Genomic DNA, 57671 nt, shown 5'->3' on the forward strand with positions numbered 1-57671 from the left:
GCATCGGGCTGCTGCCGTTCCCAATCCCCCATGGAATCGCGGATGAAGAGGTAGAGCGTTCCTGCCGGTATCAGGAGATGATTCCGCCGTTTCCCGGCAGGCATATCATCCAGGGTGAGCCTGTACCGGCCGTCCTCGTCAATCTCCATGTCAAGTTGTTCGAGCGATACCAGCGTCGCGGACGTGGTGCTGTTGCTGACCAGTTGGAAAGTGACGTAAGTGGACGGTTCGACCTGCCTTTGCCCCGTCAATTCATAGCGTCCGCCAGCCGCGACGGGAATGATGCGATAGGCGTTGTTGGGATTGTCTCCACCCCATTTCGCGCCGGGTACCTTATGTCCGAACCATTGGCCGCCTTCACTATATACACGCAATATGCGGGGATGATTGGCATCCGTATTGGCAGCAACCAGCGTGCATTTGAAACAATAATCGGAAACATGGTCGTCGAACAGCGCCATCTGGTCGGCAGGCATGAGCCTGTCCGTCACGCGCCGCCACATGATCTCCGCACGGGCGCGAGCCGCCCTGACGTCCGGCCGCTCGAACAGCCGCATGGCGAGCCTCTCGAGATCGCGCTGGTCGACATTGGCCACCGGATTGGCGGCGGACAGAAAATAATCGCCAGTGTCGAGGGGCATCACATCCTTCTCCCATGCAGGCCCGGCTATCACCAACCGGATCGACCGTCATATAGAACGATCGTTCTTATATCTGGTTTTAAGCCGCCAATTTATGAAGATATGATGCACTTGGTAAACTAGTTCCGTCAAGCTCTGGCTTCACCGCGGGGCGCGACGCCAATATCTTCGGACCCGACGCATCCTGTGGCTGCTCAGGCCACTGCCCCCTCCCCCGCATCCGCCGCATGCGGTTCTCCGCTTTCCTTCGCCTTGGCGGGCATGCGCACCAGCGGATAGAACACCTCCTCCGCCCAATGGGGCTGCGCACCGGGCACTCCATAGCGCCAGGGCCGCCCCTGCGGAATGTGCAGCGTTCCGAAAATCCAGTCGAGAAAAGCGAAGGTGACTGCATAGTTGCGATAGGATGCGCCGTCCTTGCCATAGCCATGATGGCTATGATGCATGCCCGGGCTGATCAGCAGATGCTCGATCGCGCGAAACAAGGTGCCGAAACGCGGATGTCGCCGGATGGCGTCATCCCAGCGAAAATGGCTGTGGGTGATGAGGTTCCAGCAGAAGATGGTGAGAATGACGAGGCCCACCGCGATCCCCTGCCCCAGATAGACCGCAAAGCCCGTAATCCATGCGGTCGGCACGACGAACGACCAGAACAGATTGATGCGCTGTGTCACCAGCACGTTCATGTACCGCCCCGCATGATGTGTCCGGTGTATCTTCCATAACCAGCGAAGCGTCGGTCGGCGCTGCCCCTCATGCGCCCACCGATGTCCCCAGTAGAAGGCGAATTCCACCAGCAGGAACAGGCTGACATAGGAGGGCAGCAAGGGAAGGTGGGCGAGCGCACCCTTCCCCTGCGGCAGCAGCAGCGCGGCCGCGCCAGCGATCAACAGCCCGGCCAATATTCGCGTGACCAGCGGATTGAGCAGGGCGCACAGGCCAAGCACCAATATATCGTCGCGACGATAAATGCCGCGATGGCGGCCCATGAGAATTTCCGTTGCCAGGACGATCGCCGTCACGGCAAGCACCGGACCATAATAGGACATTGTTTCTCTCCTTGTCCGGCAATTTAGGCTGGCTTCGGGGAGGCTTCCAATTCATTGACAGTGTGATTTCGATGAGTTCAGCACATGGACATCCGTAAACTTCGCCATATCGTCGCATTGAGTCAGGAACGGCACTTCGGCCTGGCCGCAGACCGCCTTGGCGTGACGCAATCGGCTCTAACGCGCAGCATCCAGGCGGCCGAGGCGGAAATCGGCCTGCGCCTGTTCGACCGCGGGCGCGACGGCGTATATCCGACGCGCGCCGGCGAAGCGCTGTTGGCTGACGCGGTGCCGCTGCTCCGCCAGATGGCGAATCTTGAACGCAATATGGCGCTGCTTTCCGACCGCAGGTCGGGGGAAGTATGTTGCGGTTTCGGCCCCCTCGCCGCTGCATTGCTGTTGGAGACCATGCTGTCCCATGTCGCCCGCGATCATGGCGGCCTGAGGGTGCGGACGAAATTGGGCGATGTCGGGGAACTCCAGGCGTTGCTCCAGGAAGGGGAACTGGACTTTGCCGTCCTGGCCCATGTCCTTGTGGAAGACCGGCCTGACCTCAGCTTCAGGCGCATTGGCCGGACGCGGTTGGGCGCGTTGGTGCGACGCGGCCATCCCCTTGCCGGCCGCACGGTGGGGGAGGAGGACATCGCAGGCTATCCCATCATCGGCGGAACAGGCGGCAGCCCGATCTACGCGCCCACGATCAGTTGCGACAATTTCGAGATTGCGGGCCTGGTTACACTGGCAAGCGACGCTGTCTGGATCACGGCGGAGGCTTTGGCCGACGATCGATACGCGCTTATTCATGGTCTGCCAGTCGCTCAGCCGCTGGAGTTGGTGGTGGCATCCCTCGCTCGACGTACATTATCGGTCCAGGCGCTGTTGCTGATCGATCTGATCGTCGCGGCCCTGCGACACCGATCGGCCTAGAGCCAATCGACATTCAGAAGATGACGAGCCGAAAATGGTGGTTTTCCGTGACCCGGCGCGCAGCCTACTCAAAGTAGGTGAGCACCGGAAGCACGGAAAAGCGTCATTTGCAGGCCATCAGGGCTGAATGTCGATTGGCTCTAGGCGGAACTGCCCCAGTCGACCCGGCTTTGCAGGAACTCCGCCACGGCGCGGACGGCCTGACGCTTCATGCGATCCTGGGGAATGAAGAGCTGGACGTCGACGCTTTCCCGGTTCCACTCCGTCAATACCGGCTTCAGCAGACCCGATGCCAGTTCCGGAGCGACCAGCATTTCCAGCGTCTGGGCTATGCCGACTCCGGCGACCGCTGCGGCGGCTATGGCGTCACCATGATTGAAGGTGGCGACGCTGGCTGGGCGTAGCGACCGCCGCTCCTTTCCGCGAACGAATCGCCATTGACCAACCGGCCGATCGACCGTGGCGTAAAGCACGCAATCATGATCGTGAAGATCGTCAGGCGTCACCGGTTCGCCGCGACGCGCCAGATAATCGGGCGAAGCCACCTGCACGAAACGGGTACGGCCCAGATTGACGACTTCCCCCTTCCCTTCCGCCGGTACGCCGACGCGGATGAGCAGGTCGAACGCTTCGGGCCGGAACATCATGCTGCGGTCCCCGACGCTAAGGTCAAGGACGATGCGAGGATGAAGGGCGCGCAACTGCGACAGGGCCGGCACGACGAAGCGCAGGCCGATCGCGCCCGGCGCGTCCAGCGCGACGCGGCCACTAGGGCCCATGTCGCTCATCCGCATCCGGCTTTCGGCCTGTTCCACCGCTTCCAGAATGGATCGCGCTTCTTCCAGAAACAAATGGCCCTGAGGGGTGAGGGCGAAGCGGCGTGTCGTCCGGTGGATCAACCGCGCGCCCAGCCGGTCTTCCAGCCGGGCCAGATGGGTGGAAACCATGGTCGGGGAAAGAGCCAGCCGCTCCGCGGCACGGACGAAGCTGCCTGAATCCACGATCGCTACGAATACTTCCAAACCCGTCAGCCGATCCATGATTATCTCTCATCATTGCATAATGCGTCTCGAACTGTGGTGATTATCCGCTCAGATAGCAATGCTAGAAAGGAGGCGACTTCAATAATAAGCTGAGAGGAAGCATGGCCTATCCGCGCCTGTTCGATCCGTTCCGGATCGGCAATCTGACGCTCAAGAATCGCATCGCCATGGCCCCGATGGAAACGCATCTGGGCGAACCCGACGGCGGCGTGAACGAAGCGATCATCGCCTATTACCGCGAGAGGGCGCGGGGCGGCGCCGGCCTTATCATCACGGAATTCACCTGCGTCGACGCGGAAACCGGCTTCAGTTCCAACGTGCCGCAATTGCGGTTGGACAATGACCGGTTCAAGGCCGGTCACGCGCGACTGGTCGCCGCCATTCACGCGGCCGGAGCGAAGGCGGTCATCCAGATTTCGCACGCGGGGCGACAGACCAAGGAAAGCGTGATCGGCCGCCAGCCGGTCTCATCCAGCGCGATTCCTCTTAACAGCATCTATATGAACGCCGTGCCCCGGCCGCTGGAGGATGAGGAAATCCACCACATCATCGGGCGTTATGCGAATACGGCGCGGCTCGCCATGCTCGCGGGCTATGACGGCGTGATGCTGCATGGCGCCCATGGCTATCTGATCCAGCAATTTCTTTCCCCGCTGATGAACCATCGTGACGATGAATGGGGCGGCGATTTCGAACGCCGGCTGCGCTTTCCCACCGAAGTCATCAAGGCGGTGAAGGCGCAGATCGGGAACAAGCCGCTGATGTACCGGATGTCCGTGGTGGACGGCGTTGAAGGCGGCATCACCATCGAGGACAGCGAGAAGATTGCTCCGCGTCTTTGCGAAGCCGGTGTGGATGCCGTCGACATCAGCTGGGGCTTTCTGGAAAGCGCCCATCTCATCCTGGAGCCGATGTCGGTCGAGGAAGGGGATCGCCTGCCCTATGCCCGCCGCATCCGGGAAGCGACCGGCAAGCCGGTAATCACCGCAGGCGTGATGCGCTGGCCCGACAAATGCGAGCAGGCAGTGATCAATGGCGACACCGACATCGTGTCGCTGGGTCGCGCGCTGCTGGCCGATCCGATGTGGCCGATCAAGGCGCAGCGCGGATTGGTCGACGACATCCGGCCATGCACCTCCTGCAACTGGTGCATTCGCGAACTGGCGCAAAGTCGGTCGGTCGCCTGCGCGGAAAACCCCCGTTGCGGCAAGGAGACGGAAGCGGAACTGGAGCGCTTCGCCAATGGCCTGAAGGCGGCGGTGATCGGCGCGGGTCCGGGCGGCATGGCCGCGGCCCTGCTTCTTGATCAGGTCGGCTTTGCCGTCACCCTGTATGAAAAGCGCCAGCGTCTGGGCGGCAATCTTATCACCTCGGCCGTTCCTCCCGGAAAGGACAAGCTGTTCTGGTATCATAAATTCCTGCTGAACCGGGTCGAACGCAGCACCATCACCGTGCGCGTCGGGACGCAGGCGACGCGGGAGGTGATTGAAGAGGACCAGCCAGACGTCCTGATCCTCGCCAATGGTTCGCGGCTGGCGCCGCTTGACCTTGCGAACTGGGGCAATTTGCCGACCGCGCCGGCCTATGAAGTGCTGATGGGCGAAACGGATGTCCCGCCATCGACCCCTGAACGGCCGATCGTCATCTATGGCGGAGGTGAAACGGGAACGGAGACAGCGGAGTATCTGGCGCAGGACGGACATCATGTGCTGCTTGTCACCCGTTCCGACGCCAAGTTCCTCGCCCGCAACGCCGAAGTGCTTTACCGTGGCGCTCTGTTGCAGCGGCTGCATGGCAATGCGGCCATCCGCATCCTCGACAACACGACGCTGCATGCCGTCGATGGCGAGCATGTCACGCTCTCCGGCGATGGCGCACTGACGGATCAGCCGGCCGCGGCCCTGCTGCTGGCCCATGGTCTGGTGCCCGACAGCGAATTGCCGGACGCTCTCACCGGTCTCGACATTCCGATGATCCGCATCGGTGACGCCGCGCAGGTTGCGCGGATCGGTGAAGCGGTGCGCGACGCCTATCGCGCGGTGCAGGATCTGCGCCGCCTCATCCTGCAACCGGAGCCGATCGCATGCTGAACATCGCCACCACCATCGAACGCCGCCCGCTCGATGCACCTTTCGGACTGGAAATCGTCGGCGCGGACCTGACCCGCGATCTGGACGGCGCGACCCGGAAGGCGATCCATGATGCATGGATCGACGCGGGAATCCTGCTCTTCCGCGACGTCCGCAACGACGACATGGCGCAGATGCGCCTCAGCACCATCTTCGGGGAAATGGAACCCGCAGCCACGGCCGATCTGAACGATCCCGTCAATCAGTTCATGATGACGCTGGCCTATGATCCGCAGGACCCCTCGGGCCGCCCCAACCCCTTCTATCGCGTGGATGGCATCGATCGCGCAGGCTGGCTGGGCTGGCATTGGGATCAGAGCTTCATGCCCACAATCGTGCGCGGCGCCGTGCTGCGCATGACGGAACCGGCCCGCACCATGGGGGAAACCGGCTTCATCGACGCGATCCAGGCCTATGACCGGCTGTCGCCGGACATGCAGAAACGCATCGAGGGGCTGGAGGTCGTTTACGAATTCAACCCCGATTTCTGTTCCGGTCAATTCGGCTTCCCCACTGACATAGAACGCCTTGATGTCGGCGCGACGGTCAAGCCAGGATCGCATTACAATTTCCCGCCTGTCGTCCATCCGCTGGTGATCACCCAGATGGAAACGGGCCGGAAGGTGCTGAAACTCTCGCCCATGCATGCCCGCTATGTGCTGGGCATGGAAAGGGCGGAAAGCGATGCGCTGCTGACAGAGCTGGCGGCGCATCTGGGTGATCCAGCCCATGCCTATTTCCACAAATGGCAGGAAAACGACATGGTCGTCTGGGACAATTGGCGGATCGTGCATTCCGCCAATGGCGTTCCGCTCGACTGCAAGCGCAGCGCCCGCCGCACGACCATTGCCGGCGACTATAAGGTCGGGCGCTATCTCGACCCAACACTCGATCGGGACCGCGAAGTGAAGCGGCTGGTGGACTGAACGATGGCGGAGCCGTTACTGACCGGCGCGACGATGCCGGTCAGCGACGATGGCCATGCATCATGGATATGATCTATCCGCCGGACGAAGGAATGCCGAACGGCATCAGGACCAGCCGCGGAGGAACCTTCCGGCGATTTCCCGCGCCCGCCCTTCGCGGTGGACGAAGCCAATATCATCGACCATCACCCGAAATCCCTGGGTGATGAGGCCTTGCAGGTCGAAGGCGGCGTCCTGCGGATCGCCCGGGCGCAGCACGCCGTCCGTCATCAGCCGTTCGAAATAATCGCTGATCGGCCGGAAGCCCTCATAGGCATTGGCAAGCAGCATCGCGCCCAGATGAGGAAAGTCGCGCCGTTCCGCCACCGCGATCTGGAGCAGGGTCCGCCCCATCGGGCGGCATATCGCGACCTCCGTATAGGTGGCGACGAACCGCTCTATCGTTCCCAAGGGGTCGGCCACATCCAGTTCCAGCGCCCAGAGACCGGACCGCACCGCTTCCATGCTGCGATGGATCAGCGCGGTGAACAGCCCTTCCTTGCTGCCGAAACGGCGATAGATGGTGGTCTTGCTGACACCCGAACGCTCGACCAGCCGGTCCAGGCTGGTGCCGCCGAAGCCCGTCAACGCGAACTCCTCCAGCGCGATGTCGAGCAGCCAGTCGATGCGCCGGTCGACCTCCGCGCGCGGCAGCCGACCGCCCTGCCAGCGCTTCCCTGCCTGTCCTGTCGTCATGGTTTCGCCGCTCATCCTGCGCGGATAACCCGGCGCGCCGCGCAAACCAAGGGGCAGTCCGCGCCGGTTCGCGAAATCGCTCCTGCGGGAAGCGCCACCGCCATTATCGGCGCCCTTCAATGGCGTTGGAGCGCGCGCTTGGCCTCTGGCGTGATGGTATAGACCGCTTCGCGCTGCGCCCCGCGATTGGGATGATCGACCCGATACCCCTGATAGTGGCGGCGCAAAAGGCCGGCGCGGACCAGGTCCGATACGACCCGGCTCACATTCGTCCGTCCCGATCGCAATATTCGCGACTGAACTTCCTGTTCGAGCTGCCGTTCCACCTCTTCGGGATCGGCCATATTGCCCGGACGCGACATCAGATCGGCGTGAACCGCATCGATCATGGCGCGACGCCGACAATCCCGTTGCGCGAGAGGCGCCAGCGCCTGGCAAAGCCAGTCACGGACCGGCACCCTCCCCTTGCCGCTGCCGACATAAGGTCCCACGCTGTCGTTGGAACCCGCTTCCTGAGCGATCAGCTTCAACACCAGCAATGCATAGCGGGGCCGCTTCGACACCGTCGATATGCGTTCGACAAGATCGGGAAGCGCGGACGTCACGGGCAGCGATGGCGGCCGGGACGCCGCCGGTGATTGCTCGAAGAGATCAGGCTGGTGGAACATATGTGGAATCTAGCACATGCTGAGTCCGTGTGAATCCCCCTCTGCGGCGATCTTCCAACAAAAAGCACGGATGACACTTTACCCGGCAAGCGCGTGGGATTTCGCGGTCCATTGCCATTTCCTGGGGCTCGATCTGAACGGCCAATGGTCGTGACCTGCCCGGTGCCGCGAAGAATGCTCTTCCTTTCCGAAAAATCAGCCGTGACACTTAATCCCCCGCGCGCGAATTCGGTAAAGTGTCACACATGCCATTCAGCATGGTTCCCATTCTTCGAGAGGTTCGCGACGGCTTTTCTGCACGATGATCTAATATAGTTTTACGCGATAACGGATTTGCCGGAACGGCCGTGAAATCGGGTCGTTGCAGAATAAACCAGCCATCAGGGGTGAAGATGTTATGAAAATGGCTCCCGCGTTTCTCATTGTCGCACTGGCCGCATGTGCGCCTTCCGATCAGGGCGATTCCGGTGATTCCACTTTCGCGCCGAGCAACACGACCGCAGGCACGGTGCCCGACGGCATTCCCGGCGAAGGCCCCGGCAGCGCCATGACGGATGGCGAGACCAGCACGCGGGGCGCCGTTTCCGCCAGCGACAGTCCCACGGCAACGCAGGGATCTTCAGGTTCCTCCGCGGCACAAAATGGGTCCGGGCGATAACGCGCCTTATCGGAAGAGCGAAATCTTCGCCGCCAGATCGTTTCGGATCGTCGTGGCGGCGACGCCCCCCTCCCCCATGGCATGGCTGATCTGGTCCAGGCCCTTGGCCACGTCGCCGGCCGCATAAAGGCCCGGCACGCTCGTTCGCTGATGGTCGTCGACGATGAGGCAGCCGTCGTCCGTCGCTTCGGCCTCCAGCATCACCGCCAGTTCCGACCGGATGATCGAGCCAAGCGCCGGATAAACCGTGTCATAGGCTTGCGCCCCATTCGGCGTCGGCACCGATATGCTTTCGCCATCGATGCGCAGCGGTTCGCAAGGACCGTTCACCAGGGCGATGCCCGCCTCCTCCAGTCTTACCCGCTGGTCGGCGGACAGTTCATGATCGCCCTCAGGTGAAATCAAGCTGATGTCGGGGGAATAGGTGCGCAGGAACATCGCTTCGTTCGTCCCGCGCGTGCCCGTTCCGATGACGGCGATACGCCGGTCGGTGACTTCGTAGCCGTCGCAGATCGGACAATAGCGCAACAGCCCCTGCCGAAGCGCGGCATCGTGCACATCGGGCGATATGGGCGGCGCATTGTTCACCACGCCGGTCGCCAGCAGGACGCTGCGCGCCTGCCAGGTTTCGGTCCCGACATGCGCCAGGAAAATATCGCCGTCCTTCTCCAGTCCCGTCACCAGCCCTTCCGTCACCTCACCGCCGAATTCCGCCGCCTGCCGGCGCATGAGCGCGAGCAGCTCCCGGCCCGATATGCCGCCGGGATAGCCTGCATGATTGCGGGTATGCGGGATCAGCGCAGCGCGGCTGTTGCCCGCGTCCACGATCCTGATCCTCAAATGGAAGCGGGCCAGATAGATGGCCGCCGTAAGGCCGGCGGGGCCAGCGCCCACGACGAGGCAATCCAGGGGCTTCGTCATTCCGCTAACGCCCGGGCTGCCGGCGCGGCGTCAGCAGGCCGAGTAGCAGAACCCCGGCCGCCACACCCGCGCCGGTAGCCAGGGCGGCCTTCCGCCGTTCCGTCGCGGGTTTGCGGAACCCGCCGTCGATACCGCCGCTGTCCCGTGGCGGATCGAACAGATTGCCGCGCGTGACCGGCGCGCGTTCCGCAGAGGCAAAATAGCGCCCGAAGGCCAGATTCCCGATCCGGCTGAGCAGCGAGGGCGCAAATGGATGGGCGAACCGCACGGCCCAGGTCGGCGTCCCCAGCAGCAGGCTGTCGCGGGGCCGGTCCGCCAGGCGCACCACGGCGGCCGCCACCCTCCTTGGATCGAGTATGGGCGGCGGGGCGGTCAGCGCCTTGCCGGTATAATTGCCGGCGTGGTGTAGCGCGGGCGTATCGACGAAGGCCGGATAGACGTCGCAAATATGGATGTCCGGCCATTCGGTCATTTCCGCGCGCAATGCGTCCGAAAAGCCGCGCAGGCCGAATTTGCTCGCCCCATAGGCGGCGGCATAGGGCGTGCCGGTCAATCCGCCTAGCGAGATCATGTTGACGAAAATGCCGTGCCGCTGGGCCATGAAGATCGGCAGCACCGCATGGGCGTCGTTCATATGGCCGATGAGGTTGGAACGGATCGTCCGTTCGTGCACCTCCATCGGGACGTCCACGAACTTGCCGACGGCTCCGACGCCGACATTGCTGAACCAGAGGTCGATCGACCCGCAAAAATCGCGCGCCGACCGGGCGAGCTGACGCACTGCATCCGCATCCGCCACGTCGAGCGGTACGACCAACACCTCCGCCCCGGCCCTGCGGCACGTCTCCGCCACGGCTTCCAGCGCCTCGCCATCCCGTGCCGCGAGGACCAGCTTTCCTCCCCGGGCTGCGAACGCCTGTGCCGTGGCCTGGCCTATGCCGCTCGACGCGCCCGTGATGACGATATGGGTGCAGGGCGTTCGCATGCCCCCGCGGCTCTTGTTCATGATCGCTCCTGTCAGCCTGTTCACCGATAAGCGCGAGAACGGGACTCCCGTTCCTGATCCTGGTTCCGAAAGCCGATTTTCCTTGCCATGGGTTAGGCCGCGTGGACGAATTCGGAATGTGGGGAAATGGCCAGTTGCGGGGCACGTCAGTTGCGCCTCGTGAAGATGGCGGCGACCAGCGCGATGCGTTCGACATCGCGATAGGCCGAGCTTTCCAACTCTTCCCCGAATATGTCCGGGTCGATTTCGCTATAGCACAGGGTGCAATCCCGGCTTTCCGCCAGCGCCGACAGCCTTGCGCACAGGGCGTCCGCCCCGCCGACGATGGCGCTGCCGGTGTAGAGCAGCAGGCGACCCTCCCGCTTCAGCCGGGACAAGGCGCTTTCGGCCATCCTCCAGGCCACGGCTGCGCCATGCCCGTCCCCGCCGTCGCGATAGGCGCGGCCCTGCCGATCCCTGATATAGGGCGGATTCGCCACGATCAGGTCGAAATCGCCCGCCACCGGGTCCAGCGTGTCGGCCAGCACATAGCCGGCGCCGAACCCGGCCACGCCCGCGTTGATCCGCGCGAAACGCAGGGCGGATGCGTTGATGTCGGTCATGACAATGCAGGCCTGGGGGCATGAGCGGGCAGCGGCGATGGCGCCGACTCCGGTACCGGCGCCCATATCCGCGATCCGCGCCCCGCGCCGCGCCGGGCGCATCGCAAGCTCCTGACGGATCAAGCGCGCGAACCGGTAGCTGTCCGGGCCGAAGAACACGGCATCGCGATCCACCGTGGGGTAGCTGGAATGAAGGAACAGGTCATCGTCCAGCGAGGAAACCCGCACGCGGCTCCTCATCATCCCGTCCGCCCGGTGCTCGACCATTTCCGCCCGCTTCAGGCACTCCATTACGGAGCGATCGAGAAGGTCGGGAGAGAAGGGCCGGTTCCACCCGAACACATCGCGCAGGTCACGCGCCGGACGGGCGGCGTCGCGCGCCAATATGCGCGAATGGGAAAGAGGCGTCGGCGTTACAAAGGCATAGCGCCGCTTCTTCAGAAGCAACAGGAGTTCGCGCAGCGCTTCTTCCTCCATGGCCGCATCTTCCGGCTTGCGCGCCAGCATGGCGGGAGGGGGAATTTCAGCCTTCCGGAAGGCAGAGAGATCATGCATGCCGAACCCCTGCCTGATTGGAACCTGGCGCTTCGGGGCAGCGCCGCTTGAGGTCGAAGCAGTCGCCCTGGCTCAGGACATGCAGGCGGACGTCATGCATGGACAGGGTGCGTTCCGGACTCGCTTCGGCAATATTGGAGTGGGTGACGCCGGAGCCGTCGACGATATAGACCGCCCCGGAACCGATCACGCAGAAACGGTGCCCCTGAACCAGGATGGCGGTATCCTCATCGATGCCGATGCCCAGCACGCGCGGATTTTGCGCCACCGCTCCCATCAGGCGGCCGATGCGCCCGCGCTCCGCGAAATGCTGGTCGATGATGACATCGCGGATCAGACCCAGGCCGGGGGCCATGTGCAGGTCGCCGATGCGGTGCGATTCCTGGCTACTGCCCTTGACCAGCATGGTCTCGCTCATCACCGATGCGCCGGCGGACGTTCCCGCCACCACGCCGCCTTCCAGATGAATCTGCCGGACCATCTTCTCCACCGGCGTGTCGCCGATCTGGCTGGAAATGCGCAGTTGATCCCCGCCGGTGAAGAAAATGCCCTTGGCATTTTCGAACAGGGTCGCCGCGCTGGATTCCAGCGTTTCGCCCCGTTCATGCACGTAAAGTTCCACCAGATCGTCAAGGCCCAGATCGCCAAAGGCCTTCCGGTAGGATTCGAAATAGCCGTCGGGCTGGTGGCTCGCCACCGTGGCGATTACCAGTTTCCCATCCTTCACCCGCTCGGCCACTTCCTTCAGGATGCGCTTTTCGCCTTCCTTGTCTTCGCGCCCGCCGATGATGATCAGCGGGCCTCCTTCCTCAGCCATCAAGCAGACCCTCCAGTTCCTGTCGGTGGACAGCGCCATGCGGCTCGGCAAGGCGGCTGCCGTGGATCGCGACCGCGAAATGGTCGCTGTTATGCGCGACGCCGAAACGCCCGTGGCGGTCGATCAGGATCGCGCCCCCTTCCCCGCCCACGCGGTCGAGCTGCGCAAGGCCGGTTTCGGCGGCGGCGCAGAGCGGTCCGGCTTGCAGCGCGTGCATGACATGCGCGGCGATGGTCGTGCGGATGATCATTTCGCCGTCACCGGAAAGGGACACGCCGCCAATGCCGTCATCGGCATAAAGTCCGCAACCGGGAAGCGGCGAGTCCCCGATCCGGCCCGGATGCTTGCCCGGCAAACCCCCGGTCGATGTCCCGGCCGCGATATGCCCCTGCATGTCGATCGCGACGCAGCCGACGGTATCATGGGCCTTGGCATATTCCGATGCCATGCGGTCGGGCGCGATCATCTCGGCGGGATCGCACAGCGCTATCTGCTGCTCCTCCGCAAAGCGTTCCGCCCCCTCTCCAGCCAGCAGCACCGGCCGGGCCGGGATCAGAGCACGCGCGGCGACAATCGGGTTGCGGATGCGGCGGACGCCCGCGACCGCCCCCACCGAAAGATCGCGGCCGTCCATGATCGCCGCGTCCATCTCGACCGCGCCGTCGGCGTTCAGGACGGAGCCGAAGCCGGCGTTGAAGATGCTGTCATTTTCAAGGACGCGAATGGCGGCCTCAACCGCCGCGACGGCGCAGCCGCCGAATTGCAGCACGATCGCGCCCACCGCGGCGGCTGCCCGGCACCCTTCGCGGTTACGGTCGTGCAGCGCGGCGTCGATCGTCTTCGCCCCGCCATGGACGATCAGGGCCCATTCAGACATGGGCCGGCACCATCTGCTCTCCGGCCGCCGCCGGCGACCCGAATTGCTGTACCTGTCGCCAGACCTTTTCGACCGATGTGGGCAGGATCACCAGCAGGTCGCCGGGCCGGCCCTTGCACAGCACGGCCTCGACCGCCTCGAACTCATCCACGATCCGGTGGATGCGCTCGTTCGGCATGCCGGCCCTCAACGCGCCCTGGGACAACAGGGCATTGGTCTCCCCCCGGGGCCGGCCGCGTCCGTCCGGCGCCTCGCGGAATATGATCTCGTCGAAGACGCCGGCCGCGATCTGCCCCATCTCGACAATGTCGCAGTCGCGCCGGTCGCCGGGAATGCTCACCATCCCCACCGCGCGTCCATGGGCGCCGCGCAGCCGGTCGACCACCTGCCCCAGGGCGATCAGGCCGGCAGGATTATGGGCATAGTCGACGATGATGCGGATGCCGTCCCGCTCCATCATGTTGAGCCGCCCCGGCGACTCCTCGAAGCTGGAGGTGAAGGCGCGCAGCCCTTCGCGGATCGCGTCCAGCGGGACGCCATGGGCGAAGCACATCGCCACCGCCGCCAGCGCATTGGCGATGTTGAATTCCGCTATGCCGCCCAGCGTCGCCGGGATTTCCGACGCGGGCATCAGGGCGATCCGCTCCTCGCCGCGATGGATGACGATGGTGCCGCCCGTCTCGTCCGGATCGCGGGTGACCGCCAGGCCGCCCGCCAGCAGGTGACGGCGCAGCATTTCCGCCATGCGCGCGCCGCCTTCGAGCGAGAACCAGACGATCCGTCCCCGCGCATGGCGGGCGATGCGCCGGCACATGGGATCGTCGGCGTTCAGGATCGAAAATCCCCTGCGGGCGACATTCTCCACCACGACGCCCTTGACGTCGGCCAGCGCTTCCACGGTATCGATGCCCTTCAGGCCCAGATGATCGGCGGTGACGTTGAGCACGGTGCCGACATCCGCCCCGTCATAGCCCAGCCCCTCCCGCAATATGCCGCCGCGCGCCGTTTCCAGCACCGCCACATCGACGGAGGGGTTGCGCAGGACCATGCGCGCGCTGCGCGGGCCGCTGGCGTCAGCCTTCTTCAGCAGATGGCCGTTGAAATAGACGCCGGACGTGGTCGTCATGCCGACGTTCAGGCCATGCTGGCAGAGTATCCGCCCGACCATGCGCACCGTGGTCGACTTGCCGTTCGTCCCGGTGATGGAGAAGATCGGGATGCGGCTGGAGCGGCCACGCGGAAAGAGCGCGTCGATCACCGGACCGGCCACGTCGCGGGCCCTGCCGTTCGATGGTTCGAGGTGCATGCGGAAACCCGGCGCGGCGTTCAGCTCCACGATGCCGCCGCCCGTCTCCCCCACGGAGCGGGCTATGTCGGGCGACAGGAAATCGATCCCGCAAATGTCCAGTCCGGCGGCGGCCGCCGCCTGTTCGGCGATCAGGCGATTGTCCGGATGGATGTCGTCGGTCCGGTCCACCGCCGTTCCGCCGGTGGAAAGGTTCGCCGTGTCGCGCAGGCGAACCCTCTTGCCAACGCCCGGCACCGTTCCAAGCGTCATGCCGCCTTGGGCGAGCAGGGCGATCATCGCATCGTCCGCGACGATACGGGTCAGCGCATTTTCATGCCCCCGCCCCCGCCGCGGATCGTCGTTCACCCGGTCGATAAGCTGGCCGATGGTGCTGAAGCCGTCACCCACGACTTCGGCGGGCATGCGCTGCGCCACGGCGACGACCTTCCCGGCCACCACCAGGATGCGATGATCGTGGCCGGGCAGCTGCTCCTCCACGATGACCCGGCGGCCATGCTGCCGGGCGCGCATCACCGCGGCGCGAAGCGCGGCCTCGTCCCGGACCTGCGTGGTGACGCCGCGTCCATGATTGCCGTCGAGCGGCTTCACCACCAGAGGCATGCGCAGCCGCCGCGCCGCGCCGACGGCTTCTTCCTCGGAACGCACGACCACGCCCCTGGGGACCGGCAGGCCGGCCTCGTCCAGCAGCTTCTTGGTCAGGCTCTTGTCGCCTGCGATGTCGACGGCGATCTGCGACGTGTCGCCAGTGATGCTTGCGCGGATGCGCTTCTGCCTGCTGCCATAGCCGAACTGGATCAGGCTCTGCTCATTGAGGCGCGTGACCGGGATGCCCCTGCGCCGGGCGGCCGCCACAAGCGAGGCCGTGGTCGGACCCAGCGCGTTCCGGCGCAATATCTCCCGCAAGGACCGGATCAGGGCTTCGGCATCCTGCGGATCGGCGGGCATCTGAACGCCCAGCTTCTCCAGCCCCTTCACCTCGCCCAGACCTTCCGGCAGCAGCGAAGCGACCAGTGCGATGGCGAAGGCGCCCGCCGCCATGCCGGCCTGTTCGTCGCCATAGGTGAAAAGGATGTTGTAGAACCCCGGCTTCCCCCTGACGGAGCGCGTCTTGCCCCGGCCTACCGGGCTTCCCGCCATGGTCTGGAGTTCCAGCGCCACATGTTCGATCACATGGCCGAGCCATGTCCCCTGATGCAGCCGCCGGACGAAACCGCCGGCCTGTCGATAGCTGCAACCATGATTGGCGAGGCCGGGCAGGCGGGCCAGCAACTGTTCGGTGAAAAGCGGCAGGCGGTCGGTCGGCCACGCCTCCAGCCTGCCAAGGTCCACCTGAATGCGCACCATCGGCCGCATGCCGAAGATATGGGCGCCGCGATACAGGCTGCGCTCGACAACGGTCAGGCAGCGTCCCGACGCGACCGCACCGGGATCGGCGGTCGCGTACTGGAATATCTCATTCATGAAGAAGCTCCACTGGGCTACCTGGCCGGCAGCTCCGATCCAACGGGCTCGGCCGACTTCCGTTCCAGCGGAATTGGGGATGAAGGGCAGGTTTAACTTATGTCATGTCGATTTCCCGGGACCGACAACTGTCCATCGACTTGCCCTCGGGTCTCGGTGGTCCTCAATCCGCAAATGGATCAGGCGGAATCGCGTGGGACAGATCGATGACGACCGTCTTGGTCTCGGTGAACTCCCGGATTGCGTCGAACCCGTTTTCGCGCCCGATCCCGCTCATCTTATACCCGCCATAGGGCAGCATGAAGTGCACGGGGCGGAAAGTGTTGACCGATACGAGGCCGCTTTCGATGCGGGCGGCGACGCGATGGGCGCGGGACACATCCCTGGTCCACAAGCCGCCGACCAGCCCATAGCGCGTGTCGTTGGCAAGGGAGACGGCTTCTTCCTCGCCATCGAACGGCATGACCGCCGTCACCGGCCCGAATATCTCCTCCTGCGCCAGACGCGACCGGTTGTCGACATCGGCAAAGACGGTGGGCTGGACGAAATAGCCTCTTGAAAGGCCCTCCGGCCGTCCTCCTCCCGCCAGCAGGCGCGCGCCGCTTTCATGTCCCAGACCGATATAGGCTTCAGTCTTGTCCCGCTGTTCGGCGGAGGTCTGTGGCCCGATATGGGTGCGGGGATCGAAGGGCGGGCCAGGACGTATCCGCTTCGCCCGCTCGGCCAGGCCGGCCGCGAAACGTTCATAGATCGGCCGCTCCACGAAGATGCGCGATGCGGTGGAGCAGGACTGCCCGGTCGAGCGGAAGGCGCTGTGCGTCGCGACGGACAGCGCCCTGTCGAAATCCGCATCGGCAAAGACGATGAACGGAGACTTGCCGCCGCATTCGAAGGAGCAGCGCTTCAGGTTCGCACTCGCGCCCTGCATGATGCGGATCGCGGTTTCATGCGATCCGGTGAAGCTGACCTTCGCGACGCCGGGATGGGCGGAAAGCGCCGCGCCCACGGCGCCGTCGCCCGACAGCACATTGACGACGCCGGCGGGGAAGCCCGCTTCTTCCGCCAGCGCCGCCAGAGCGAGCAGGCTGGCCGGAGTCTGCTCGGCGGGCTTCAGGATCATGGCGTTGCCGGCGGCGAGGCCCGGCCCCAGCTTCCATGAGGCGAGCGAGATGGGGGAATTCCACGGCAGGATCGCCGCCACCACGCCGACCGGCTCCAGCCTGGTATAAGCCAGCGCGTCGGGCCGATAGGGTATCTGCTCCCCATTCACCTTGTCCGCTGCCCCGGCGAAGAAGGTCAGCCAGTCCGCCGCCCGCTGCACCTCGCCCAGCGTGTCGCGCAGCGGCTTGCCATTGTCGCGGCTCTCAATCTCGGCCAGCCGGGCGGCGTCGCGGCGGACCAGGTCCGCGAACCGGGCGATCAGCGCGCCGCGTTCGGTCGGCGCGGTGCGGCCCCATGGACCGGCCATGGCGGCGCGGGCGGCGGCGACCGCATCCTCGACATCGGCCGCATCGGCGGATGCGACCTCCGCCCAGACATCCTCGGTGGAAGGATCGATGCTCGCGATTCGGCCAGCGGCGCGGGGCGCGACCCATTCGCCGCCGATGAACAGCCGGTCGAACCGCTCCACGCTCATGACGCCTGACGCAGCGTTTCGACCGCCCGGATAGGACGCAGCATGTCCGACAGGGACTCCGCCTCGGGCGTTTCGCCCATGGCTTCGGCCACCGACACGGCGCTGTCCCCGAAATGCCAGCGCGTGTTGCGCTCGAACTTCGCCAGCACCTCGGCGCGTGAGAGGGCCGCTTCCGGCGATCCGGGATGATAGGGCACATGCCTGAAATAGCGGCGCCCCGCCGCCTGCACGGTCAGCCGCGCCGGGCAATGGGCCGGATAGTCGGACTCCGGATCGACCGACGCCTCGATCTTCTGCGCGAGGGTCAGGATGCGATCATCGTCCAGCCGCTCGGACAGGAAGGTCTCCAGCCCGACATCGCCATCGACCAAAGCCGCCGCGACCCCGAAGAACAGGCTGAACCGGCCTTCATGCGGCGTCTTCGGCGCTTTCTTGCGGTCGCGGGGTTCGGTGACGAGCGTCAGGCCCGGCTCCGCCAGCTGGCAATGCACGCTCTCGATCTCCGCCACCGTCACCCCATCGCGGGCAAAGTCGGCCAGCACCTGCTTCGATGCCTCGATGAAAGCGTGCAGCAACTGGCAGCAGGGATAGGGCTTGTAAGCGGTTTCCGGCAGGTACCAGCGCGTGCCCAGCCCCTCGGCAGCGCGGGCGAAGTCGAGCTGGCCGCTGATCGGGGTGAGGTGCGTTTCGAAGAAGCCGAACTTGCCTTCGAACACCGTGTCGGGACCGGTGATCCCCGCCATGGCGAGGTCGATGGCGAGCATGCCCGCATGCGCGCCCCAGCCGCCGTGCAATATCTTGGAGGTCGAGCCAGTACGGGTCGATTCCTGAATGCCTGAGGCGAAGGTGCCCGCAATGCCCATGGCGTCCGCGATCTGCCCCGGCGTCGCGCCGCGCAGACGCCCGATGGCCGCCGCCACGCCGAAGGAGCCGATCAGCGAACTGGTATGATAGCCGCGCTCCAGGAAGCGGTCGCCGGCCACGAAGCCCAGCCGGATCATCACCTCATAGCCGACGACGGCCGCGTCGACGGCCGCCGCGAGGGACAGGCCCTCCGCCTCCGCCGCCGCCAGCACGGCGGGCACGACGGTCGATCCGGGACGGGCCAGGGAGGAGCCATGCTTGTCGTCCATCTCCAGCGCCTGGGCCAACGACCCGTTGACCAGCGCCGCCAGTTCGGCGCGGGCCTGCCCGTCGAAGCCGAAGAGGGAGGCGGCCTTCACATCGCCCTTTCCTTTGGCCCATTGCGCCACGAGACGCCCGAAGGCCGCGCCGCTTTCCTCCTTGGGATTGGCCCCGGCGATGGACACGCCGATCGAGTCGATCATGTGCCAGCGCGCCGCCTCCCGCACTTCGGGCGGCATCCCGGCCGAAGGGAAATGCGCGGCGAATTCACCGAATGTCTGCGATAATGTCATGTCAGCGGACCTGTTGCAGCGCGGCGCCAAGGGCGATGGCGGGCGCTTCCTCATTTTCCAGATTGTCGATGATGCGTTCGATCTCGGCCACGGCTTCCCCGGTCAGTTGACGGCTGGCGAGATCGCGGAACTTCTCCTTCAGCACCTCGTCCGACATCGGATTGCGCCAATGGCCGCTGCGATAGGTCTGCTCGTGGAAATGCTCGGTCCCGTCCTTCATCGTCACGGTGACGCGGACGGCGCGCATCTGGTGCTTCTCGCGCGCGTCCAGTTCGGGATCGACATAGACTTCGATCCGGTTGGCGAGGTCGATGATCTTCGGATCGGTCAGCTTTTCGTCCGTATATTGGTCGATGAAGGCATTGCCCTCCAGCAGCGTCACCGCGCCGGTATAGGGCAGGTTCATCTGCGCGCTGATCGTCTCCCCATTGGGGACATAGGGCCAGCCGCAATGGACGAAGACCATCTCGGTCGTGCCGACGCGGACCTTCTCCACGTCCTCGCCCCGGATGCCCGCCTTTTCTCGGATGGCGCGCAGGGCGTCCACTGTGGTCTGGCTGCTGGCGAGCGAGGAATAGCGTTTGAAGCCGTTGCGGCGCATCTCCCAATCGGTGCCCAGGCCGTCGGTGGCGAAGCTCAGATCATATTCGGCGGAATAAGTGGAGCAGAAGCCGCCATAGGGCGCCTCCAGCACGTCGCGCACGCCGGTCAGCCCTTCGCGGGCGCAGAGGGCGGCGATGATGCCGTTCTGCGACGCCTTGCCGGAATGGAAGCGCTTGGCCATCGCGCCGAATTGCGACGCCATCAGCCCCGCCGCCTGGCTGCCCGCCAGGCCCAGCGCGCTCACATATCGGTCGGTGTCGAGGTCCAGCAGCTTGGCGATGGCGGCCGCCGAACCGAAGGTGCTGGTGAGGCCGCAGGGATGGAACCCGCGATGGAAGGCCGACGGGCTGACCGTGTTGCCGATGCGCGTGCCCAGCTCATAGCCCGCGACGGTGGCGCGGATCATGTCCTTGCCGGTGAAGGCGCCGAACGCCCCCTCCGAACAGGCGATCACGGCGGGGACGACGCCTGCGCCATAATGCGACATGGACTGGTCGTGGCAATCGTCCAGTTCATAGCCCTGCGCCGCCGTGCCGTTGATGAAGGCGGCGCCGAGCGGATCGGCCTTGACCTTCATGCCCCAGGCGCTGGCGCTGGGCTTCTGGCCGAGAAGGCCGACGGTGCGGACCACCGCCTGCACCCAGGGGGTCGGCGCGCCGAACACGGCGCAGCCCAGGCTGTCGCGGATGCACTGCTTGGCGTTCAGGATCAGGTCGTCGGGAATGTCGCGATATTGCAGGGTCGCGGCGAAATCCGCGATGTCGCGGGTCGCGCCGGGGACGACGAATTTGCTGGGTGCGTTCATGGAGGAACTTTCTTCGATAAGGGATCAGGCGACGGACAGCGCGGGCTTCCGCGATGCGGACTTGGCGTAGGCGGCGGCGCTGCCGCCTGCGAGGCGGCCGAAGACGGCTCCGCTCGTCAGGCCGCTGGCGCCGGGATAGTTGAAGTAGAATATGCCGCCGACCATCTCCCCCGCCGCGAACAGGCCGGGAATGGCGTGGCCGTTGGTGTCGATGACCTCGCCTTCCGTCGAAACCCTGATGCCGCCGAAGGTGAAGGTGACGCCGCAGGTGACGGCATAGGCCTCGAACGGCGGGGTATCGATGCTGTTGGCCCAGTTGCTGCGGACGACGCCGTTGCTGGAGGCGCTGCGTCCGTCCTTGATATTGGGGTCGAACGGCATGTCGGTCTTCACCGATGCGTTGAATTCCGCGACCGTTTCCAAGAATTGATCCTTGTTTATTTCTCCGATCCTGTCGGCCAGCTCCTCGATGGATTGGGCGACGACCTTGGTGACCTGACGCGTGCGATATTCGTCGCGCAGCAAATGATTGACCTTTGAGTCATAGACTTGCCATGCCACCTGTCCGGGTTGCTGCAATACCGCCTGCCCATATTTCGCATAGGTGTAGTTACGGAAGTCGGCGCCTTCGTCGACAAATCGTTTTCCGTCGCGATTGACCATGATGCAGAGCGGATAGGAATGACGCTGATATTGTGGCGTCAGTGCAAGATCGCCGAAATCCTGCGCGTTGCGTTCCCAGGACACGGCATGACAACCCGACCAGTGCCCATAGGATTGCGCGCCGGCGGCGAGAGCCATGGACAGGCCGTCGCCGGTGTTGAAGCGCGAACCGCGAACCTTCGCCAGATCCCAGCCCGGCCCCAGATAGCGCGCGCGCCATTCGGCATTCGCCTCGAACCCGCCGCAGGCCAGCACGACGGCCCGCGCATGGATGGTTTCGATCTCGCCCTGCCCATTGAGCAGCGTGACGCCGGAAATCCCGCTTTCGTCGCGCAGCAGATCGCGGACCCAGGCATTGTAGCGGATTTCCACGCCGCGCTGTTCCGCCGCATTGTACAGCGCATCCACCAGGCCGGGGCCGCCGCTGGCCACGGCGATGGTAGCGCCGCCCCAGAATTTGAAGCGGCCGTTCACGCGATAGGCCTGCCGCCCGAAATTGGGGAAGAAGCGGACGCCCTGATCGCGCATCCACAGGATGGTCTCCCGGCTGCGCTTCACCAGGATTTCGCACAGGTCGGGATCGGTGCGATATTGGGTGATCTCGCCCATGTCGTCGAAAAACTGTTCCTCGGTATAGGTGCCGAAGTCGCTGACCGCGACTTCCTCGTCCGTGAGATCCGGGCAATAGGCGCGGATGTCGTCGGCGCCGTCATAGACGGTGCGCATCAGCCCGTCGGTATAGGCGGAGTTCCCGCCCCGCTCCTCCACCGGGGAACGTTCCAGCAGGAGGACACGGCTCCCCTCATTGGCGGCGCTGATCGCGGCGCAGAGCGCGGCATTGCCGCCGCCCACGACCACGATGTCGAAATCGGATTGTTGCTGTTCCGGCATTCCCGTCCCTCTTGATCCAGGCCAATCCCTGATTCAGGAAAGCGCTGCCGCCCTCCCCTCCAAGGCAAGCGGGCGGGTACGCCGGTGAGACCGGTCACAAGGCTGCCCCGCCGCTGTCATGCCAGCCACTTTTAGGGGATTGCTTTATGCGCGCACGGAATATTATAGCATTCTGCCATATCAAAAATTTATGGTGAGGATGGCCGGATGAAGCTGCAACAGCTCCGCTATGTCGTTGAAATCGTGCGGCATAACAATCATCTCTCGGCGGCGGCCGATGCCCTCAACACCTCGCAGCCCGGGGTGAGCCGGCAAATCCAGTTGCTGGAGCAGGAACTGGGTTTCGAGATCTTCATGCGCACCCGCAACCGGATCATCGACCTGACCGAACCGGGCCGCGTCGTCTTTTCCATCGCGCAGCGCATCGCGACGGACGTCGCCGCGCTCAAGTCGCTGAAGGAGGACATGCATTCGGGCAATCGCGGCGTCTTCACCATCGCGACGACGCATACCCAGGCCCGCTATGTGCTGCCCAAGGTGGTGGAGAAATTCGTCGCCCGCTATCCCGACGTGAAGCTGGTGCTGAAGCAGGGCGACCCGGAGGAAATCTGCGCGCTGGTGGAGGCGGGCGACGCAGACCTGTCGATCGGCACGGAAACGACGCGGGATTTCCCCAATCTGGTGAAGCTCGACTGTTTCGACCTGCACCGCTGCATCGTCGCGCCGGTCGGCCACCCGATCCTGGCCGTGCCGGAACTGACGCTGGAGGAGATCGCGCGCTATCCGATCATCACCTACGACACGCGCTATAGTGGTCGGTGGAAGGTGATGAAGGCCTTTTCCGACGCCGGACTGGAGCCGAAGATCGTGATGAGCGGCATCGACGCCGATGTCTGCAAGACCTATGTGGGGATGGGGCTGGGAATTGGGATATTGGCGTCCATGACTTATGACCCGGAGCGCGATGTCGGTATTCGGGCGCGGGATGCATCGCATCTGTTGCCGTCGAGCACGATCAAGATCGTGCTGCGGCGGAATACCTATTTGCGGTCGTTCCTGCTGGACTTCGTGCATTCGGTCGCGCCGAATCTGACGCCCTTGCGGGTAAGGCGCGCGGTGCATGAATTCCAGACGGTGGCGGGTTAGAGCCAATCGACATTCAGAAGATTACGAGCCGAGCCGAAGGCCACCGAAGGTAAAATGGTGGTTTTCCGTGACCCTGAGCGCAGCCTACTCAAAGTAGGTGAGCACTGGAAGCTCGGAAAAGCGTCATTTGCAGGCCGTCAGGGCTGAATGTCGATTGGCTCTAGAATTCATCCGGCGCACCATGTCTCTACGAAGGCATTCGAACGGACAAGCGGCTGATAGGAAGCGGGTTCGGGCGACGGGAATTGGCCGATTCAGGACCTTCCTTCTCCCTTGAGGGAGAAGGACAGGAAGCCTTGGCGACGAAGGGGCCCAGGCTGATCTGGATGAGGGGGAGCGGGCCTGCGGGCCGTGCGATCCCCTGGATCGCAACCCCCTCACCCGGCTACGACTAGGCAGCAAGCTGCCAAGTCTGCGCAGCCCTCTCCCTCGAGGGAGAGGGGTAAGTGGGTGTCCGCTTTGCACCCAATCGGCAGAGGTTGGCGCCGATCTACCCGGTCACTTCCAGCTTCTGGAGCGTCATGCGTTGCAGCGCCGCTTCATCGACGGCAAGGCCCAGGCCCGGCCCCGTCGGAACCGTCACAGCGCCATTCTCTATCGCCATGGCGCCTTCCGCGATCAGGGGATCGTCGCCCAGCACGCCCACGCCGAAGACGAACTCCGCCGCGCCGAAGGTGCGGGCCGCCGGGACCGAGGCGCAGAAATGCGCGGCCGCCGCCGCTTCGAGTTGGGAGGCGACCGCCAGCCCTCCGCAATTGATGCCGATGCCGTGCGCCTCGCCCAGCGCCGCGATCTTGCGGGCGGGGGTCAGGCCGCCGACCTTGTAGAGCTTGATGCAATATACATCCGCCGCCGCCGCATCCGCGATGTGGGCCGCGTCCTGGAGCGTGAACAGGCTTTCGTCGGCCATGATGGGAACGCCGCCCGCCTTGGCCCGGATCGCGGCCATGGCGCGCAGATCGGCCCGCTCCACCGGCTGTTCGCAATAGCCCACATCCATGTGGCGCAGGGCGTTGAGAGCCGACACCGTGTCCGCCGCCGTCCAGCCGGTATTGGGATCGACGCCGATCATGATGTCCGGCCCGACCGCCGCCCGCACCCGTTCGAAATTGGCGACGTCCGTCCGCCAGCCGCCCTTGCCCGCCGCCTTCAGGCACAGCACCCGGATGCCGAATTCCTCGACGGCGCGGCGGGCGTCCGCGACCATCTGCGCGGGATCGTCATAGAGGCTGACCGACCATTCCAGCGGGATCGCGGCATTGGCCCGCCCGCCGATCAGCGCGTGGATGGGCAGGCCCACCGCCTTGCCGAATGCATCGTGCAGCGCGATGTCGACCAGCGCCCGCGCCGCCGGATTGCCCGCCAGCCGCGATGTCAGCAGGCCGTCGATCGATTCCAGGTCGCACACCCGCTTGCCGATCAGCAGCGGTCCGTAGATGTCCCTGATCGCGCCGATCACGCTATGCACCGTATCGGCGACGAAATGGCCGGGGCTGATCGGACGGATCTGGGCGATGCCGGTCACGCCCTCCGCATGGATCTTGAGCAGGACGGGCTTGCCCAGCAACTGGTCCGAAGGCCCGGTGTCGTAGCTGCCGCTGGAGAATGTGCGCTTCAGCCGGACCGGCAGTTCGGTGACGTGCAGTTCTATCCTCTCGATGCGCATCATGCGGCCGCCCGGCTGTCGTTGCGCCATTGCGCCAGCACGATGTCGGCGCCCCGTTCCCCGAGCGCGATGGTCGGCGCATTGGTGTTGGACGAGGGAATGGTCGGGAAGATGGAGGAATCGATCACCCGCAAATTGCCGACGCCGCGCACCCGCAGTTGCGGATCGACCACCGCCTCCGCATCGGTCCCCGCCTTGCAGCTTCCGACGATATGCCAGGTGGTCTGCGTCGTTTCCCGGATATAGTCGATGATCTCCTCATCGGTGACGGTGGCGTCACCGGGCCGCGTCTCCCGCACGATCATCGCCCGCATCGCGGGATGGGAGGCGACGTTCCGCACCGCCTTGATCCCCGCCAGCAGCACGCCGACATCATGCGGATCGTCGCAATATCTGGGGTCGATCTTCGGATAGGCGACGGGATCGGGCGACTGGATATGCGTCCAGCCGCGCGAGCGGGGCCTGAGGCCCATGACGCCCACGGTAAAGCCCGAATGCGCGTCCAGCCCGTCCTGCGGCCTGCGCGCGTAGCGATCCTTGCCGGAAAAGGGCTGAAGCTGAAGCTTCAGGTCGGCGCGCGGTTCATCGGGGGAGCTGCGCATCACGATATGCGCCACCGCCGAGCAGATCGACAACAGCCCCTTGCCGAACAGCGCGAATTTCAGGCCTTCCTTCACCTTCACCGTCGGGCGCTGCAAGGCGTCGTTGATGGTGATCGGCCTGGTGCATTCGAATGTCAGGCGGGTATTGGGATGGTCCAGCAAATTCTCGCCCACGGCGGGCATGTCCCTGATCACCTCTATTCCATATTCGCGCAGCAGCGACGCATTGCCGATGCCGGACAGCTCGAGCAGCTTGGGAGACTGGACCGGGCCTGCGGACAGGATCACTTCCTTGCGGGCGTCGATGCGCGTCAGTTCATTGCCACGCCGGACCTCCACACCCGTAGCCACGCCGTTTTCGATGATCACCCGCGTCACCAGAGCGTCGACCATCACGTCCAGATTGGGACGGCCCCGCGCCGGCTTCAGATAGCCGACCGCCGAAGAGGAGCGGAAACCGCGCCTGGTCGAATATTGCAGATAGGACGCGCCCTCATAATGGCCGTCATTATAATCCTCGACATAGTCGAACCCGGCCTGGCAGCCCGCTTCCACGAAAGCATCGGCCAGCGCGTCGAAATGCTTGAGGCTGGTGACGCCGATCGGCCCGTCATGGCCGCGCACCGCCGGATCGCCCTGGCGGTAGCTTTCCATCCGCTTGAAATAGGGCAGCATGTCGGACCAGCCCCAGCCCGGCAGGCCCAGCGCCGCCCAACTGTCGAATTCCGCCGGATCGCCGCGGACATAGACATTGCCGTTGATCGAGCTGGAGCCGCCCAGCACCCGCCCCCGCGTCCATAATTGGGTGCGGTTCTTGAGCGCGGCCTGCGGTTCGGTGATGAAGGGCCAGGTGTGATTGGGGTCCTTCAGCAGGTTCACGACCATCAGGGGTATGTGGATGCTGATGCTGCTGTCGCGCCCGCCCGCCTCGATCAGCAGCACCCGTTCCCGGCCATCCTCCGACAGACGATTGGCAACCGCGCATCCGGCCGACCCCGCACCCACGACGATGAAATCATAAGGCCCTTCGTTCCGGCCAGCCCTTGCGTTCACGCTGCATCCCTCATCGATATTCTGGTTGGCCGGACATTATGGCCGGGTAGCATGCAATACAATATAATCGCGGAGGAGCAGCATATCGTTATCGCATGCCGAAACTGTCGGCGCCGGTCAGGACTGGGGCTTCACCGTCACCGGCGTGCGCCAGATCTCGCCCTTTTCCGCCTCCGTCACGTAAAGATAGCCGTCATGGATGGTGAGGTTCGTCGTCCAGCGGCCGGCTTCCTTCGGCAACTTCATATAGCCGAGCGTGAAGCCGTCCATATCGGCCACGCCCACCGCCCCGGCCAGGAATTCCGCCCAATAGAGCCGCCCGTCCGCGTCCATGGTCATGCCGTCCGGCCCGATCCCGCCATCGGTATGCGCCAGAATATAGGGGCCGCGCTTGCTCTGCGCATTGGCGACCGACGGCATGGTCATGATCGCCTTCGCGCCGTAGAGGCCGATATTGACGAACTTGCCGTCGGGCGTAAGCGCGACGCCATTGGGATAGGGCAGCCTGTCCGCCAATATCCTGGCCGAACGGGTGCCGGGCGCGAAATAGGCGACGCGCCCCACCCGGTCGAGATAATTGGAATTGTCCGCCAGCGTCACATAGATGCCGCCCTGTTCGTCGAAGACGAGGTCGTTGGCGACAAAGGATTTGCCTTCCACCCTGTCCGCGAAGACTGTGAGCGACCGGGACCGCGGATCATAGGTCAGGATGCCGCGCGCATTGTCCGTGATGAACAACCGCCCGTCCTTATGGAAGCGCGCGCCGTTGGGATTGCCCCCCGTGCTGAGCTGGGTGACGCATTGGCCGCCGACGACCTTGACGATTGCGCCGTTGAACAGGCTGACGGCCCAGATGTCGCCATTGCCGTCGAAATTGATCCCTTCCAGAAACTGGCCGCAGGTGACGAGCTTTTCGAACCGGCATTCGCCGCATATGTCCTTCAGGGTCGAAGCCTGCACGGCCATGGCGCCGGTCATCGCGACGGCGCAGCCCAAAAGCTTCATCAATTTCCGGATTGCCATTCCACCTCTCCCATGCTCCGCTGTCCTGCGCGCATTTCCGATGCGAAATCATCCGGATCGAGGGGATCGAAGGCCAATATCCAAACGGCATTCAGGAGAAGCGCTGCTTATGGTGGAACCGGGGGGCACCATAAGCTTCCGTTATTCTCGCTCACCGGAAACATATTGGAGGGCATAGCGTCGGCGGGCTAGGACTGTGCCAAAGGCGGGAGGATGACATTGGCTGAGCGGCAGGATTACGACCTTTTCATCGGCGGGCAGTGGGTGCCGCCGGAAATGAACGAGCGCTTTCCCACCGTCAATCCGTTCGACCAGAATGTCTGGGCGACAATCTCGCAAGCCGGTCCGTCCGACGTCGCCGCCGCCGTCGCCGCCGCCCGGGAGGCCTTCGAACGGCGCTGGCGCGGGGTGCCGGGGGTGGAGCGCGCCCGGCTGATGCACCGCCTGGCCGACCTGATCGACCGCGACGCCGACCGGCTGGCCAGGCTGGAGTCCACCGACAATGGCAAGGTGATACGCGAAACCCGATCGCAGATGCGCTTCTGCGCGCGGGTCTTCCGCTTCTTCGCGGGCTATGCCGACAAGATATTCGGCAAGGTCATTCCCGTCGACCGGTCCGACATCTTCGACTATGCGACGATGGAGCCGCTGGGGGTGATCGGCGTCATCACGGCATGGAATTCCCCCATCGCGCTGCTGGCGAACAAGGTGCCGGCGGCTCTGGCGGCGGGCAATGCGGTGGTGGTGAAGCCGTCCGAGCATGCGTCCGTCACCACGCTGGAATTCGCGCGGCTGGTGGAGGAGGCGGGATTCCCCAAGGGCGTGTTCAACGTCGTCACGGGGGACGCGCGTACCGGAAGGGCGCTGGTGGAAGGCGGCGGGCTGGACAAGATCAGCTTTACCGGCAGCAGCCATGGCGGGCGGGAAATCGCCGCCGCCGCCGGGCGCAACCTGACGCCCGTGATCCTCGAACTGGGCGGGAAATCGCCCAACATCATCTTCGAGGATGCGGACCTGGGCAAGGCGACCGTGGGCGCGCTGGCGGGCATTTTCGCGGCGACGGGGCAGACCTGCATCGCCGGGTCGCGCCTGCTGGTCCAGCGGTCGGTCCATGACGGCGTGGTGGAAGAACTGGCGCGCCGGGCGGCGAATATCCGGCTGGGCGATCCGCTCGATCCCGCGACGGAGATGGGCACGGCGGCCAACCGGCCGCAGTTCGACCGCATCCTGTCGTTCATCGAGTCCGCGAAGGCGGACGGCGCGCGGCTGATCACCGGGGGCGAAGCGGCGCGCGACGGCATTCTGCGCGACGGGCTGTTCGTCAAGCCCACCATCTTCGCGGACGTCGACAACCGCATGCGCGTGGCGCAGGAGGAGATTTTCGGGCCCGTGCTCTCCATCATCCCCTTCGATACGGAGGAGGAGGCGATCGCCATCGCCAACGACCAGAGCTTCGGCCTGGCGTCGGGCATCTGGACGCAGAGCCTGAACCGCATGCACCGCGTTTCCGCCGCGCTCCGCACCGGCATGGTGTGGGTCAACACCTATCGCGCCGTGGCCGTGCAGACGCCCTTTGGCGGGGTGAAGGACAGCGGCTTCGGCCGCGAGCGCGGCGAAGAGGGGTTGAAGGAATTCCTGACCACGAAGAATGTGATGATCAACCTGTCCGAAAGCGAGCGGGACCCGTTCCAGGTGCAGACCTGAACGGCAGAAGAGGATGAGCCGATGTGCGATCAATGCCCCAAGGCGCCGGATGGCTGGATAGGCTGGCTGGACCTGCCGGCAAGCAGGCCGGTCCAGCCCGCCGGTCCCTGGGTCGACCTGACCCATGATGTCGGCCCGGACATGCCCTGCGCGTCGATCTTTCCGAGGCCCAGCTTCGGCAAGCTGCGTTCGCTGCCCCAGGACCCGTTCAACGTCACCGACATCCACATGGTCGCGCATGCCGGGACGCATGTCGACGCGCCGCTGCATTATTTCGAGGACGCGCCCGACATGGCGTCGATCCCGCCGGAGCGGCTGAGCGGCGAAGGCGTCGTCTGGCGCATCGAAAAAGGGCCGGACCAGATCATCTCCGTCGCGGAGCTTGAGCAATGCCGCCCGCTCCTGCAGGCGGGCGACATATTGGCGGTGGACACCGGCTGGGCCGCCCGCTTCGGCACGCCGGACTATGAACGGCATCCGAGCTTCAGCCCCGAAGCCGCGACATGGCTGCTGGAAAGGCGCATCAAGATGCTGGCCTGCGACTTCGCGACGCCCGACCTTGTCTATCATCTTCGGCAACCCGGTTTCGACTGGCCGGTCCACCGCACGCTGCTCGCCAACGGCATATTGATCTGCGAGCATTTGACCGGGCACGCCGCCTTCGCCGGGGATCGGGTCGAGTTCCTGTTCGGCGCCCTGCCCATCGCCGGAGGCGACGGTTCGCCAGCGCGGGTGCTGGCCCGCAGGATCGCCCGAGCCGGTGTATAGCGGGGACCGGTATCTAGCCGACGCGCTTGCGGCCTGCGGCGCGACTCATTTCTTCCATGTCCCGTTGCTGCTGCCCGGGGCGGTCAAGGCGATGCAGGCCGCCGGGGTCCTGCCCGTCGTCGCCCATGGCGAGAAGGCGGCCGCCTATATGGCGGACGGCTATGCGCGGGCTTCGGGCCGGATCGGCCTGTGCGGGGCGCAGCAGATCGGCGCGGCCAATCTGGCCGCCGGATTGCTGGACGCGTTGATGGCGCGATCCCCGGTGCTGGCGCTGACCGGCGGCAGCACCGCCGCCACCCGCGACCGCAACCAATATCAGGAGGTCGACCAGCAGCCCATTTTCGCCGGGCTGACCAAGATGACGTCGCGCATCGACCTGGTCTCGCGCCTGCCCGACATGCTGGGCCAGGCCATGCGGGTGGCGACCGGCGGCGCGCCCGGCCCGGTCCATCTGGAACTGGCGGGCTTCACCGGCGCAGTGCTGAACGATCCGATGGACCCTGCGCCCCTGCCCGATCCGGCCTTCGCTTCATGCCCGGCGGTCCGCCATGCCGCGCCCGCCGCCGACATCCGCCGCGCCGCCGACCTGCTGCGCCATGCCATGCGTCCCGTCGTCATCGCTGGATCGGGCATCCGCGCGAGCGGCGCGCAGGAAGCGCTGGCGGCCTTTGTGCGGCGGCACGGGCTGCCCCTCGCCACCTCGCTCGACGCCAAGGCGGTGTTGCGGGAAAGCGATCCGCTCTCGCTCGGCGTCTGCGGCATCTATTCGCGGGAAGCCGCCAACCGGGCGGTGAGCGAGGCCGATCTGGTCCTTTTCGTGGGGACCATGGCGGGCAGCATGACGACCACCGGCTGGAAGGTGCCCCAACCCGGCATCGCCGCGATCCAGATCGACGTGGACGCCCGCGAACTGGGCCGCAACTATCCGTTGCAGGCCGCGCTTTGCGGCGATCCGAAAACCATATTGGAACAATTTTCCGCTGCGCTGACGGACATGCCGGTACGGCGGGACTGGCTGCGGCATGTGGAAGAATTGCGCGCGGACTGGACGCAGGCGGCGGCGCCGGCCGAAATGTCGGACGCCCTGCCGATCCGTCCCGAACGCCTGTGCCGCATCCTGTCGGAAGAACTGCCGGAAGGCGCGCTTCTGGTGGTCGACACCGGCCATGCCGCCGCCTGGGCGGCGCGCCACATCTATCTCGACCGGCGCGGGCAGGGCCTGCTGCGCGCCGCCGGATCGCTCGGCTGGTCCTATCCCGCCTCGCTCGGCGCCAAATGCGCGCAGCCCGACCGGCCCGTCCTGTGCTTCACCGGCGATGGCGGGTTCCTGTACCATATGAGTGAAATGGAGACGGCGCGGCGTTACGGCATCAACACCGTCACGATCGTCTCCAACAATAACGGCCTCAGCCAGGAAAAGCCGGTCTGGGCCGACAATGCCGACCATGATCATCACTGGCGCTTCTCCCCGGTCGACTATGCCGCCGCCGCGCGCGCGTTCGGCTGCAAATCCTGTCGGGTCGAGCGGCCGGGCGAGTTGGGCCCCGCGCTGCGATCCGCCATCAAGGAGGATGCGCCTGTCATCGTGGAGGTCATGACCGACATATTGGCGCTGCATCCGCCCGCCTGGACGCCCTCCGATCCGGCCCGGTTCTATTAGGTGGATTGGCTGCGTTCCGAAGAGGCTGGATGACTGATTTTTGGTGGAAAGCGGACATTCCCCCTCCCGCAGGCGGGAGGGGGTTAGGGGGTGGGCTGGCGCGACATCAGCGTGAATTTTCAACGGCTAAGCTGGAAGCTCGCTGCGCTCGCGCCCACCCCTAACCCCTCCCGCCTGCGGGAGGGGAATGTCTTGGATTGGCCAATAGGCGTTCATTTCGGTCTGTCCTGCTCCGCACGCGGCACATGGCCGCTCATGGCCGATCCGGCATCCGGGGCGAAGCGCCGGTTCACGAAGAAAGCCGACAGCGAGATCAGGGCCACGGCGACCAGTGCGGCGGCAAAATCCTCCCGGTGGGGCGTGGCCGATCCGCGGACGGCCATGCTCGCCTGGATCGCGACGGAGGCGGTGCAGATGCCCAGCGACAGCAGCAATTGCTGGAATGTGGAATAGAGGCTGGACGCACGGCTGATCCGCGCCGCCTCCACGCCTTCATAAGCCACCGTGTTGTAGACCGAGAACTGAAAGGACATGAAAAAGCCCGCCAGCGTCAGGACCGCCATCATCAGCGGCACCGGCCAGTCCGCCCGGAACGCCGCCGCCAGCCCGTAGCAGAGCGAGGACAGCAGGCCGTTCACGATCAGGCTGCGCCGGAAGCCCAGACGGCGCAGCACCGGGGAAACGATGGCCTTCGACACCAGCGATCCCACCGCCGTGGCGAGCATGATCGCCCCGCTCACCGCCGCGCTGAAGCCGAATCCCACCTGGAACATCAGCGGCAGCAGGAAGGGCTGCGCGCCCTGGGTGATGCGGGTCAGCGATCCGCCGATCAGCGACAGGCGGAAGGACCGGTCGCGCAGCACGGTGAGGTCCAGCAGCGGATCGGGCCGGCGCGCCGCATGGCGGACATAGGTTCCGGCCATCACGCCCGCGACGGCGAGCAGCAGCAAGGCCTGCCCCAGCCGCCCCGGCTGGCTCGCGCTTTCGCACCCGAGCAGCAGGGTACCGAGGCCGGCGGCGCAGATCAGGAAGCCCGGAATGTCTGCCCGTCCGGGCGCATCGGCGCGGCCATTGTCGATATGGAGGGAGATGGCGGCGATCCCCGCCAGCCCGACCGGCAGGTTGACGTAGAATATCCAGCGCCAGTCCAGATGGGTGACGATCAGCCCGCCTATGGGCGGCCCCAGCATCGGGCCCAGCAGCGCAGGCGTGACCAGCCAGGCGGTCGCTGAAACCAGATCCTGCCTGCGCGTGACGCGCAGCAGGGCGATCCGCCCCACCGGGGTCATCATCGCCCCGCCCGCGCCCTGCACGAAGCGGGCCATGCCCATCTGGGCTGCCGATGTCGAAAAGGCGCAGAGCAGCGAGCCCGCCATGAAGACCAGTATCGCCGCCCGCAATACCGACCGCGCGCCGAACCGGTCGGCCAGCCGGCCGCTCAGCGGGATGAAGGCCGCCACCGCCAGCAGATAGGCGGTCAGGACCAGACCGAGGGCATTGACCGGTTCCCGGAAGTCCCGCGCGATGGTGGGCAGCGCGGTGGTCAGCACGGTCGCGTCGATCTGCTCCATGATCATGGTGCTGGCGACGATCAGCGCGACGACGCGGTAATTGCCCCGGCTGGAACGATCTGCGGATGGAGCGGCCGTGCAGCCGCCGCTCATGCCCCCTGCGATGCCATGAGGCCGTCTTCCGGGAGGCAGAGGGGCGCCCGCATCACGGCTTCGGGCTGGTGGACGGGGGTATCGATCCCCTCCATCCGCGCCTTGATCTGAAGGGCGAGATGCAGCGAGTGGAAGCGCGACTGGGCCAGATTGCCGCCATGGAACCACAGCCCCTCCTGCCGGGTCGGCTTCCACATGTTGCGAAGCTCCCCCTCCCAGGGACCGGGGTCCATGGCGGTGCCCGATCCCAGGCCCCAGCAGCGGCCCACCTTTTCAGCGACCTCCCGGGAGATCAGCATCTCGGCCCAGCCGTCCATCGGGCCGTAGCCGGTCGCGTAGATGATCGCGTCGGCCGCCACCTCGCTGCCGTCGGTCAGCACCAGGCCGCCGGGGGCGATGGAGGCGACGCCGACGCCGCTCCGCACCCTGACCTCTCCGTCGCAGATCAGGTCGGAGCCGCCGACATCGATATAATAGCCCGAGGCGCGGCGCATATATTTGCCCGCTATGGCCGTCCCGTCCTCCCCGAAATCGAACTGGAAGCCGGATGCCGCCAGCCGTTCGTAGAAGGCCGCGTCCTCCCGGCGTATGCGGTCGCAATTATGGCGGTCCATCGCTTCCTTCAGGCGGAAGGGCGTGGATGCGGTGATCAGGTCGGCCCGGTCGGTATCGATCCCTGCCGCGATCCCCTTCTCCGAATAGGGGCCTTCTTCGGAAATGCGGCGCAGCGCGCTCGCCTTGATGACGGTGGTGGGCGACCGCTGGATCATCGTGACCTTCGCGTCGTTCGACCAGAGGTCGACGCAAATGTCGTGCGCGGAGTTGTTGGAACCCACGACCACGCAGGCCTTGCCGGCAAAGGCCGCGCCATCCGCATATTGGCTGCTATGGCACTGCACCCCGCGAAAGCTGTCCGCGCCGGGGAAGACGGGCATGTTGGCGATGCCCGACAATCCGGTGGCCAGCACCAGCTGCGCCGGGCGCAGGACCATTTCCCGCCCCGCCCGGTCGACCGTCACCGTCCAGCGTTTCGCGGCTTCGTCATAATGCGCCCTGGTGCAGCGGGTGGAGCCCCAGAAGTCCAGTTCCAGCACCCGGGCATACATTTCCAGCCAGTCGCCCATCTTGTCCTTGGCGGTATAGACCGGCCAATGGTCCGGGAACGGGATATAGGGCAGATGGTCGATCCAGACCGGATCGTGCAGGTAGAGCGACTTGTAGCGGCTGCGCCAGGCATCGCCCGGCTTTTCCAGCGCGTCGACGATGAGGGTCGGGACGCCGAGCCGCTTCAGCCGCGCGCCCAGCGCCAGCCCGCCCTGGCTGCCGCCGACGACCAGGCAATAGGGCTGCACCTCCGTCCCCAGCGTCCGGGCGGTCGCGGCCCGCGCCTCCGACCAGGTTTCCCGGTCCTTGATGGCGCGATGGACGACGCCCTCCGGCCGGCGACGCCCGCCCGGCTCCTCAAAGCCCTTGAGTTCCTGCAGGGCGGTGAGCAGGGTGAAGCACCGGCCGTCCTTCAGCCGGACATGGCCCTTGCCCCGGCCCGCGCCGGTCTCGAAATCGAACCAGCCTTCGATCAGCCCGTCCCTTTCGGCGGCGCCGCCTTCCGGGCGCGCGGTGAAGGGGAGGACGGGATCGGCCTGCGCGTCCAGCATTTTACCGATGGCCTCGCGCCCCTCCATCGTCGCGATGTTCCAGGTGAAGGCGACCAGATCGCGCCAATAGCATTCGTCGGGCGCGAAAAGAGCAAGGACGGCGCCGGTGTCGCGGGCAGCCAGCGCGGCCTGAAATCCGTCGAGCCAGTGTTCCAGCGCCCGGTCATGCTGTCCGCTCTTCACCTTCTGCTCCTCTTCCGCCCCGCGCACGGCGGCCCCTCAACCTGCCATCTTCGGTGGCAAAATCCCATCGGCGGAAAAAATAAGTATTCTGGCGCGAGTATAACCAAAGGTGATCGGACAGGGCGTCATGCCCTATTCTATGTTCTTGTGAGAGAGCGGCGGGAAGGCATCCCCCGCTGCGACAATAGCGCCGGCAGGGACAGGACGACGGAATTGGCGATGACATCCGAAGAAAAGATCATGCTGACCCAGCTCCTGCTCGCCAATGCGACGGACTATTGGTATGAGGTGGACGTCAATGGCGGTCTGGACACCCGCGACTATTATCTGGAGGACGCCACCTTCTTCAACCTGAAGGGGCGCGAGGCGATCCATCAGTTCTACGTCTGGCGGCAGAGCCGGGGGCCGCGCGTCAACCGCCATGTCATCGCGAATTTCCGCGCCGAGCTGATCGAGCCCGGATTGGCGCGCACGAACAATGTCATGATGCTGTTCGCCGGGGACGGGACGCCGGTGCTGCCCTCCCACGCGCCGATCCAGATCGCGGAGCAGATCGACCATCTGCTGCTGTGCGAGGATGGCCGCTGGCGTTTCCGCACGCGGGAATTCGTCAACCTGTTCAAGAGCGACACGCCGACCACCGTGCCGCCGCGTGCGTGGTATGAGAAATGGAGTCCCGGCAGCCTGAAGGATTGATGCGACGAGTGCGGGTGCGGGCGGAATGCGGGCGAAGGACGGTCAGTGAAGCGCGAACAATGTTTCATCGCGGGTGAATGGGTCGGCAATGGGGAGTGGATCGCGGTCGACAATCCGGCGACGGGCGGGATCATCGGCCGCGTTCCGGCGCTGGGGCGGGAGGAGAGCCGGCGGGCGATAGAAGCGGCGGCCATGGCCATGCCCGCCTGGGCGGCGCGCCCGGCCGGCGAAAGGGCCGCGATCCTGCAACGCATCGCCGCCCTGATGCTGGAGCGCGCCGACGATCTTGCCGCCCTGCTGACCGAGGAACAGGGCAAGCCGCTGGCGGAGGCGAAGGGCGAGATCGCCTATGCCGCGTCCTTCTTCCAATGGTTCGGGGAGGAAGCGAAGCGCGCCTATGGCGACATCATTCCCGGTCCCATGCCGGACAGGCGCATCATGGTGCTGAAGCACCCGGTGGGCGTCGTGGCCGCGATCACCCCCTGGAACTTCCCCGCCGCCATGGTCGCGCGCAAACTGGCCCCGGCGCTTGCGGCTGGGTGCGGGGTGGTGCTCAAGCCTTCGGAACTCACGCCCTTCACCGCATTGGCGATAGCGCAGATCGCTGACGAGGCGGGCGTGCCCCGGGGGCTTCTCAACGTCGTGACCGGCGACGCGCGGGAGATCGGGGCCGAAATGACGGGCAATCCCGTGGTCCGCAAGATCAGCTTCACCGGATCGACGGCGGTCGGGCGGCTGCTGATGGAGCAGGCGTCCCGCAGCATCAAGAAACTCAGCCTGGAACTGGGCGGCAACGCGCCCTTCATCGTCTTCGACGACGCCGATCTGGATGCGGCCGTCACGGGCGCGATCCAGTCCAAATATCGCAATGCAGGCCAGACCTGCGTCTGCGCCAACCGCTTCTATGTCCAGGCGGGCGTCTATGACGCCTTTGCCGGGAAGCTGGCCACCGCCACCGCGAAACTGCGGGTCGGCGAAGGGACCCGCACCGGCGTGGACATCGGTCCCCTGATCGACGAACGGGCCGTCGCGAAGGTCCAGCGGCACGTTGACGATGCCGTGGCGAAGGGCGCGCGGATCGTGCTGGGCGGCGGTCCCGCCCCCGACGGCCCGCGCTTCTTCACCCCGACGATCCTGCGCGACGTGAAGCCGGGCATGCAGGTGCTGGAGGAGGAGACCTTCGGCCCCCTGGCGCCACTGGTGAAGTTCGATGACGACGCCGAAGCCATCGCCCTTGCCAATGACAGCGAATTCGGACTGGCCGCCTATTTCTACGCGCGCGACGTCAACCGCATCTGGCGCGCGGCGGAAGGCATCGAATCCGGCATTGTCGGCATCAACACCGGCCTCATTTCGACCGAAGTGGCGCCCTTTGGCGGCGTCAAGCAATCGGGCATCGGCCGGGAGGGGTCGCGTTACGGGCTGGATGATTATCTGGAGCTGAAATATCTCTGCCTGTCTCTTGCTTGAACCGGGGCCGCATTTGTGAGAGACAGGTTTGTGACCGGTACCAAATCGCTTTCGGGGCCAGGGCCCCGCGCAATTGACAGGAGAAGATGATGTCCAGTCATTCGACCATGTTGGACAGGAACGATATGCTGACATGCACGCCGGTCCATCCCCATTTCGCCGCGCGGGCGGAGGGGATCGACCTGCGCCGGCCGCTGACGGAGGAGCAGAAGGCGGCGGTCAAGGGCGCGATGGACCGTTATGGCGTGGTCGTCTTCCCCAACCAGATGATGAGCGACGACGAACAGGCCGCCTTCGCCGAACAGTTCGGCACCATCGAGGAGACGCCGACGCTGGTTGACCAGGAACGACGCCGCATCGCCAATATGAAGATCAACGACATCTCCAATCTGGGCCCGGACGGCCGGATTTGGGGCGCGGACGACCGGCGGCGCATGTATAATCTGGGCAATCTGCTGTGGCACAGCGACAGCAGCTTCAAGCCGACGCCGGCCTATTGGTCGATGCTCCAGGCCCGCGTCATCCCGCCGGTCGGCGGCGCCACCGAATATATCGACACCCGCGTCGCATGGGACCATCTGCCGGACGAACTCAAGGCCATTGCAAAGGACCTGATCGCCTGTCATTCGCTGATCTATTCCCGCGAGCAGATGGGTTTCGACGCATTCAGCCCGGAGGAGGTCGAACGGTGCACGCCGGTGCCGCAACGGCTGGTGCGGCTGCACAGGGAATCCGGGCGGCTTGCCCTCTACCTCTCCGCCCATATCGGCGCCATCGAGGGCTGGCCCCGTCCCGAAGCCATGGCGCTGATCCGGGAACTCACCGAATTCGCGACCCAGCGCCCGTTCGTCTATGCGCATCAATGGGCGGTCGGGGACCTCGTCATCTGGGACAATCGCTGCACCATGCATCGCGGCACGCGCTATGACGACAAGAAATATCCGCGCGACATGCGCCGGGTGACGCTGGAGGACAGCGCCCCCACTTTGGAACAGCCGATCTGATAAAGCCGATCTGGCAGGGCATGCGCCCGGAAGGAAGACAGAATGACCGTTGGAACGGTAAGCGAGGCCATTGTCGCCCGCCTCGCGGAAAAGGGCGTGCGCTTCATCTTCGGCGTGCCGGGGGGCGAGTGCAATCTGGACTTCATCGCCGCGGCGGAGAAGCAGGGCATGCGCTTCATCCTGACGCGGACGGAGACGTCGGCGGCGATGATGGCCTGCGTCACCGCCGAAATCACCGGAGCGCCCGGCGTGGCGATGACGACGCGGGGGCCGGGCCTTGCCGCCGCCGCCAATGGCGTCGCCTATTCCGATCTGGATCGTGCCGCGATGCTGCTGATCGCGGACGGCTATGAAGACGACCAGGCCTATATCAGCCATCAGCGGATCGACCAGACGGCGATATTGGCGCCGATGCTGCGCGCTTCCTCCAATCTGCGGAACGGCGATCCCATGGCGGAGGTCGACCGGCTGATCGACGCCGCCATGGGCAATCCGCCGGGCCCGGCCTATCTGGAGGTCGCCGGTTCCTTCATCCGCCGCCGGGCCGAAGCGGCGCCCGCCCCCCTTTCCGCGACCCGCCTTCCCGCAGCCCGCCTTCCCGCGCCGGGCCCATCCGCGCTGGCGGAGGCGAAGAGGCTGGTCGCCGCGGCCCGCCGTCCCATCCTGCTGGCGGGGCTTCAGGCGCGGTCTCCGGATGGAACCGCCGCCTTGCGCGCCTTTGTCGCGGCGACCGGCTGTCCCGTCCTCACCACCTACAAGGCGAAGGGGGTGGTGTCGGAAAATGCGCCGCTCGGGCTGGGCCTCTACGCCAATGGCGTGCCCGAACAGCCGTTGATCAGGTCGGCCGACCTCATCATCCTCTACGGCTTCGATCCGGTCGAGGGACCGCCGCAGCCCTGGCGCTATGGCGCTGTTCCGACGGTCGAACTCACCAACCACGCCTATGAGCATCCGCTGTTCGCGCCGACCGCATCCGTGGTGGGCGACATAGCCGCTTCCATCGCCGCCCTGCACGATGCGACGGACAGCAGCGGGTGGGAGCCGGGAGAGCTGGCGCGGCGCAAGGAAGCATTATGGGCGGCGGCGCAGATTTTCGGCGGCAGCGGCATTTCCCCGGCGGCGCTGGTCCGCGCGGCGCGTCAGGCGGTGCCGGCGGACAGCCGCATCACCATCGACGCGGGCGCGCATATGCTGCCGGTGCTGCATATGTGGCGGTGCGACGAACCCAACCAGTCCCTGATCTCGCGAGGGCTTTCGACCATGGGCTTCGCCATTCCTGCGGCCATCGCCGCCAGCCTGGCCGATCCGGGCCGCACCACCGTGGCCTTCACGGGGGACGGCGGCGCGATGATGTGCCTGGGCGAACTGGGCACCGCCGTGCAGAGCGGCGCAAAGCCTGTCGTCGTCCTGTTCAACGACTCCTGCCTGACATTGATCGGGGCCAAGCAGCGGCGGCGGCAACTGGCTCCGGCGGGGGTGGATTTTTCCCACACCGATTTTGCGCAGGTGGCCGCCGGTTTCGGCTGGCACGCCCGCCGGGTCGATGAGGAAGGCGGACTGGCCGGAGCCTTCGCCGATGCGCTGGCGAGCGGGCGTCCGGCGCTGATCGACGTGACGATCGATCCGGCGACCTATGACGATCAGATTCTGGCTATTCGGGGATAGGAACCGGGCGGTTCGGGTGGGGGCGTGCCTCTAAAGGCTTGGTTTTCCTTTGGGGCACGCCCCCACCCTCAGTCCCCTCCCCTGAAGGGGAGGGGAAGAGCCGACATCGCGGCTGCGATCTGGTCGGATGGCCTCTTCTCACCCGGCCAGATAAGCGCCGTCCACCGGGATGATCGCCCCCGAAACATAGCGCGCCGCGTCCGAGGCGAGATAGACCGCCGTTCCTGCGATCTCGTCCGGCTGTCCCTGGCGGCGCAGCGGCGTCCTTGCGAGGATGGCGGCTTCGCGGTCGGCCGTCTTTTCCCGGTCCGGAACCAGCGTGGTTTCGATGAAGCCGGGGGCGATGGCGTTGACCCTGATCCCCTCCCCGCCCCATTCGACTGCCAGCGCCCGGGTCAATTGCATCACCGCGCCCTTGGACGCGGCATAGGCCGCCGCATTGGGCGCGGCGACGAAGGAGCGGATGGAGGCGAGGTTGATCACCGACCCCCGGGTGGCGCGAAGCTGCGGATGGAAGGCCCGGCACATGTTGAACGGGCCGCCGACATTGATCGCCAGCGTGCGGTCCCATTTTTCCCGCGCGCCGGGCTCATCGATGCGGCCGGGGAAGATCACCCCGGCATTGTTCACCAATATGGAGACCGGGCCGACATCCCGCTCCAGCCGCGCCGCCAGCGTTTCGCATGCAGCGGCATCGGAAACGTCCAGACCGAAGGCGGTGGCCTGGCCGCCTGCGCCGGCGATGGCCCGCGCCGCTTCGGCGGCTTCCCCCTCCTGCACGTCGGTCAGCACGACATGGGCGCCCGCTTCGGCCAGCCCCCGTGCAATCGCCCGTCCAATGCCGCGCGCCGCGCCGGTCACAACGGCAATCCTCCCATCCAGCCGCATCCTCGATCCTTCCTGAAAAATAGGGCTTATGTCGTGATTTTTATGGTTGTTACCGGTATCGCATCCGCATAGTCTTTCGGCAAGCCCGAATAGCGGTTCAAACCATCGGCAGAGGAGCCGGTATGAAAGCGATTAGCTTTGGTGAAGGAATGGAGCGGTGACCATCACTGCTGAGACAAGGGTGCACCCCCTCGTGGCGTCACGATCGTTGAATGGATTGCTGAACCTCATCAGCGATGGAGATGCACCCATGTCTTACGATTATCATATCGGCGTGGATTACCACAAAGCCTATACGCATCTGGTGGTGCAGGATGGCGGTGGAAAGGTTCTGCGATCAGGCAAGGTGAAGAATGACCCGCGCTCGCTTGCCAGCTTTCTGTCGCCCTATCTGGAGAACAGCCATGCGGTGATGGAAGCGAGCCGCAACTGGACGGTGATGTACGACTGGCTCGATGAGCTGTGCGACGATGTCATTCTCGCCCATCCACTCAAGGTGAAGGCGATTGCCGACGCCAAGATCAAGACCGACAAGATTGACGCGACGATCCTGGCACATCTGCTGCGGGCCGATCTGATCCCGGAGTCCTATGTCCCTTGCGAGGCCGCGCGCGAACTGCGCCAGGCGTTGCGAGAGCGGATCTTCTTCGTGCGGCTGCGTACGATGGTGAAGAACCGGGTGGTGACGATCTTCGACCGCTACCCGGACCAGACCCGAGCGCTGCGGGAGATGTCGGATCTGTTCGGCAAGATGGGGCGGGGCCAACTCGAACTGCTTTCGGTGTCGACGATCGATCGCGAGCATATCGATCGCGCGCTCGCCTTCATCGATGACATCAACCAGCGGATCCGCGAGTCCGAGAAGACGATCCGCCGCTTCAGCAAAGACAATGCGGACGTCAACCGTCTCAAGACGATCCCTGGCGTGGGCGAGTTCTTCGCGCGCTTGATCGCGGCCGAGATTGACGACGTTACACGCTTCCGTTCGGCCAAGAAGCTCGCCGCCTATGCCGGCCTGGTGCCTTCAACCTATGCGAGCGGCGGCAAATGCTGGAACGGGCGGATCATCAAGGCTGGCAATAAGTGGCTGCGCTGGGCTTTCGTGGAAGCCAGCATTCCTGCCATGCGGGCAGAGCCTGCCCTCAAGTTCGAGTACGAGCGCCTGAAGGCCACCAAGGGCGCGAACCGCGCTAAGGTCGTCGTGGCGCGCAAATTATTGACGATCGCCTACCAGATGCTGCGCGACCAGCGTGACTATGAGCGCCGCGACGCGCTGGAGCGACCGTCTGATCCTTCTCGGCTGTCCTGATGATGATCTAGTGGACCCCGCAGCGCGGGGCCGCACTCTCAAGGAGAATGGGAAGCCGAGAGCCGAACACCGGAATGTGATCGAGCCTACAAGGTAAGGTCACGGATTGGAGAATGGCTCAATGCCGAAACGAGGACAGGGCGCCTGGCCTCGAAAGCTACAACTCGTCCGTGCTGGCGCCCACGGACACAAGAGCATCAACCAATCAACGAGGAAACGTGCCTTTTTACGAGCACTCTGCCTCTTGAGTTCTTTCATTGGAGATCATCATGGCAACGGAAGATTATGAGCGCGGACTGGCGTTGCGCAAGGAAGTGCTGGGGGCCGACTATGTCGAACGGTCCTTCGCCAATGCCGACGATTTCAGCCGTCCCATGCAGCAATTGTCGACCGAATATTGCTGGGGCAGGATATGGTGCCGGGAGGGATTGTCCAGGCGCGACCGCAGCCTGCTCAACATCGGCATGATCAGCGCGCTCAACCGGCCCCATGAGCTGAAACTGCATGTGAAGGCGGCGCTGACCAACGGCCTGTCCCGCGATGAGATACGCGAAGCATTGCTTCAGGTGGCCATTTATTGCGGCGTGCCTGCGGGGCTGGATTCGACGCGGATCGCGCGGGAAGCCTTTGCGGAAGTGGATCAGGCGGCGGAGTGAGGCGCGGGAATTCAGCCCGCCCCGGTGAAAGGTCAGCGGTCCGCTCCTTGGAGCATCGGGCAGAAAAGCCTGTCCTGGGCCTGTCGAAGGATGGGGCCGGTTTTCTGCCTGAAAGGATGGGGCAACGGAAAACCGGAGCGCGCGCTCTGGAGCAGATCCGATCCGGCTGCTTGGAAAACCCTCTAGGAACTGGCGCGCTGGACGATTTCGAAGCCCAGGTCGATGGTCGTCACCGGCATGGTGCGTTCCTCGATCCGGTCGAGGATCATCTGCGCGCTGCGCCGGCCGATCTCATATCGGGGTAGGCGCAGCGAGGTGATCGCCGGGCTGACGTGGCGCATCAGGTCGAGATCGTCGAAGCTGGCGATGGCGAGCCGGCCGGGCACCGCCCATCCCCGCCTGTCGCATTCCAGCAGCGCGCCGACGGCCAGCACGTCGCCCGCGCAGAACAGCGCGTCGGCGTCCGGCACATTCGCATCGATATAGGAAATGGCCTCCGTCCCGCCGCCGAAACCGCGGGAGACGGCGACCACATGCTTGCGGTCGGATTTCTGCCCGATCTCCGCCAGGGCGTCCTGAAAGCCGCGCTGGCGTTCGGCGGCGCGGGGATTGGCGGCCAGCCCGGCGAAGACGATCCGCCTGTAGCCGAGCCGCGCCAGGTGCAGCGTCATCGCCTTGGCGGCGGCGCGGTTGGAATAGCTGACCACCATGTCGACCGGATCGACCGGGAAATCGCCATTTTCCACCACCGGCGTGTCCGACGCCTTCAGCATCCTGACCGCCGTGGGCGAATGGTTGGTCGAATGCAGGATCAGCCCGCCCACGCGCTGCGCCAGGAAGGCAGCGATCACCTGCTCCTCATCCTCCGGATCGTCGGAGCTTTCCGCCACCATCAGATGATAGCCGAGCGGACGAAGCACGTCCGATATGCCCTTCACCGTCTGGGAAAAGATGGAGTTTTCCAGGCTGGGCAGGACGAGGCCGATGACGTTGGAGCGGCGCGACGACAGGCTGCGCGCCAGATGGTTGTGGACATAGCCCAGTTCCTGCACCGCCTCCAGCACGCGATTGCGCAGCGTTTCATTGACGGATTCCGGGCTGTTCAGCGCGCGCGACACCGTCATGCGGGAGACCTGCGCGCGCTCCGCGACGTCGCGCATCCGGATCGTCCCATTGGCTTTCTTCGATACCGGCAAGTGGCTCCTCGTTTCGCATCGTTTCATGCGGAGGGATGCACTCCGCAGATGGAAGCTCGTTACCGTAACTTGGCGGGGCGTGCCATGATAATCTGACGGCGTGCGCGGTCCCCCGCGCCGCGCAGGCCGTCAGTCCCCTTCAATCCTCCAGGCCCAGCAGCCGCAGCGCGTTGGTCGAGATCATCTTGCGGATGTCCTCGTCCGAATAGCCAAGGCCGATGCAATTGCGGATCACGCCCCGGAAGCCGTCGACCGGGCGGTCGTTGCCCACCTGCCCCAGGTCGGACGCCAATATGGTGCGGTCGACCGTGCCGGCCCTGATCAGCGCGTCCAGCTCCTCCGGCGGGAACATCGCCTGTTCGCGGCCGATCATCTGGATGAACATGCACAGCGAATGTTCGATATAGGCGCCCATCGTCACCAACTGCCTGATGTCGTCCAGCGAGGCGCCGATGATGAAGGTGGGATGGTTCACCAGCAGCCGCTTGACGCCGCGCTTCCGCGCTTCCTCGAACACCGGGAAGATTTCGGAGATATGGAGGTGGCCGCCGGACAGGATCACGTCATGTTCCGCGATGATGTCGAGTATCTCCTTCACCTCGTCCTTCAGCGCGCCGTTGGCGTCGAGCGGCGTCAGCGGATCGGGCGGCAGCAGCGGCTTGCTGGTGTGGGGGAAGCCCTTTTTCCGCTTCTGGTCCGCCTCGACATGGTTCTTCGAGGCGAAGGTCGGCATCCACACCAGCCGGGCGCCGAGGGCGATGCCGTGATCGACGGCATATTTGTTGAAGCCGCCGGTGGTGTTGTTGAGCGGCACGCCCGAAAACAACTGCACCTTCAAATGGCCGTGCGTCCGGTTGAGCAGTTCGGTGATCGGCGTGGCGGAATAATAATGATCCTTGATCAGCATGGCGCGGAAGCCCGCGTCCGCCGCATCCTGCAACGCCTCCATATGGTCGAGCGACCGGGGCATGACCGACGGGCCGCTATGGCAATGCATGTCGACCGCGCCGACCAGCAGGCTGGAAATCCGATCCTCCAACGCCTGATCCGCGACATTTTCGTCCAATAGTGAAACCATGTTCGCCTCTTTGCTTTCAGCGCCCCAACGCATTTCTCGTGTCGTCCATCAATCTGCGCGCCGCATGCGCGAACAGGGTCGTGTCGGCGCTGATCATGACGAAGGAATAGCCTGCCTCGCGGCAGCGCACCGCTTCCTCCGGCGTCTGCACGGCGGTGCCGCAGGGCACGCCCTTCGCCCTGGCGGCCGCCAGCACCTTCGCCTCCAGCCCGCGCAGGGTCGGGTGCGATCCGGGCAGGCCCGAACTCAGCGCCAGATCCCCGAAGCCGATGAACACGGCATTGAGCGCGGGGGCGGCCAATATGCCCTCGATCTGCTCCAATGCGCCCATATCCTCGATCTGCACGCCGCGCATGACATGGTTGCGCCCCCGCTCCAGATAGTCGGCCGCGCTGTCCAGCCCCCAGCGGGCCGCCCGCGAGGTATAGCCCATGCCCCGCGACCCCAGTGGCGGGAAGGCCATGGCCGCCGTCACATCCGCCGCGATCTCCGGCGTCTCCACCCGGGGGACCAGCAGCCCGTCTATGCCCGCGTCGAGCAGCCTCTGGACCGCGCCGCCGCTGCGGTCCGGCAGGCGGGCCATCGCGTAGAGCCCGACCGCCTGCGCCGTGGCGATGGCCTGATAAGCCGACTGGAAGCTGTGCGGCGCATGTTCCATGTCCACCACGGCGAAGTCGAAACCGGCATGGCCGATCAGTTCGACCGTCTCCAGCGAGGGAATTTTCGCCCAGGTGCCGACAAGGAATGCGTCCTTCGCCTTCAGCCGATCGATCAAGCTTGGTTTGCGATCCAAAACATCCCTCCTATTGCGCCGGCATCGGATAGTCGCTCTCGTTCAGCACCCATCCGGGCTTCAGCGAGAAGTCGAGGCGCGGCGGCGCGAAGATGTCGACCAGTTGATTGACGTCGGAATGCCAGGTGGAGGTGTGGATCACCTGCGCCGGGATCACCGTCACCGATGGCGAGTCCACCGCGGCATGGACATCGTCATGCCATTTGTTCATGTCCACGGCCCAGGGCCAGCGCATATGGTGCCGCCATTCCCCCTCCAGCGCGAGCGAACATTGTTCGAAATCGTCATGATGGTGCGGCGACACCCTGGTGAGATCGCGCGGTCCCTTCTGCCTGTTGGGGATGTTGAGCATGATCGTGGTGCAACGCCAGATGCGGCCGAACCGGCCGCCTTCGACCGGCACGTCGAGCGAATAGTGGCGGACCCTGTACCCGTCGGGCGGTTCCGGCCATGGCCGGAAGGGCGGGATGTTCGCATGCCGATCCGCATAGGCGTCCGCATTGGGGCATTTCGCCACCAGATCGGGCGACTGGGCGGAGAAGATGCGGACGACGCGCCCGCCCTTCTCCAGCACCAGCCGGCTGTCCCCCGGCGGCATGACGAACAGCGCATATCCCCCGCTCCGTTCGGTCCGGTCCCCCGCGGCGGCAATGGCGGGGGTGTCTTCATCGGGCAGCAGGACCATATATTCGTCCGCCTGCCCGGTCCGTTCGAAGACCGCGCCGGGCAGCGCCTCGCTATAGGCGATGACGAAATTCTGCCCCCGCACATACCAGCTTTTGCCGCGGGCATCCTCCTCCACCGGCGGATCGCGGTAGAACAGGCCATATTCCGCGTCGTAAAGCCGGTCCACCGGCGCGGCCCCGGCGGGCGAGCCAGCCAGTGTCGAACGAAGGTCGGTCTTGTCGTACATCGATTACCTCCAGTACCCGCCCCATATCGTCACCACCGCGTCCGCACCCCGATCTTGAAGAAACGCCCGATCGGATCGAAATGCAACGGATTGCCGATCAGCCGCAGTTCCTCCGGCTGGTCCTTGTCGAAGACATTGTTCACCGTGCCGAAAATCTCGAAGGACTCGTTGACCTTCAGCGTTCCCGTCATGTCGAGATAGAAGCGCGAGGAAATATGGTTCTCGCTGATGCTGTTGGGATCGTTGATGTCATAGCCGTCCTGTTCCGGCCCGATCTTGGTCGGGTCCAGCAGGGCGCGGGGAATGTAGCGCCCGTGGAAGGTCATGGACCAGGTCGGCCGCGAATAGGTGATCACCCCGTCCAGTTTCCAGCGCGGCACGCCCTGGATGTTCGTCACCGATCCGGCATTGCCGGTCCAGTTGTCGAGCTGGGTCTTCACCCCGGTCGCGTCGATGGTCGACAGGTCGATCACATAATTGCCGTTGACCTGGAAATTGAAGTTCCCGCCCAGAGCCGGCACCTGGAAGTCGGAGACGAGTTCCAGACCCTCCGCATGCAGCTTGCTGAGGTTCTGGAAATTGGAGAAGACGGTGTTGATCGACCCGTTCGGATTGAACTGGATCAGGTTGCAGAGCAGGTTCTTCTGCTTGCAGGCATTGGCGATCGCGGTGCCGGTCAGGGAGTCGATCGCGCCTTCCACCTTGATGTCATAATAGTCGATCGACAGGTTGAAGTTGCGGATGAAGGACGGCCTCAGCACCACGCCGGCGGTGAAGGTGTCGCCCTTTTCCAGGTTCAGTCCCGGATTGCCGCCCGTCACCACGAACTGGCTGGTCGTGCCGCCCACGAACGGATCGGGCAGCGGGAGCTGGATCGTCGTTGCGTTGGGGCTGGATTCGCGGGCGGATGGCGCCCGGATGTCGCGCGAGCGCGTCACGCGGAAGGTGATGTCGTCGATGGGGCGGTAGACCGCTCCCAGCTTCCAGGTGGTGGCGTCGCCGAAGGGATCGTAATGCGTCTGGCGGATCGCCCCGTCGACATCGAGCGACCGCCCCAGCGGAGAGTCCTTGAGCAGCGGGACGGCGACTTCCAGATAGCCTTCGACCACGCTGGTCTTCGTGAAGGGAAGCGCCGAGCCGTTGGCGGCGATGAACCGTCCCGCGGCCGTATTCGGATCGACCTCTCCCTCCGCCGTGTCGCGGCGCCATTCGCCGCCCAGCGCGAGTTTCACGTCGCCGGCCCAGGTGGAGAAGAGCGAGCCGCGCAGATTGACGGCGGCGGCGTGCTGTTCGAACCGGCGGGTCTGCCATTCGGGCACGATATAGCGGTCGATGGCCGCCTGGCTGATATTGCCGAAGCCGAACAGGTTGATCGGTATGCAGCCATTGGCCGGGTTGGCGATGGTGGACCGGCAGATCGGCGTGCCCGCCGCTATGCCCGGAAGGCCGGCGGGCGCGGACACCACGTCCAGCGCGTTGTTCCATTCGGCCAGGCGGTTGTTGTCGGCGCCGACCCGGCTGTCGACGCGGCCATAGGTGTAATAGGCGTCCCAATCCCACTGGTCGGACAATTGTCCCTTGAGAGCGAAGGCGCCGCGATAGGTATCCACCTTGCTCGTCGCCTTGGACAGGCTGCCCAGCGCCCAGCTTGAGGAATTGATGACCAGATGGGTGATCGCCGGATCGGCGGCGAGGATGGTCGCGCGGGTCGCATCGGACACATAGGGATTGTTGATATTGATCGCGACACCTGCGTCGAGCGGCGCGGAACGCGCGGTCGGACCGCCCGTGACCTTCGAATACATGAATTCGACCGAAGCCGTGATGGAATCCGTCAGTTCATAATCGGCATGCACCGTCCCCGACACATGCTTGGTCGGCACCATCAGCGGCAGCGGACTGAGGCCCAGCGCATAGGGCTGCGTCGGGTCGTCGAGCTGCTGCAATATGCCGCTCAGATAATTGCCGAACTGATAGGGGACCAGATTGCCGTTGGAATCGAACTGCTTGCCGCGCAACGCATTGGGCAGGGAGGTGGCGCCGGTGTTCAGCACCTGCTGACCCAGGGTGATCGTGCCGCCCGTGCCATTGGGCTTGCGCGCGCCGACGACGATGCCGTTCTCATTATAGACGAAGGACGTGCCCTGAAGGACCAGCGTGGCCGGAAGGCCGTTGGTGCTGGTCCGGGTGGCGGTGTTATAGCCGGGATTGGGCACATAATTGGTGTAGCGCGTGCACCAGCTCCGTTCCTCGCACGGGCCGATGCCGCCTTCCCTTGCATATTCGATCGCCGCGACGACATGCCCGCGCCCGCCCGCGAAATCCGTGCCGCCCGCCGCGCCGACGAACAGGCTGGAGGCGTCGCCCCGCTGGCTGATGCCATAGCTGGCATTCGCCTTGAAGCCGTTGAGCTTCGTATCGAGGATCAGGTTCACGACGCCCGACACGGCGTTCGCGCCATAGGCCGCCGATGCGCCGCCGGTCACCACTTCGGTCCGCTGGATCAGCATGGACGGGACGCCGTTGATGTCGACCGTGCCGTCATCCGCGCTGGGCACGAAGCGGCGGCCATCCACCAGCGTCAGCGTCCGCGTGGCGCCCAGCCCGCGCAGGTCGAGCGTGCGGGCGCCGATATTGCCGGACACGCGGAAAAAGGTCGAAGCCGGCGTATTGATGGGGCGGAAGGACGGAATCTGGTTCAGCGCATCCGCCACATTGTCGATCGCCAGTTGCTGAAGCCTTTCTTCCCCCACGACATTGACCGGCGTCGGCGCGTCATAGCCCTTGCGGCCGACGCGCGAACCGGTGACGACGATGTCCGCATCGCTGACGCCTGCGGCGGCGTCCGACTGCGCCTGCGGAGGATTGTCCTGCGCCATGGCCGGCGACAGCGCCGCAATGGTCGCGCATGTCAGCGCGAAGGCCGAGCTGCGGCAAAGCAATGCACCCTGCAAGTTCATTTCACCCCTCCTCCTCTTATTTTTCCTGCCAGGCGACGTCTCAACGGTGGCGGAATATGTGTTACCGGTATCTCAGAGACAGGGCGCTGTCAAATGGCGCCGGATCGGAAATTTGCGATGCCGGCGGGTCTGGCGCAGGACAGCAGCCATGATTTCGGGCCCTGGCTGCCTGTTCAGGCAAGGAAAAGCGCCTCTTCACTATGCCGCATGTTCGGGCCCCATGATCGGAGCATAATTTGTGGATATAGCATAGGACGAGATTTTTTGCTGAACCGGCTAAGCTGCGGGCGTTGCGTCGTTCCGGCGCGCTTGCGGGTGGGGAATCCGCGCTCCATCAGCCTGAATGGACGGAAATTCGGGGCCGGAACAGGGACGGCGGCGCTTCTTCCGCCGCGCTTCCGCGACCATCGCGACAAAGCCGCGCGCCTGCATGCTTGGAATGTTGAGACCGGTATCATTGCGCCCGGCTTTCCGGAAGGCTAAGACGCTTCAACAAGCAAGGGCGGGAAACCGCTTCGTTTCCGATCGTAAAGGGAGAGGATCGCAAGATGGACAGCCTGACCGCTGCTCATGCCGACAGGACGGCCGCCAGTCCGCTGGAACTGCGCGTGGGGGAGGCGCTCGACAATCTCCGCACCTTTCGCGTCGGCATATTGGCGCCCTTGCTGATGGGCTTCATCATGCTGTTCGATTCCTGGGACAGCATCGCCATCGCCTATGTCATGCCGTCGCTGTCGCGCGAATGGGGGCTGCATCCCGCGATGATGGGGGCGCTCATCTCCTCGGGATATATCGGCCAGTTCCTGGGCGCCATAGCCCTGGGATCGCTTGCCGAACGGTTCGGGCGCATGCCGGTGTTCGTCGGATCGGTCCTGGCGATGGCGACGCTGGCGATCGCCTGCACGGTGGCGCCGGGGCCGGAGGCGCTGCTGGCGATCCGCTTCGTCCAGGGACTGGCGATCGGCGGGGCATTGCCGGTATCGATCACCTATATCAACGAACTCGCGCCGACGATGACCCGCGGCCGCTACTTCATGATCTTCCAGTGGCTGTGCATGAGCGGCTATGCGGCGGCATCCCTGTCCAGCACGGTCATCATACCGGAACTGGGATGGCGCTGGCTGATCGGGCTGGGCGGCATTCCGCTGCTGCTGCTGCCGGTGGTGATGCTGACCCTGCCGGAATCGCCGCGCTGGCTGGCCCGCACCGGCCGCGCCGGGCAGGTTCCGGGCGCGCTGGCGAAGCTGGGGGGCAGGATCGACCTGTCGGACGGCGACCTGCGGCAGGCCGCGCCGCGCCTTCGGGAGCCGGCGAGGATACCGATTTCCGCTCTGTTCGCGCCGCAACAGCGCGCATCGACGATCATCCTGATGAGCATCTGGTTCACGGTCGCCTTCACCAATTTCGGGCTGACCACCTGGGCGCCGTCGATCTTCGTGACGGTTTACGGCATAGCGCTGGCGGACGCCCTGCGCTATGCGGCGGCGACGCCCATATTGTTCCTGCTCGCGACGCCGTTCATCGGTGCGACCATGGATCGGGTGGGGCGGCGGCCCTATGCGATCGGCGGCTGCCTGGCGGCGGGGCTGGCCTTGCTGTCGCTTGCCCTCTTCCGCTTCGAGACCGGACCGCTGGTGGCGCTGGTGGTGGTCGGCACGCTGGGCAGCGCGCTCAGTTCCTTCATCCAGTGGCCCTATACGGCAGAGAGCTTCCCCACGCATCTGCGCGCGGTGGGCATGGGCGTTTCCAGTTCGATGGCGCGCGCCGCGTCCATGCTGACGCCGCTGTTCGTCGGCGTGATATTGAGCACCGGGGCCGCCATTTCACTGGTCTACAGCGCATTTGCGGCCTTTGCCTTCGGGGCGGCGCTGCTCTGGATCTTCGCCACCACGGAAACGGCGCGGCGGAAGCTGGAGACGATTTAGGCTCAGGGCCCGCATAATCATCTTTCCCGATCGAATCCTGCGTCATGCTGAAACAGGTTCAGCATGACGGTTCTTGGACCATTACCCAGATCAGGGCGAATGGCGGATCAGAGGTTGATATTGGCCCGGCCCTTCAGCCCCAGCATCTGGCGCGCCTCCTCCGCGGTTGCGACTTCCAGGCCCAGCTCGTCCAATATCCGGCGGATCTTGAGCACCTGGTCGGCATTGCTGTTCGCCAGTTGCCCCCGGGAGATGAACAGGCTGTCCTCCAGTCCCACGCGAACGCTCGATCCCATCAGCGCGCCCATGGTGCACACGCCCATCTGGTGCCGTCCAGCGCCGAACAGCGACCAGATATAATCGCCGCCGAACAGCCGGTCGGCGGTCTGGCGCATGAAATAGACGCTGTCGGCGTCGGCGCTCATGCCGCCGGTCACGCCCAGCACCGACTGGATCAGGAAAGGCGGCTTCAGCAGTCCCTTGTCCGCGAAGAAGGCGATATTGTGGAGATGGCCGATCTCGTAGCATTCCATCTCGAACCGGGTGCCGCCCGGACCCAATGTCTCGATGATGTGGCGTATGTCGCGGAAGGTGTTCTTGGCGACCAGATCTTCCGTCGCCTCCAGAAAGGGCTTTTCCCAGTCATATTTGAAGTCGTGGCGGCTCGCCAGTTCCGACAGGTTGATGTTCATGCAGCCCATGTTGAGCGAACAGAGTTCGGGACTGACCTGAACCGCCGCGCGCAGCCTTTCCTCTAACGTCATGCCGGGTCCGCCGCCGGTGCTGATGTTGATCACAGCGTCGGTTTCCGCGTGAAGTTGCGGCAGGAACTGCATGAAGACCTCGGCAGACGGCGTCGGACGGCCATTTTCCGGATCGCGGGCGTGCAGGTGCAATATCGCCGCGCCCGCCCGGTGGGCCGCGATGCCCTCCTCGGCGATCTTTTCCGGCGCGACCGGCAGGAACGGCGACATGGTCGGCGTATGCATGCTCCCTGTCAGCGCGCAGCTTATGATGACCTTTCCCTTCTTCATATCATTTGCCTTTCCATCATCCTGTCCCTAGAGAAATTGGTACCGGTATCTCACGCTTGCGGCAAGCGACAATGGAGACCCCCATGAGCCCTATCGAACAATCCGCCCCGCCCGGCTGGCGCGTCAAGGAAGGCGCCGACGTCGATCCCTTCCAGCATCTGAACGGTCCCTTCTATATCGCGGACCCCTTCGAACCCGCGGCGGAGGAAGCCGTCCGGCTGGGTTTCCGGGTCGCGCCGCATAATTGCAGCTATTCCGGGTTCGCCCATGGCGGTTGGCTGTCATCCATTCTCGACGTCTGCCTGGGCCAAAACGCGCAGGCGGGCTGTGCCGTGTCCCACGCGCCGACCATATCGCTGTCCGTCGACTTCATGCGGGGGGCGCAACCGGGGGACTGGCTGGAATCCCGCGTCCGCCTGCTGCGCGCGACCCGGTCCCTCGCCTTCTGCGACGGCGTGCTGCTGGGGCCCGATGGTGCTGTCGCACGCGGCAGCGGCGTCTTCAAGCTTCCCTCCACCCGCTCCGGTCAGGCGAAGTAGAAATCATGGGCGCTGCGATGGATCGCGGCGCGCACCGCCGCGTCGGGCAGCCAATAGCCAAGCTGGTCCAGCGTCTGCCGATGCGTCACCGTCCCTTCCGCCCCCACGAACGGCGCGTCGCTGCCCCAGAACAGCCGTTCCGTCCCGACCCGCTCGACATAGGCCTGCGCGAACATACGGGCTATGTCCTGATCGGGCCGGCGGAAGCCGCCGGACAGCTTCACCCAGGCCATGCCGTCCTGACAGGCCCGGACCGCCGCCTGGAAGCCGGGGCAGTCCAGCCCCTTTCCCGCATCCGGCCAGCCGAAATGGTCGATCACCACCTTGACCCCGCTGGGCCTGAGGCCGTCCAGCACCGATGGCAGACGGTGCGCCTCGACATTCACATGGACATGCATGTCCATGTCGCGCAGCCGGTGGAACAGGCGATTATAGCCGTCGGCAGCGAAATCCGGCAGGTCGGTGTGGAAAAGCTGCAACCGCACCCCCACCACCCCGTCGCGGCGCATGCCCTCCAGATCGTACATCCCGATTTCCGGATCGACGATCACGGTTCCGCGCAGGCGCCTGTGCTGCCGCAGGGCGCGGATGACATAGTCATTATAGGTTCCGAACAGGCTGGCCGCCGCGATTACCGCGAAATCGACGCCGCTGGCGTCCAGCGTGTCGAGATAGGTTTCCACCGTATAGGCATAGTCGGGCCTTTTCCACGCCCTGCTCCAGAAGGGCATGGCGGGCCCCCAGATATGGGCGTGCGTGTCGACCCGGACCTCGGCGCTCATCTGGACCTCAGCGCTCATAAAGCCTCTCCGCCGTTTCATAGAGGAAGGCGCGGCGTTCGTCGGGGCCGAGTTGGGCCGCCGCCCTTCGCGCCGCCGCCGCCTTTTCCTCATAGGGCCATTCGCTCTGGCCCAGATCGGAGCCCCACATCAGCCGGTCCGCGCCGAAGACATCCGCCAGCCGCCGGATGAACGCGGCCGGTTCCGCCTTCTGGTCGGCCAGCCGCTCCATGTTGATCTCCGTGAACTTGAAGCTGATATTGGGCAGCCCTTCGAAGATCGAGATGGTATCGGCAATGCCGAAATCCGGCGGCGGCGGCATGCTGCTGTCCAGACCCGCCGCGACATAGCGCGCCTTTTCCGGGTTGGAGAGGGTGTGCGGCGTGCCGATATGATCGACGATGATCTTCAGCGACGGCAGATATTCCGCGATGAACTTCAGGGCCGGCAACCCCCAGGACAAATGCCTGCGGAAGAAGATGATCGCCACCGGCGTTCCCAGTTCGGCCGCCGTCCGCCAGCATTCCATGGCATTGGGCGAATTCATCCAGGCGGTATCGAAGAATTCGAAATGCGTCTGGGCGAAGCGCAGGCCGCGCACGCCGTGGTTCAACACGATGTCCCGGTATTTGGCGGGCGTTTCGGGGTCCTGCGCGTCCAATATCACCACCGGCACGAAACGGTCGGAATATTTCCTGCCCGAATCGATGATATAGCTGTTGTCATAACCATAGACATGGCCGCGCTGGACAATGCATGCCTTGCCGACGCCATTGCGGTCCATCCGGTCGATCAGCCATTCGGCGGTGGCCGTGTAGTTCATCTGCGTGACATGGGTCGTGCCGCGCATGGGCGACGGCGGATAGGCGACATCGTCATCCGCGATCAGATGCGCATGGGTGTCGAAAATCGGGTCTTCTGCCATATTCAAGCTCTCCTGCTGGCTCAGGCGAACAGCCTGGCGCGCAATTCCCGCGCCATGCCGGACAAGGCCCGGTCGGATGCGCGCATCATTTTCGGCCACATCAAAAAGCCGTGGATCTGGTCGGCATGGCGGATATGCTTCACCGGCACGCCGGCCGCCGCCAGCCGATCCGCATAGGCGTCGCCCTCGCCGCACAGGGGATCGAAACCGCAGGTCAGCACCCATGCCGGCGCGACACCCTCCAGCCGGGGCGCGCGCAGCGGCGACATGCGCCAATCGGCGGGGTCCGCTCCGTTGCGATAGGCCGTGCGGAACCACCGCATCATGTCCGCGGTCAGGCCGAAACCATCGGCATTGCGGCGGTAGGACTCATGCTCCTCCACCAGATCGGTGACGGGGTAGATCAATATCTGCGCGCTGAGCGGCAGGCCTTCATCGCGTGCCCATAGCGCGCAGGCGGCCGCGAGATTGCCGCCCGCCGAGTCGCCCCCGACGGCGATCCGTCCTGCGTCGATGCCCAGCGCCGCAGCATCGCGACGGGCATGGCGGAGCGCGGCCATGCAATCCTCCAGCCCCGCGGGAAAGGGATGTTCCGGAGCCAGCCGGTAGTCCACCGACAGCATGGCGATCCCGGCCCGCTCCGCCAGCGAGGCGCAGAACCATGCGCCATAGGCGAGGTCGCCGGTCATCCAGCCGCCGCCGTGAAAATAGAGCATGGCGGGCAGAGGCGCATCGTCCGGCACTTGCATGGGCCGGTAGAGCCTGAGGGGAACGGGGCCGCGCGGCCCGTCCGCCCAAAGATCCGCCTCCCGGACGGGCGGCGGCGGCTTTCCCAGCGTTTCCAGCGACATGCGGATCGCCGCCCGCGCCTCTTCAACGCTCAGAAGATGGAGCGGCGGCCGGCCGCTCGCCTCCATGAGGTCGAGCACAGCGCGGGCGTCGGGGTCCAGCCCGGCTTGCAGGGTGGCCGCCATCAGATCGCGTCCAGCCGCATCCGGGCGGTTTCCCGCGTGGCCGTGACCCACAGGATCAGCGCCCCGGCGGCGCAGAGGCCGAATATGCCGAAGACGATGGCGACCGACGCGCCGCTGGCCAGGATCGCGCCCACCACGACCGGCGTCAGGGTGGATGCGCCGCGCGCCAGCGAACTGCTGAGCCCCAGCGCGACGGCGCGGACATGGGTGGGATAGGTTTCCGCCGTATAGGGCCAGAGGACGATGGAGCCGGTGAAGATCGAGAGCTGACCCGCGATCACCAGCGGCACCAGGATCGCCACGTCCTTCGGCAGGGTGAAGCCCAGCGTCAGCAGCGCGACGGTCGCGATCAGCGATCCGCCGATCGCCAGCGGACGGCGGCCCACGCTGTCGATCACCAGCGCGATGGTCGGCGCGAGGACCAGGAACAGCAGGCTGGCCGTCGCGGAATAGCGCAACGCCGTCGCCACCGGGATATGGAAGACCGACACATAGATGGACGGCAGCCAGGTCGTCAGCCCGAAACTGGCGAAGGAGGTGAAGAACCAGAGCAGCATGACGACGGTCGTGCGGCGGCGGAATTCGGGCGCGAACAATATGGTCGCGGGCAGGCGGGGCGCTGGCCCGGCGGACGGTTCGGACGAACGGAGCGCCTGTGGATCGGCGGCGGCATAGCCGAACTTGCGCAGCGCCTTCGCCGCGTCGTCCGCCCGGCCGCTGCGCACCAGCCAGCGCGGTGATTCCGGGAGCAGCAGCAGCACCACCGGCAGGATCAGCAGGGGAATCGCCCCGAAGGCGAACAGCCAGCGCCATCCGAGATGAGGGATGACGACCGTGCTGGAAAAGGATGCGGCGGCATAGCCCGCCATGGTGATGAACTGGAATATGCCGAAATAGCGGCCGCGCGTGGCGGAGGGCGCGATTTCGTTGATATAGGTGATCGACACCGGCAGCGCGCCGCCGATCGCCACGCCCTGGACGATGCGCAGGGCAAACAGTGCGCCATAGCCCGGCGTCAGCGCGCAGAAGATCGCCAGCAATCCCATCCAGACGACGGAGACCAGGAATACCGGCATACGGCCGAAGCGTTCGGCCAGCGACCCAAGCAGGATCGCCCCGACGAACTGCCCGGCATAGCCGGCCGAGATCAGGCTGCCCGCGGCGACCGGCGTCAGGCCCCATTCGCGGGTGAGCGAGGGCATGACATAGGCGATGGCGATGCTGTCCCATGAATCGAACAGCATGACGAAGCCCAGCAGCAGCGGCGGGACGATCCGCAGCCGGGCGGAGGTGATGCTATCGAGCGCTGCGCCCACCGCCGCTTCCGGGCCGGAACCCGTGCGCACCGCATCGATCGGGGCTCCACCGCTCATCTGATTGCCTCCGGCGCCATCTCCGTCACC

At 65.2% G+C, this 57671-nt stretch carries 47 protein-coding genes (1 of these 47 only partly in view); 15 read left to right on the plus strand and 32 right to left on the minus strand.

The window, feature by feature from the left end; genetic code table 11:
• Both EGM87_RS20530 and EGM87_RS20535 read right to left on the minus strand, forming a co-directional pair.
• Positions 1-641, minus strand: the 5' portion of a protein-coding gene (locus EGM87_RS20530) for a hypothetical protein (RefSeq protein ID WP_137708915.1). 634 nt of this gene lie to the left of the window's left edge; 641 of the gene's 1275 nt are visible here — the first part of the coding sequence; the start codon lies at positions 639-641; its stop codon lies beyond the left edge, outside the window.
• A gap of 194 nt (positions 642-835) precedes the next feature.
• Positions 836-1690: a sterol desaturase family protein gene (locus EGM87_RS20535; RefSeq protein ID WP_137708914.1), complete on the minus strand. Its 855-nt coding sequence runs from the start codon at positions 1688-1690 to the stop codon at positions 836-838.
• 84 nt (positions 1691-1774) lie between these two features.
• Between EGM87_RS20535 and EGM87_RS20540 the strand changes: the two genes are divergently transcribed.
• On the plus strand, positions 1775-2617 hold the full coding sequence (locus EGM87_RS20540; protein WP_137708913.1) for a LysR family transcriptional regulator: 843 nt from the start codon (positions 1775-1777) through the stop codon (positions 2615-2617).
• Between the two features lie 140 nt (positions 2618-2757).
• On the opposite strand, the gene EGM87_RS20545 is transcribed toward EGM87_RS20540, so the two are convergent.
• On the minus strand, positions 2758-3657 hold the full coding sequence (locus EGM87_RS20545; protein ID WP_137708912.1) for a LysR family transcriptional regulator: 900 nt from the start codon (positions 3655-3657) through the stop codon (positions 2758-2760).
• 104 nt (positions 3658-3761) lie between these two features.
• Here EGM87_RS20545 and EGM87_RS20550 point away from each other — a divergent pair, with 104 nt between their 5' ends.
• Together EGM87_RS20550 and EGM87_RS20555 are read left to right on the plus strand one after the other, a co-directional pair.
• The gene (locus tag EGM87_RS20550) at positions 3762-5750 is read left to right on the plus strand and encodes an oxidoreductase (protein WP_137708911.1); all 1989 of its coding nucleotides are present in this window, start codon (positions 3762-3764) and stop codon (positions 5748-5750) included.
• Positions 5744-6715, plus strand: a complete 972-nt coding sequence (locus EGM87_RS20555) for a TauD/TfdA dioxygenase family protein (protein ID WP_025550697.1) — start codon at positions 5744-5746, stop codon at positions 6713-6715. The genes EGM87_RS20550 and EGM87_RS20555 overlap by 7 nt, the downstream gene beginning before the upstream one ends.
• A gap of 105 nt (positions 6716-6820) precedes the next feature.
• Here the strand turns inward: EGM87_RS20555 and EGM87_RS20560 are convergent, their stop codons facing one another.
• The 13 genes from EGM87_RS20560 to tcuA form a co-directional block, all read right to left on the minus strand.
• Positions 6821-7450 carry a TetR/AcrR family transcriptional regulator gene (locus EGM87_RS20560; protein ID WP_171407217.1) on the minus strand — a complete coding sequence of 210 codons (630 nt, stop codon included), beginning with the start codon at positions 7448-7450 and terminating at the stop codon, positions 6821-6823.
• Positions 7451-7566: 116 nt separating this feature from the next.
• The gene (locus EGM87_RS20565) at positions 7567-8118 is read right to left on the minus strand and encodes a hypothetical protein (protein ID WP_048577638.1); all 552 of its coding nucleotides are present in this window, start codon (positions 8116-8118) and stop codon (positions 7567-7569) included.
• A 453-nt stretch (positions 8119-8571) separates the two neighbouring features.
• Complete coding sequence (locus EGM87_RS20570) at positions 8572-8721, minus strand: hypothetical protein (protein WP_157009776.1); 150 nt, start codon at positions 8719-8721, stop codon at positions 8572-8574.
• Between the two features lie 61 nt (positions 8722-8782).
• Positions 8783-9697: an NAD(P)/FAD-dependent oxidoreductase gene (locus EGM87_RS20575; protein ID WP_137708909.1), complete on the minus strand. Its 915-nt coding sequence runs from the start codon at positions 9695-9697 to the stop codon at positions 8783-8785.
• A gap of 4 nt (positions 9698-9701) precedes the next feature.
• On the minus strand, positions 9702-10703 hold the full coding sequence (locus EGM87_RS20580) for an SDR family oxidoreductase (protein WP_137708908.1): 1002 nt from the start codon (positions 10701-10703) through the stop codon (positions 9702-9704).
• A gap of 146 nt (positions 10704-10849) precedes the next feature.
• Positions 10850-11860, minus strand: a complete 1011-nt coding sequence (locus EGM87_RS20585; protein WP_253719219.1) for a methyltransferase — start codon at positions 11858-11860, stop codon at positions 10850-10852.
• Positions 11853-12677 (minus strand): cyanophycinase, encoded by an 825-nt coding sequence (locus EGM87_RS20590; protein WP_044660649.1) that lies wholly within the window; start codon positions 12675-12677, stop codon positions 11853-11855. The genes EGM87_RS20585 and EGM87_RS20590 overlap by 8 nt, the downstream gene beginning before the upstream one ends.
• Positions 12670-13554, minus strand: a complete 885-nt coding sequence (locus EGM87_RS20595) for an isoaspartyl peptidase/L-asparaginase family protein (RefSeq protein WP_137708907.1) — start codon at positions 13552-13554, stop codon at positions 12670-12672. Before EGM87_RS20595 ends, EGM87_RS20590 begins: the two co-directional genes overlap by 8 nt.
• Positions 13547-16324: a cyanophycin synthetase gene (gene cphA, locus EGM87_RS20600; RefSeq protein ID WP_137708906.1), complete on the minus strand. Its 2778-nt coding sequence runs from the start codon at positions 16322-16324 to the stop codon at positions 13547-13549. The genes EGM87_RS20595 and cphA overlap by 8 nt, the downstream gene beginning before the upstream one ends.
• Before the next feature lie 163 nt (positions 16325-16487).
• A complete protein-coding gene (locus EGM87_RS20605; protein ID WP_137708905.1) occupies positions 16488-17960 on the minus strand; it encodes an aldehyde dehydrogenase family protein in 1473 nt (490 codons plus the stop codon).
• Positions 17957-19378, minus strand: a complete 1422-nt coding sequence (locus EGM87_RS20610) for an MmgE/PrpD family protein (RefSeq protein ID WP_171009946.1) — start codon at positions 19376-19378, stop codon at positions 17957-17959. The genes EGM87_RS20605 and EGM87_RS20610 overlap by 4 nt, the downstream gene beginning before the upstream one ends.
• A gap of 1 nt (position 19379) precedes the next feature.
• Positions 19380-20786, minus strand: coding sequence for an MmgE/PrpD family protein (locus EGM87_RS20615; RefSeq protein WP_099186934.1), 1407 nt, complete (start codon positions 20784-20786; stop codon positions 19380-19382).
• A gap of 24 nt (positions 20787-20810) precedes the next feature.
• On the minus strand, positions 20811-22340 hold the full coding sequence (gene tcuA / locus EGM87_RS20620) for an FAD-dependent tricarballylate dehydrogenase TcuA (protein WP_137708903.1): 1530 nt from the start codon (positions 22338-22340) through the stop codon (positions 20811-20813).
• 207 nt (positions 22341-22547) lie between these two features.
• Between tcuA and EGM87_RS20625 the strand changes: the two genes are divergently transcribed.
• On the plus strand, positions 22548-23486 hold the full coding sequence (locus tag EGM87_RS20625; protein ID WP_025552300.1) for a LysR substrate-binding domain-containing protein: 939 nt from the start codon (positions 22548-22550) through the stop codon (positions 23484-23486).
• A gap of 490 nt (positions 23487-23976) precedes the next feature.
• On the opposite strand, the gene EGM87_RS20630 is transcribed toward EGM87_RS20625, so the two are convergent.
• The 3 genes from EGM87_RS20630 to EGM87_RS20640 form a co-directional block, all read right to left on the minus strand.
• Positions 23977-25155, minus strand: a complete 1179-nt coding sequence (locus EGM87_RS20630) for a mandelate racemase/muconate lactonizing enzyme family protein (RefSeq protein WP_165363356.1) — start codon at positions 25153-25155, stop codon at positions 23977-23979.
• Positions 25152-26807 (minus strand): GMC family oxidoreductase, encoded by a 1656-nt coding sequence (locus EGM87_RS20635; RefSeq protein WP_044660643.1) that lies wholly within the window; start codon positions 26805-26807, stop codon positions 25152-25154. Before EGM87_RS20635 ends, EGM87_RS20630 begins: the two co-directional genes overlap by 4 nt.
• 117 nt (positions 26808-26924) lie before the next feature.
• A complete protein-coding gene (locus EGM87_RS20640) occupies positions 26925-27830 on the minus strand; it encodes an SMP-30/gluconolactonase/LRE family protein (protein WP_052628096.1) in 906 nt (301 codons plus the stop codon).
• Between the two features lie 213 nt (positions 27831-28043).
• Here EGM87_RS20640 and EGM87_RS20645 point away from each other — a divergent pair, with 213 nt between their 5' ends.
• From EGM87_RS20645 to EGM87_RS20655, 3 genes are read left to right on the plus strand one after another with little or no spacing between them, the layout of a single operon-like run.
• Positions 28044-29534 carry an aldehyde dehydrogenase gene (locus EGM87_RS20645; protein WP_044660642.1) on the plus strand — a complete coding sequence of 497 codons (1491 nt, stop codon included), beginning with the start codon at positions 28044-28046 and terminating at the stop codon, positions 29532-29534.
• Between the two features lie 21 nt (positions 29535-29555).
• Positions 29556-30302: a cyclase family protein gene (locus tag EGM87_RS20650; protein ID WP_044660641.1), complete on the plus strand. Its 747-nt coding sequence runs from the start codon at positions 29556-29558 to the stop codon at positions 30300-30302.
• Positions 30295-31962, plus strand: coding sequence for a thiamine pyrophosphate-binding protein (locus EGM87_RS20655; protein WP_083199090.1), 1668 nt, complete (start codon positions 30295-30297; stop codon positions 31960-31962). Before EGM87_RS20650 ends, EGM87_RS20655 begins: the two co-directional genes overlap by 8 nt.
• A gap of 212 nt (positions 31963-32174) precedes the next feature.
• Here EGM87_RS20655 and EGM87_RS20660 read toward each other — a convergent pair whose 3' ends face one another.
• A complete protein-coding gene (locus tag EGM87_RS20660; protein ID WP_025551962.1) occupies positions 32175-33626 on the minus strand; it encodes an MFS transporter in 1452 nt (483 codons plus the stop codon).
• Positions 33623-35491: an NAD(P)/FAD-dependent oxidoreductase gene (locus EGM87_RS20665; protein WP_229742588.1), complete on the minus strand. Its 1869-nt coding sequence runs from the start codon at positions 35489-35491 to the stop codon at positions 33623-33625. The genes EGM87_RS20660 and EGM87_RS20665 overlap by 4 nt, the downstream gene beginning before the upstream one ends.
• 213 nt (positions 35492-35704) lie before the next feature.
• Here EGM87_RS20665 and EGM87_RS20670 point away from each other — a divergent pair, with 213 nt between their 5' ends.
• From EGM87_RS20670 to EGM87_RS20685, 4 genes are all read left to right on the plus strand, one after another.
• Positions 35705-36160, plus strand: coding sequence for a nuclear transport factor 2 family protein (locus EGM87_RS20670; RefSeq protein ID WP_146032617.1), 456 nt, complete (start codon positions 35705-35707; stop codon positions 36158-36160).
• A 45-nt stretch (positions 36161-36205) separates the two neighbouring features.
• Positions 36206-37630: an NAD-dependent succinate-semialdehyde dehydrogenase gene (locus EGM87_RS20675; protein WP_044660640.1), complete on the plus strand. Its 1425-nt coding sequence runs from the start codon at positions 36206-36208 to the stop codon at positions 37628-37630.
• An 89-nt stretch (positions 37631-37719) separates the two neighbouring features.
• Positions 37720-38634, plus strand: coding sequence for a TauD/TfdA dioxygenase family protein (locus EGM87_RS20680; protein ID WP_207212580.1), 915 nt, complete (start codon positions 37720-37722; stop codon positions 38632-38634).
• Between the two features lie 42 nt (positions 38635-38676).
• On the plus strand, positions 38677-40299 hold the full coding sequence (locus EGM87_RS20685; RefSeq protein WP_025551971.1) for a thiamine pyrophosphate-binding protein: 1623 nt from the start codon (positions 38677-38679) through the stop codon (positions 40297-40299).
• Between the two features lie 138 nt (positions 40300-40437).
• Here EGM87_RS20685 and EGM87_RS20690 read toward each other — a convergent pair whose 3' ends face one another.
• Positions 40438-41187, minus strand: coding sequence for an SDR family NAD(P)-dependent oxidoreductase (locus EGM87_RS20690; RefSeq protein WP_025551919.1), 750 nt, complete (start codon positions 41185-41187; stop codon positions 40438-40440).
• A 157-nt stretch (positions 41188-41344) separates the two neighbouring features.
• On the opposite strand from EGM87_RS20690, the gene EGM87_RS20695 reads away from it, so the two are divergent.
• On the plus strand, positions 41345-42496 hold the full coding sequence (locus tag EGM87_RS20695; protein WP_216614587.1) for an IS110 family RNA-guided transposase: 1152 nt from the start codon (positions 41345-41347) through the stop codon (positions 42494-42496).
• A 269-nt stretch (positions 42497-42765) separates the two neighbouring features.
• Positions 42766-43152 carry a carboxymuconolactone decarboxylase family protein gene (locus EGM87_RS20700; protein WP_044660637.1) on the plus strand — a complete coding sequence of 129 codons (387 nt, stop codon included), beginning with the start codon at positions 42766-42768 and terminating at the stop codon, positions 43150-43152.
• 182 nt (positions 43153-43334) lie between these two features.
• On the opposite strand, the gene EGM87_RS20705 is transcribed toward EGM87_RS20700, so the two are convergent.
• The 5 genes from EGM87_RS20705 to EGM87_RS20725 form a co-directional block, all read right to left on the minus strand.
• A complete protein-coding gene (locus EGM87_RS20705; protein ID WP_064232704.1) occupies positions 43335-44312 on the minus strand; it encodes a LacI family DNA-binding transcriptional regulator in 978 nt (325 codons plus the stop codon).
• A gap of 175 nt (positions 44313-44487) precedes the next feature.
• Positions 44488-45426, minus strand: coding sequence for a DUF6282 family protein (locus tag EGM87_RS20710; protein ID WP_025551921.1), 939 nt, complete (start codon positions 45424-45426; stop codon positions 44488-44490).
• 16 nt (positions 45427-45442) lie between these two features.
• Positions 45443-46219, minus strand: coding sequence for an HpcH/HpaI aldolase family protein (locus tag EGM87_RS20715; protein WP_065847108.1), 777 nt, complete (start codon positions 46217-46219; stop codon positions 45443-45445).
• 10 nt (positions 46220-46229) lie between these two features.
• Positions 46230-47132, minus strand: a complete 903-nt coding sequence (locus tag EGM87_RS20720; protein ID WP_065847106.1) for a hypothetical protein — start codon at positions 47130-47132, stop codon at positions 46230-46232.
• Between the two features lie 29 nt (positions 47133-47161).
• Positions 47162-50092: a TonB-dependent receptor plug domain-containing protein gene (locus EGM87_RS20725; RefSeq protein ID WP_065847104.1), complete on the minus strand. Its 2931-nt coding sequence runs from the start codon at positions 50090-50092 to the stop codon at positions 47162-47164.
• A gap of 548 nt (positions 50093-50640) precedes the next feature.
• On the opposite strand from EGM87_RS20725, the gene EGM87_RS20730 reads away from it, so the two are divergent.
• Positions 50641-52017, plus strand: a complete 1377-nt coding sequence (locus EGM87_RS20730) for an MFS transporter (protein ID WP_065847100.1) — start codon at positions 50641-50643, stop codon at positions 52015-52017.
• 107 nt (positions 52018-52124) lie between these two features.
• Here the strand turns inward: EGM87_RS20730 and kce are convergent, their stop codons facing one another.
• Positions 52125-53051: a 3,5-dioxohexanoate:acetyl-CoA acetone transferase gene (kce, locus tag EGM87_RS20735; RefSeq protein WP_061938208.1), complete on the minus strand. Its 927-nt coding sequence runs from the start codon at positions 53049-53051 to the stop codon at positions 52125-52127.
• Between the two features lie 83 nt (positions 53052-53134).
• Here kce and EGM87_RS20740 point away from each other — a divergent pair, with 83 nt between their 5' ends.
• On the plus strand, positions 53135-53590 hold the full coding sequence (locus EGM87_RS20740; protein WP_025551176.1) for a PaaI family thioesterase: 456 nt from the start codon (positions 53135-53137) through the stop codon (positions 53588-53590).
• Here EGM87_RS20740 and EGM87_RS20745 read toward each other — a convergent pair.
• Genes EGM87_RS20745 through EGM87_RS20760 form a run of 4 tightly spaced genes read right to left on the minus strand, consistent with a single transcriptional unit; the run spans position 53578 to position 57641 of the window.
• Complete coding sequence (locus EGM87_RS20745; protein WP_065847098.1) at positions 53578-54390, minus strand: amidohydrolase family protein; 813 nt, start codon at positions 54388-54390, stop codon at positions 53578-53580. The genes EGM87_RS20740 and EGM87_RS20745 overlap by 13 nt on opposite strands.
• Positions 54380-55294: an amidohydrolase family protein gene (locus tag EGM87_RS20750; RefSeq protein WP_137708902.1), complete on the minus strand. Its 915-nt coding sequence runs from the start codon at positions 55292-55294 to the stop codon at positions 54380-54382. Before EGM87_RS20750 ends, EGM87_RS20745 begins: the two co-directional genes overlap by 11 nt.
• 20 nt (positions 55295-55314) lie before the next feature.
• On the minus strand, positions 55315-56268 hold the full coding sequence (locus EGM87_RS20755; protein WP_037483768.1) for an alpha/beta hydrolase: 954 nt from the start codon (positions 56266-56268) through the stop codon (positions 55315-55317).
• Positions 56268-57641 (minus strand): MFS transporter, encoded by a 1374-nt coding sequence (locus tag EGM87_RS20760; protein ID WP_025551181.1) that lies wholly within the window; start codon positions 57639-57641, stop codon positions 56268-56270. Before EGM87_RS20760 ends, EGM87_RS20755 begins: the two co-directional genes overlap by 1 nt.
• Between the last annotated feature and the right edge of the window lie 30 nt (positions 57642-57671).

The organism is Sphingobium sp. RSMS (assembly GCF_005406185.4).
In the GTDB taxonomy this organism is placed as follows: Bacteria; Pseudomonadota; Alphaproteobacteria; order Sphingomonadales; family Sphingomonadaceae; genus Sphingobium; species Sphingobium fuliginis.

Excerpts from the sequence above, each read along its gene's own strand:
- EGM87_RS20535 (WP_137708914.1), bottom strand. The coding sequence starts at position 1,690 with ATGTCCTATTATGGTCCGGTGCTTGCCGTGACGGCGATCGTCCTGGCA.
- EGM87_RS20540 (WP_137708913.1), top strand. The coding sequence starts at position 1,775 with ATGGACATCCGTAAACTTCGCCATATCGTCGCATTGAGTCAGGAACGG.
- EGM87_RS20545 (WP_137708912.1), bottom strand. The coding sequence starts at position 3,657 with ATGGATCGGCTGACGGGTTTGGAAGTATTCGTAGCGATCGTGGATTCA.
- EGM87_RS20550 (WP_137708911.1), top strand. The coding sequence starts at position 3,762 with ATGGCCTATCCGCGCCTGTTCGATCCGTTCCGGATCGGCAATCTGACG.
- EGM87_RS20555 (WP_025550697.1), top strand. The coding sequence starts at position 5,744 with ATGCTGAACATCGCCACCACCATCGAACGCCGCCCGCTCGATGCACCT.
- EGM87_RS20560 (WP_171407217.1), bottom strand. The coding sequence starts at position 7,450 with ATGACGACAGGACAGGCAGGGAAGCGCTGGCAGGGCGGTCGGCTGCCG.
- EGM87_RS20565 (WP_048577638.1), bottom strand. The coding sequence starts at position 8,118 with ATGTTCCACCAGCCTGATCTCTTCGAGCAATCACCGGCGGCGTCCCGG.
- EGM87_RS20575 (WP_137708909.1), bottom strand. The coding sequence starts at position 9,697 with ATGACGAAGCCCCTGGATTGCCTCGTCGTGGGCGCTGGCCCCGCCGGC.
- EGM87_RS20580 (WP_137708908.1), bottom strand. The coding sequence starts at position 10,703 with ATGAACAAGAGCCGCGGGGGCATGCGAACGCCCTGCACCCATATCGTC.
- EGM87_RS20585 (WP_253719219.1), bottom strand. The coding sequence starts at position 11,860 with ATGCATGATCTCTCTGCCTTCCGGAAGGCTGAAATTCCCCCTCCCGCC.
- EGM87_RS20590 (WP_044660649.1), bottom strand. The coding sequence starts at position 12,677 with ATGGCTGAGGAAGGAGGCCCGCTGATCATCATCGGCGGGCGCGAAGAC.
- EGM87_RS20595 (WP_137708907.1), bottom strand. The coding sequence starts at position 13,554 with ATGTCTGAATGGGCCCTGATCGTCCATGGCGGGGCGAAGACGATCGAC.
- cphA (WP_137708906.1), bottom strand. The coding sequence starts at position 16,324 with ATGAATGAGATATTCCAGTACGCGACCGCCGATCCCGGTGCGGTCGCG.
- EGM87_RS20605 (WP_137708905.1), bottom strand. The coding sequence starts at position 17,960 with ATGAGCGTGGAGCGGTTCGACCGGCTGTTCATCGGCGGCGAATGGGTC.
- EGM87_RS20610 (WP_171009946.1), bottom strand. The coding sequence starts at position 19,378 with ATGACATTATCGCAGACATTCGGTGAATTCGCCGCGCATTTCCCTTCG.
- EGM87_RS20615 (WP_099186934.1), bottom strand. The coding sequence starts at position 20,786 with ATGAACGCACCCAGCAAATTCGTCGTCCCCGGCGCGACCCGCGACATC.
- tcuA (WP_137708903.1), bottom strand. The coding sequence starts at position 22,340 with ATGCCGGAACAGCAACAATCCGATTTCGACATCGTGGTCGTGGGCGGC.
- EGM87_RS20625 (WP_025552300.1), top strand. The coding sequence starts at position 22,548 with ATGAAGCTGCAACAGCTCCGCTATGTCGTTGAAATCGTGCGGCATAAC.
- EGM87_RS20630 (WP_165363356.1), bottom strand. The coding sequence starts at position 25,155 with ATGATGCGCATCGAGAGGATAGAACTGCACGTCACCGAACTGCCGGTC.
- EGM87_RS20640 (WP_052628096.1), bottom strand. The coding sequence starts at position 27,830 with ATGGCAATCCGGAAATTGATGAAGCTTTTGGGCTGCGCCGTCGCGATG.
- EGM87_RS20645 (WP_044660642.1), top strand. The coding sequence starts at position 28,044 with ATGACATTGGCTGAGCGGCAGGATTACGACCTTTTCATCGGCGGGCAG.
- EGM87_RS20650 (WP_044660641.1), top strand. The coding sequence starts at position 29,556 with ATGTGCGATCAATGCCCCAAGGCGCCGGATGGCTGGATAGGCTGGCTG.
- EGM87_RS20660 (WP_025551962.1), bottom strand. The coding sequence starts at position 33,626 with ATGAGCGGCGGCTGCACGGCCGCTCCATCCGCAGATCGTTCCAGCCGG.
- EGM87_RS20670 (WP_146032617.1), top strand. The coding sequence starts at position 35,705 with ATGCTGACCCAGCTCCTGCTCGCCAATGCGACGGACTATTGGTATGAG.
- EGM87_RS20680 (WP_207212580.1), top strand. The coding sequence starts at position 37,720 with ATGTCCAGTCATTCGACCATGTTGGACAGGAACGATATGCTGACATGC.
- EGM87_RS20685 (WP_025551971.1), top strand. The coding sequence starts at position 38,677 with ATGACCGTTGGAACGGTAAGCGAGGCCATTGTCGCCCGCCTCGCGGAA.
- EGM87_RS20690 (WP_025551919.1), bottom strand. The coding sequence starts at position 41,187 with ATGCGGCTGGATGGGAGGATTGCCGTTGTGACCGGCGCGGCGCGCGGC.
- EGM87_RS20700 (WP_044660637.1), top strand. The coding sequence starts at position 42,766 with ATGGCAACGGAAGATTATGAGCGCGGACTGGCGTTGCGCAAGGAAGTG.
- EGM87_RS20705 (WP_064232704.1), bottom strand. The coding sequence starts at position 44,312 with ATGCGCGACGTCGCGGAGCGCGCGCAGGTCTCCCGCATGACGGTGTCG.
- EGM87_RS20710 (WP_025551921.1), bottom strand. The coding sequence starts at position 45,426 with ATGGTTTCACTATTGGACGAAAATGTCGCGGATCAGGCGTTGGAGGAT.
- EGM87_RS20720 (WP_065847106.1), bottom strand. The coding sequence starts at position 47,132 with ATGTACGACAAGACCGACCTTCGTTCGACACTGGCTGGCTCGCCCGCC.
- EGM87_RS20725 (WP_065847104.1), bottom strand. The coding sequence starts at position 50,092 with ATGAACTTGCAGGGTGCATTGCTTTGCCGCAGCTCGGCCTTCGCGCTG.
- EGM87_RS20730 (WP_065847100.1), top strand. The coding sequence starts at position 50,641 with ATGGACAGCCTGACCGCTGCTCATGCCGACAGGACGGCCGCCAGTCCG.
- kce (WP_061938208.1), bottom strand. The coding sequence starts at position 53,051 with ATGAAGAAGGGAAAGGTCATCATAAGCTGCGCGCTGACAGGGAGCATG.
- EGM87_RS20740 (WP_025551176.1), top strand. The coding sequence starts at position 53,135 with ATGAGCCCTATCGAACAATCCGCCCCGCCCGGCTGGCGCGTCAAGGAA.
- EGM87_RS20745 (WP_065847098.1), bottom strand. The coding sequence starts at position 54,390 with ATGAGCGCTGAGGTCCAGATGAGCGCCGAGGTCCGGGTCGACACGCAC.
- EGM87_RS20750 (WP_137708902.1), bottom strand. The coding sequence starts at position 55,294 with ATGGCAGAAGACCCGATTTTCGACACCCATGCGCATCTGATCGCGGAT.
- EGM87_RS20755 (WP_037483768.1), bottom strand. The coding sequence starts at position 56,268 with ATGGCGGCCACCCTGCAAGCCGGGCTGGACCCCGACGCCCGCGCTGTG.
- EGM87_RS20760 (WP_025551181.1), bottom strand. The coding sequence starts at position 57,641 with ATGAGCGGTGGAGCCCCGATCGATGCGGTGCGCACGGGTTCCGGCCCG.